This window comes from Thalassotalea castellviae (assembly GCF_031846185.1).
Classification (GTDB): domain Bacteria; phylum Pseudomonadota; class Gammaproteobacteria; order Enterobacterales; family Alteromonadaceae; genus Thalassotalea_H; species Thalassotalea_H castellviae.
Genome location: NZ_JAVRIF010000005.1, coordinates 230,687 through 288,357 on the forward strand (window position 1 = coordinate 230,687; position 57,671 = coordinate 288,357).

At 38.0% G+C, this 57,671-nt stretch carries 57 protein-coding genes and 1 pseudogene (2 of these 58 running past the window's edge); 26 read left to right on the forward strand and 32 right to left on the reverse strand.

What is annotated here, in order from left to right; translation table 11 throughout:
* From pulA to RM573_RS11190, 3 genes are all read left to right on the forward strand, one after another.
* On the forward strand, nt 1–2,494 hold the 3' portion of the coding sequence (pulA, locus tag RM573_RS11180) for a pullulanase-type alpha-1,6-glucosidase (protein WP_311581683.1). It extends 329 nt beyond the left edge of the window; the window shows 2,494 of its 2,823 coding nt (coding positions 330–2,823); its start codon lies off the left edge, out of view; its stop codon occupies nt 2,492–2,494.
* Nucleotides 2,495–2,763: 269 nt separating this feature from the next.
* Complete coding sequence (locus tag RM573_RS11185) at nt 2,764–4,797, forward strand: glycoside hydrolase family 97 protein (protein WP_432280237.1); 2,034 nt, start codon at nt 2,764–2,766, stop codon at nt 4,795–4,797.
* Nucleotides 4,798–4,881: 84 nt separating this feature from the next.
* Nucleotides 4,882–6,372 (forward strand): MFS transporter, encoded by a 1,491-nt coding sequence (locus RM573_RS11190; protein WP_311581685.1) that lies wholly within the window; start codon nt 4,882–4,884, stop codon nt 6,370–6,372.
* Nucleotides 6,373–6,480: 108 nt separating this feature from the next.
* Here RM573_RS11190 and RM573_RS11195 read toward each other — a convergent pair whose 3' ends face one another.
* Both RM573_RS11195 and RM573_RS11200 read right to left on the reverse strand, forming a co-directional pair.
* Complete coding sequence (locus RM573_RS11195; protein WP_311581687.1) at nt 6,481–7,503, reverse strand: LacI family DNA-binding transcriptional regulator; 1,023 nt, start codon at nt 7,501–7,503, stop codon at nt 6,481–6,483.
* Between the two features lie 86 nt (nt 7,504–7,589).
* Complete coding sequence (locus RM573_RS11200) at nt 7,590–8,639, reverse strand: glycosyltransferase family 9 protein (protein ID WP_311581689.1); 1,050 nt, start codon at nt 8,637–8,639, stop codon at nt 7,590–7,592.
* Between the two features lie 66 nt (nt 8,640–8,705).
* Here RM573_RS11200 and RM573_RS11205 point away from each other — a divergent pair, with 66 nt between their 5' ends.
* Complete coding sequence (locus RM573_RS11205) at nt 8,706–9,449, forward strand: 3-deoxy-D-manno-octulosonic acid kinase (RefSeq protein ID WP_311581691.1); 744 nt, start codon at nt 8,706–8,708, stop codon at nt 9,447–9,449.
* A gap of 56 nt (nt 9,450–9,505) precedes the next feature.
* On the opposite strand, the gene RM573_RS11210 is transcribed toward RM573_RS11205, so the two are convergent.
* The gene (locus RM573_RS11210; RefSeq protein ID WP_311581693.1) at nt 9,506–10,168 is read right to left on the reverse strand and encodes a TetR/AcrR family transcriptional regulator; all 663 of its coding nucleotides are present in this window, start codon (nt 10,166–10,168) and stop codon (nt 9,506–9,508) included.
* Between the two features lie 185 nt (nt 10,169–10,353).
* Between RM573_RS11210 and coaD the strand changes: the two genes are divergently transcribed.
* Both coaD and RM573_RS11220 read left to right on the forward strand, forming a co-directional pair.
* Entirely contained in the window at nt 10,354–10,830 is a 477-nt protein-coding gene (coaD, locus tag RM573_RS11215; protein ID WP_311581695.1) for a pantetheine-phosphate adenylyltransferase, read from the forward strand.
* Nucleotides 10,831–10,910: 80 nt separating this feature from the next.
* On the forward strand, nt 10,911–11,402 hold the full coding sequence (locus RM573_RS11220; RefSeq protein ID WP_311581697.1) for a DUF6491 family protein: 492 nt from the start codon (nt 10,911–10,913) through the stop codon (nt 11,400–11,402).
* 8 nt (nt 11,403–11,410) lie between these two features.
* On the opposite strand, the gene mutM is transcribed toward RM573_RS11220, so the two are convergent.
* From mutM to RM573_RS11235, 3 genes are read right to left on the reverse strand one after another with little or no spacing between them, the layout of a single operon-like run.
* Nucleotides 11,411–12,226 carry a bifunctional DNA-formamidopyrimidine glycosylase/DNA-(apurinic or apyrimidinic site) lyase gene (gene mutM / locus RM573_RS11225; protein WP_311581700.1) on the reverse strand — a complete coding sequence of 272 codons (816 nt, stop codon included), beginning with the start codon at nt 12,224–12,226 and terminating at the stop codon, nt 11,411–11,413.
* 19 nt (nt 12,227–12,245) lie between these two features.
* The gene (locus RM573_RS11230; protein WP_489753981.1) at nt 12,246–13,148 is read right to left on the reverse strand and encodes an ATP-grasp domain-containing protein; all 903 of its coding nucleotides are present in this window, start codon (nt 13,146–13,148) and stop codon (nt 12,246–12,248) included.
* 11 nt (nt 13,149–13,159) lie between these two features.
* Nucleotides 13,160–13,657, reverse strand: a complete 498-nt coding sequence (locus RM573_RS11235; protein ID WP_311581704.1) for a hypothetical protein — start codon at nt 13,655–13,657, stop codon at nt 13,160–13,162.
* Between the two features lie 142 nt (nt 13,658–13,799).
* Here RM573_RS11235 and RM573_RS11240 point away from each other — a divergent pair, with 142 nt between their 5' ends.
* The 3 genes from RM573_RS11240 (at nt 13,800) to RM573_RS11250 (ending at nt 17,745) form a co-directional block, all read left to right on the forward strand.
* The gene (locus RM573_RS11240) at nt 13,800–15,545 is read left to right on the forward strand and encodes a DUF885 domain-containing protein (RefSeq protein WP_311581706.1); all 1,746 of its coding nucleotides are present in this window, start codon (nt 13,800–13,802) and stop codon (nt 15,543–15,545) included.
* Between the two features lie 223 nt (nt 15,546–15,768).
* Entirely contained in the window at nt 15,769–16,941 is a 1,173-nt protein-coding gene (locus tag RM573_RS11245) for a DUF547 domain-containing protein (protein WP_311581708.1), read from the forward strand.
* A 105-nt stretch (nt 16,942–17,046) separates the two neighbouring features.
* The gene (locus RM573_RS11250; RefSeq protein WP_311581710.1) at nt 17,047–17,745 is read left to right on the forward strand and encodes an SOS response-associated peptidase family protein; all 699 of its coding nucleotides are present in this window, start codon (nt 17,047–17,049) and stop codon (nt 17,743–17,745) included.
* Nucleotides 17,746–17,841: 96 nt separating this feature from the next.
* On the opposite strand, the gene RM573_RS11255 is transcribed toward RM573_RS11250, so the two are convergent.
* The 4 genes from RM573_RS11255 to ubiE form a co-directional block, all read right to left on the reverse strand.
* Entirely contained in the window at nt 17,842–19,749 is a 1,908-nt protein-coding gene (locus RM573_RS11255) for a metallophosphoesterase family protein (protein ID WP_311581712.1), read from the reverse strand.
* A 117-nt stretch (nt 19,750–19,866) separates the two neighbouring features.
* Complete coding sequence (gene ubiB / locus RM573_RS11260) at nt 19,867–21,432, reverse strand: ubiquinone biosynthesis regulatory protein kinase UbiB (protein WP_311581714.1); 1,566 nt, start codon at nt 21,430–21,432, stop codon at nt 19,867–19,869.
* Nucleotides 21,433–21,456: 24 nt separating this feature from the next.
* Nucleotides 21,457–22,098, reverse strand: a complete 642-nt coding sequence (locus RM573_RS11265; RefSeq protein ID WP_311581716.1) for a ubiquinone biosynthesis accessory factor UbiJ — start codon at nt 22,096–22,098, stop codon at nt 21,457–21,459.
* Between the two features lie 32 nt (nt 22,099–22,130).
* A complete protein-coding gene (gene ubiE, locus RM573_RS11270) occupies nt 22,131–22,922 on the reverse strand; it encodes a bifunctional demethylmenaquinone methyltransferase/2-methoxy-6-polyprenyl-1,4-benzoquinol methylase UbiE (RefSeq protein ID WP_311581718.1) in 792 nt (263 codons plus the stop codon).
* 162 nt (nt 22,923–23,084) lie between these two features.
* On the opposite strand from ubiE, the gene RM573_RS11275 reads away from it, so the two are divergent.
* Entirely contained in the window at nt 23,085–23,309 is a 225-nt protein-coding gene (locus RM573_RS11275; RefSeq protein WP_311581720.1) for a hypothetical protein, read from the forward strand.
* Between the two features lie 57 nt (nt 23,310–23,366).
* Here RM573_RS11275 and RM573_RS11280 read toward each other — a convergent pair whose 3' ends face one another.
* The 5 genes and pseudogenes from RM573_RS11280 to RM573_RS11295 all read right to left on the reverse strand — a co-directional run bounded on the left by RM573_RS11280 (nt 23,367) and on the right by RM573_RS11295 (nt 27,107).
* Complete coding sequence (locus RM573_RS11280; protein ID WP_311581722.1) at nt 23,367–23,573, reverse strand: zinc ribbon domain-containing protein; 207 nt, start codon at nt 23,571–23,573, stop codon at nt 23,367–23,369.
* A gap of 80 nt (nt 23,574–23,653) precedes the next feature.
* Nucleotides 23,654–24,103 (reverse strand): helix-turn-helix domain-containing protein, encoded by a 450-nt coding sequence (locus RM573_RS11285; protein WP_349254884.1) that lies wholly within the window; start codon nt 24,101–24,103, stop codon nt 23,654–23,656.
* 158 nt (nt 24,104–24,261) lie between these two features.
* On the reverse strand, nt 24,262–25,695 hold the full coding sequence (locus tag RM573_RS11290) for a methyl-accepting chemotaxis protein (protein ID WP_311581724.1): 1,434 nt from the start codon (nt 25,693–25,695) through the stop codon (nt 24,262–24,264).
* 5 nt (nt 25,696–25,700) lie between these two features.
* Nucleotides 25,701–25,793 (reverse strand): annotated as a pseudogene (locus RM573_RS17475) (hypothetical protein); the annotation flags it as partial.
* A gap of 255 nt (nt 25,794–26,048) precedes the next feature.
* Nucleotides 26,049–27,107 (reverse strand): DcaP family trimeric outer membrane transporter, encoded by a 1,059-nt coding sequence (locus tag RM573_RS11295; RefSeq protein WP_311581726.1) that lies wholly within the window; start codon nt 27,105–27,107, stop codon nt 26,049–26,051.
* Nucleotides 27,108–27,407: 300 nt separating this feature from the next.
* Here RM573_RS11295 and RM573_RS11300 point away from each other — a divergent pair, with 300 nt between their 5' ends.
* Both RM573_RS11300 and RM573_RS11305 read left to right on the forward strand, forming a co-directional pair.
* A complete protein-coding gene (locus RM573_RS11300; RefSeq protein ID WP_311581728.1) occupies nt 27,408–29,690 on the forward strand; it encodes a S9 family peptidase in 2,283 nt (760 codons plus the stop codon).
* A gap of 389 nt (nt 29,691–30,079) precedes the next feature.
* The gene (locus RM573_RS11305) at nt 30,080–32,284 is read left to right on the forward strand and encodes a M4 family metallopeptidase (RefSeq protein ID WP_311581730.1); all 2,205 of its coding nucleotides are present in this window, start codon (nt 30,080–30,082) and stop codon (nt 32,282–32,284) included.
* An 80-nt stretch (nt 32,285–32,364) separates the two neighbouring features.
* Here RM573_RS11305 and RM573_RS11310 read toward each other — a convergent pair whose 3' ends face one another.
* The 9 genes from RM573_RS11310 to RM573_RS11350 all read right to left on the reverse strand — a co-directional run bounded on the left by RM573_RS11310 (nt 32,365) and on the right by RM573_RS11350 (nt 37,544).
* A complete protein-coding gene (locus tag RM573_RS11310; RefSeq protein WP_311581732.1) occupies nt 32,365–32,571 on the reverse strand; it encodes a DUF3565 domain-containing protein in 207 nt (68 codons plus the stop codon).
* A 9-nt stretch (nt 32,572–32,580) separates the two neighbouring features.
* The gene (locus tag RM573_RS11315; RefSeq protein ID WP_311581734.1) at nt 32,581–33,051 is read right to left on the reverse strand and encodes an OsmC family protein; all 471 of its coding nucleotides are present in this window, start codon (nt 33,049–33,051) and stop codon (nt 32,581–32,583) included.
* Nucleotides 33,052–33,111: 60 nt separating this feature from the next.
* Nucleotides 33,112–33,330 (reverse strand): DUF6500 family protein, encoded by a 219-nt coding sequence (locus RM573_RS11320; RefSeq protein WP_311581736.1) that lies wholly within the window; start codon nt 33,328–33,330, stop codon nt 33,112–33,114.
* A gap of 28 nt (nt 33,331–33,358) precedes the next feature.
* Nucleotides 33,359–33,901: a DinB family protein gene (locus RM573_RS11325; RefSeq protein WP_311581738.1), complete on the reverse strand. Its 543-nt coding sequence runs from the start codon at nt 33,899–33,901 to the stop codon at nt 33,359–33,361.
* 73 nt (nt 33,902–33,974) lie between these two features.
* Nucleotides 33,975–34,142, reverse strand: a complete 168-nt coding sequence (locus RM573_RS11330) for a YqaE/Pmp3 family membrane protein (protein ID WP_311581876.1) — start codon at nt 34,140–34,142, stop codon at nt 33,975–33,977.
* A 77-nt stretch (nt 34,143–34,219) separates the two neighbouring features.
* Entirely contained in the window at nt 34,220–34,537 is a 318-nt protein-coding gene (locus RM573_RS11335) for a DUF3784 domain-containing protein (RefSeq protein ID WP_311581740.1), read from the reverse strand.
* 55 nt (nt 34,538–34,592) lie between these two features.
* Nucleotides 34,593–34,826, reverse strand: a complete 234-nt coding sequence (locus RM573_RS11340) for a hypothetical protein (protein ID WP_311581742.1) — start codon at nt 34,824–34,826, stop codon at nt 34,593–34,595.
* 120 nt (nt 34,827–34,946) lie between these two features.
* Complete coding sequence (locus tag RM573_RS11345) at nt 34,947–35,645, reverse strand: exonuclease domain-containing protein (RefSeq protein ID WP_311581744.1); 699 nt, start codon at nt 35,643–35,645, stop codon at nt 34,947–34,949.
* A gap of 12 nt (nt 35,646–35,657) precedes the next feature.
* Nucleotides 35,658–37,544, reverse strand: a complete 1,887-nt coding sequence (locus RM573_RS11350) for a putative nucleotidyltransferase substrate binding domain-containing protein (protein ID WP_311581746.1) — start codon at nt 37,542–37,544, stop codon at nt 35,658–35,660.
* Nucleotides 37,545–37,820: 276 nt separating this feature from the next.
* Here RM573_RS11350 and RM573_RS11355 point away from each other — a divergent pair, with 276 nt between their 5' ends.
* From RM573_RS11355 to RM573_RS11365, 3 genes are all read left to right on the forward strand, one after another.
* The gene (locus tag RM573_RS11355; RefSeq protein ID WP_311581748.1) at nt 37,821–38,072 is read left to right on the forward strand and encodes a DUF4212 domain-containing protein; all 252 of its coding nucleotides are present in this window, start codon (nt 37,821–37,823) and stop codon (nt 38,070–38,072) included.
* Nucleotides 38,072–39,808, forward strand: a complete 1,737-nt coding sequence (locus RM573_RS11360) for a sodium:solute symporter family protein (protein ID WP_311581750.1) — start codon at nt 38,072–38,074, stop codon at nt 39,806–39,808. The genes RM573_RS11355 and RM573_RS11360 overlap by 1 nt, the downstream gene beginning before the upstream one ends.
* 173 nt (nt 39,809–39,981) lie before the next feature.
* Nucleotides 39,982–40,422, forward strand: coding sequence for a hypothetical protein (locus tag RM573_RS11365; RefSeq protein ID WP_311581752.1), 441 nt, complete (start codon nt 39,982–39,984; stop codon nt 40,420–40,422).
* A gap of 53 nt (nt 40,423–40,475) precedes the next feature.
* On the opposite strand, the gene RM573_RS11370 is transcribed toward RM573_RS11365, so the two are convergent.
* Both RM573_RS11370 and soxR read right to left on the reverse strand, forming a co-directional pair.
* Nucleotides 40,476–41,375: a pepsin/retropepsin-like aspartic protease family protein gene (locus RM573_RS11370; RefSeq protein WP_311581754.1), complete on the reverse strand. Its 900-nt coding sequence runs from the start codon at nt 41,373–41,375 to the stop codon at nt 40,476–40,478.
* 45 nt (nt 41,376–41,420) lie between these two features.
* Entirely contained in the window at nt 41,421–41,885 is a 465-nt protein-coding gene (soxR, locus tag RM573_RS11375) for a redox-sensitive transcriptional activator SoxR (protein WP_311581756.1), read from the reverse strand.
* A 227-nt stretch (nt 41,886–42,112) separates the two neighbouring features.
* Between soxR and RM573_RS11380 the strand changes: the two genes are divergently transcribed.
* From RM573_RS11380 to RM573_RS11390, 3 genes are all read left to right on the forward strand, one after another.
* A complete protein-coding gene (locus RM573_RS11380) occupies nt 42,113–42,529 on the forward strand; it encodes a VOC family protein (protein WP_311581758.1) in 417 nt (138 codons plus the stop codon).
* A gap of 163 nt (nt 42,530–42,692) precedes the next feature.
* Complete coding sequence (locus RM573_RS11385) at nt 42,693–43,634, forward strand: HDOD domain-containing protein (RefSeq protein WP_311581760.1); 942 nt, start codon at nt 42,693–42,695, stop codon at nt 43,632–43,634.
* Between the two features lie 101 nt (nt 43,635–43,735).
* The gene (locus RM573_RS11390) at nt 43,736–47,170 is read left to right on the forward strand and encodes a hybrid sensor histidine kinase/response regulator (RefSeq protein ID WP_311581762.1); all 3,435 of its coding nucleotides are present in this window, start codon (nt 43,736–43,738) and stop codon (nt 47,168–47,170) included.
* Between the two features lie 67 nt (nt 47,171–47,237).
* Here the strand turns inward: RM573_RS11390 and RM573_RS11395 are convergent, their stop codons facing one another.
* The 4 genes from RM573_RS11395 to coaBC form a co-directional block, all read right to left on the reverse strand.
* Entirely contained in the window at nt 47,238–47,894 is a 657-nt protein-coding gene (locus RM573_RS11395; RefSeq protein ID WP_311581764.1) for a response regulator transcription factor, read from the reverse strand.
* Between the two features lie 116 nt (nt 47,895–48,010).
* The gene (locus RM573_RS11400; RefSeq protein ID WP_311581766.1) at nt 48,011–49,480 is read right to left on the reverse strand and encodes an aminoacyl-histidine dipeptidase; all 1,470 of its coding nucleotides are present in this window, start codon (nt 49,478–49,480) and stop codon (nt 48,011–48,013) included.
* Between the two features lie 135 nt (nt 49,481–49,615).
* Nucleotides 49,616–50,200 (reverse strand): nucleoid occlusion factor SlmA, encoded by a 585-nt coding sequence (gene slmA / locus RM573_RS11405; RefSeq protein WP_311581768.1) that lies wholly within the window; start codon nt 50,198–50,200, stop codon nt 49,616–49,618.
* Nucleotides 50,201–50,280: 80 nt separating this feature from the next.
* Nucleotides 50,281–51,489, reverse strand: coding sequence for a bifunctional phosphopantothenoylcysteine decarboxylase/phosphopantothenate--cysteine ligase CoaBC (gene coaBC / locus RM573_RS11410; RefSeq protein WP_311581770.1), 1,209 nt, complete (start codon nt 51,487–51,489; stop codon nt 50,281–50,283).
* Nucleotides 51,490–51,579: 90 nt separating this feature from the next.
* On the opposite strand from coaBC, the gene radC reads away from it, so the two are divergent.
* The 7 genes from radC to RM573_RS11445 all read left to right on the forward strand — a co-directional run bounded on the left by radC (nt 51,580) and on the right by RM573_RS11445 (nt 55,075).
* Nucleotides 51,580–52,251, forward strand: a complete 672-nt coding sequence (gene radC / locus RM573_RS11415) for a RadC family protein (RefSeq protein WP_311581772.1) — start codon at nt 51,580–51,582, stop codon at nt 52,249–52,251.
* An 87-nt stretch (nt 52,252–52,338) separates the two neighbouring features.
* On the forward strand, nt 52,339–52,659 hold the full coding sequence (locus tag RM573_RS11420; protein WP_311581775.1) for a PilZ domain-containing protein: 321 nt from the start codon (nt 52,339–52,341) through the stop codon (nt 52,657–52,659).
* A gap of 90 nt (nt 52,660–52,749) precedes the next feature.
* Nucleotides 52,750–53,418: an AAA family ATPase gene (locus tag RM573_RS11425; RefSeq protein WP_311581778.1), complete on the forward strand. Its 669-nt coding sequence runs from the start codon at nt 52,750–52,752 to the stop codon at nt 53,416–53,418.
* The gene (locus tag RM573_RS11430) at nt 53,405–53,800 is read left to right on the forward strand and encodes a ribbon-helix-helix protein, CopG family (RefSeq protein WP_311581781.1); all 396 of its coding nucleotides are present in this window, start codon (nt 53,405–53,407) and stop codon (nt 53,798–53,800) included. The genes RM573_RS11425 and RM573_RS11430 overlap by 14 nt, the downstream gene beginning before the upstream one ends.
* 249 nt (nt 53,801–54,049) lie before the next feature.
* The gene (gene rpmB / locus RM573_RS11435; RefSeq protein WP_311581784.1) at nt 54,050–54,286 is read left to right on the forward strand and encodes a 50S ribosomal protein L28; all 237 of its coding nucleotides are present in this window, start codon (nt 54,050–54,052) and stop codon (nt 54,284–54,286) included.
* A gap of 9 nt (nt 54,287–54,295) precedes the next feature.
* Nucleotides 54,296–54,451: a 50S ribosomal protein L33 gene (rpmG, locus tag RM573_RS11440; RefSeq protein ID WP_044834320.1), complete on the forward strand. Its 156-nt coding sequence runs from the start codon at nt 54,296–54,298 to the stop codon at nt 54,449–54,451.
* A 153-nt stretch (nt 54,452–54,604) separates the two neighbouring features.
* A complete protein-coding gene (locus RM573_RS11445; protein ID WP_311581796.1) occupies nt 54,605–55,075 on the forward strand; it encodes a GNAT family N-acetyltransferase in 471 nt (156 codons plus the stop codon).
* A gap of 93 nt (nt 55,076–55,168) precedes the next feature.
* On the opposite strand, the gene RM573_RS11450 is transcribed toward RM573_RS11445, so the two are convergent.
* Nucleotides 55,169–55,426, reverse strand: coding sequence for a hypothetical protein (locus RM573_RS11450; protein WP_311581798.1), 258 nt, complete (start codon nt 55,424–55,426; stop codon nt 55,169–55,171).
* Nucleotides 55,427–55,615: 189 nt separating this feature from the next.
* Between RM573_RS11450 and tesB the strand changes: the two genes are divergently transcribed.
* Nucleotides 55,616–56,473 carry an acyl-CoA thioesterase II gene (tesB, locus tag RM573_RS11455; RefSeq protein WP_311581800.1) on the forward strand — a complete coding sequence of 286 codons (858 nt, stop codon included), beginning with the start codon at nt 55,616–55,618 and terminating at the stop codon, nt 56,471–56,473.
* Between the two features lie 8 nt (nt 56,474–56,481).
* Here the strand turns inward: tesB and RM573_RS11460 are convergent, their stop codons facing one another.
* A protein-coding gene (locus tag RM573_RS11460; protein ID WP_311581803.1) for a mechanosensitive ion channel family protein crosses the window boundary here: on the reverse strand, nt 56,482–57,671 show its 3' portion. Its footprint extends 49 nt past the window's final position; the window shows 1,190 of its 1,239 coding nt (coding positions 50–1,239); its start codon lies off the right edge, out of view; its stop codon occupies nt 56,482–56,484.

Genomic DNA, 57,671 nt, shown 5'->3' on the forward strand with positions numbered 1-57,671 from the left:
TCATTTAAAAGATTTTCAAGCCTTTAGTGTTAATTTACCAACTAAAGAAACAAAGTTATGGTTAAAAAAACCGTTAATGGTTGTTGAAGCAAATCAACAAAATAAAGCGATCAAAGGTGCTTATGTTCAAACGGCTAATGTTATTGATGAGCTATACACCGCCGGTGAAAATGATGCCAACGAAATTGCCGACTTGGGCGCGACAATCCTTGAAAATGCTGTGCAATTTAAATTATGGGCACCTACCGCATTATCGGTGAAAGTAAAACTATTTAACCAAGATAAGTCTCCAGCAACACCAGCGAGTGTTACCTTAAAAGAAGATACTAAAACAGGTACTTGGTACACACAAGTTGATAAGCATTTTAACGACAAATACTATCGTTATGAAGTTGAAGTTTATCACCCTGCCAGCCAAAAAACTGAATTACTTACCGTGACCGACCCTTATTCTTTGAGTCTTTCCACAAATAGTGAGTATTCACATATTATCGACCTCAACCAAAAAAACACCCTGCCTGAAGGTTGGTTTGAACAACAAGACAATCCTGTAGCAAACCCTGAAGATAATATATTTTACGAAACCCATATCCGAGATTTCAGTGCCCACGACAATTCGATTTCACAACCACTAAATCGCGGTAAATACTTAGCATTCACCGAGCCAAACAGCGATGGCATCAAACATTTAAAAGCGCTAAAAGCCGCAGGTATTAATAGTATTCATCTGTTACCTACTTTTGATATTGGTACTGTCAATGAAAATAGTAAGCAAGTAATTGATCTCACTGACCCTATCAGTAAAGCATGCCAAGCTACAAAGTCTGAATTATTGTGCGATGAAACCATTGATGCTGATATGTCTATTGGTGAATATCTAACGAAATTGCCTAAAATTGACGGTAGTCGACAAGCGGTTGTCACCGCAATTAAAGCTGTTGATAATTATAACTGGGGTTATGATCCATTTCATTACACTGTGCCTGAAGGCAGTTATGCTATAAATCCCGAAGGCAGTGCCAGAATACTAGAGTTTAGATCTATGGTTTTGCAGCTTCATAACCTCGGTTTTCGTGTCATTATGGATGTTGTTTACAACCATACTCATCAAGCCGGCTTAGAGCCAACTGCGATTTTAGACAAAATAGTGCCAAACTATTATCACCGCCTTGACCCAATCAATGGTGCAATAGCGCAATCAACTTGTTGTGATAATACCGCGACAGAACGCGCCATGATGGAAAAACTCATGATCGATTCATTAGTCGTTTGGGCAAGAGATTACAAAATTGACGGTTTCCGTTTTGACTTAATGGCACATCAACCTAAATCGGCGATGTTAAAAGCCAGAGCAGCAGTGCAAGCCATAGACCCTGATAATTATTTTTACGGGGAAGGTTGGAATTTTGGTGAAGTGGCCAACAATCAACGCTTTATTCAAGCGAGTCAACTAGAGCTTAGCGGTACAGAAATTGGCACTTTCACCGACAGACTAAGAGACGATGTTCGCGGCGGGGCATTTACAGCTCAAGGTACAGACCTTAGAAAAGATCAAGGCATTGGCAATGGTTTAGCGACCATCCCAAATGAATTAAACAGCTCGAACATCACCGAAAGCATCAATAATTACAAGATTATGGCAGATCAATTACGCATTGGTTTGGCCGGCAACTTAATCAACTATCCATTACAGACCTTCAACGGCGCAATCACCTTAGGGAAAGAGATTCGTTATGGCGATCAATCTTCAGGTTATGCCCTTGATCCGGCTGACACGATTAATTATGTCTCAAAACATGATAACCAAACCTTATGGGATAATAATCAATATCGTATTGCTTATGATGTTTCAACTCATGACAGAGTAAGAATGCAGCTGCAAAGTTTAGCATTTGCCGTATTCGCCCAAGGCATTCCTTTTATTCATATGGGCTCTGAATTACTTCGCTCGAAAGGCTTTCTACGAGATTCATATGATTATGGTGATTGGTATAATCGCGTTGATTTTAGTAAGCAATCCAACAATTATGATATTGGATTACCGCCTGCGGAAAAAGATCAAGCGAATTGGCAAATCATTACCGAAGTGTTAAAAAGAAATGAAGGGCGAGATATGGTCAGTCCTGCAGATATCGCATTTAGTTCAGACGCTTTTCTTGAATTCATTAACATTCGAATGTCTTCACCTTTATACCGATTGACGACTGCCGAAGACATTATAGAAAAAGTGCGCTTTCATAATACTGGAAAAGATCAACAAATCGGCTTAATTATTATGTCGATTAAAGGGCATCAACAAGTGCCATCACAACTGGTTATTTTTAATACTTCCGCTGAAGCGATGTCATTTACCTTGCCTGAGTTCAACAAATATCAATTACATCCAGTTCTAGCAAAAGGTGTTGATAGTCGAGTAAAACAAAGCATGAATAAGCAAGGGACGTTTACCATTCCAGCACTTACCACTAGCATTTTTACAGAATATCACCCATAACTTAACCAGCAAAAGCATGATTTACTTATGAATAAAAAGTAAATCATGCTCCAGCTTATGCCACATACGAACAGACAAATGCTCACTGTGACTTAAACGTCATATAAACTAAAGTGAGATTGACGGGACATTTTAATCTCTCAATGGCATTAAACAGTAAAAATTCACTTAAAATGAGTAAAGTCTGTGCTGAATACGTATGCAAGTAGCTGTAATTAACGGCCGCTACTTTTATGCTGTGAAACAGATAAAAACCTTAGAGAATTAAAATGAATAAAATACTGTTGATTTTAACCACCTGCTTAATGTCCCCTGTGTTATTGGCGCAGACATTAAAAGTAAGTTCACCTAACGGAAAATTAGTACTCACCGTAAATGACGATGCTATACCGAATTACCGAGTCGATTTAAACAATGAAACAGCAATAGACACGTCACGATTAGGTTTACGCTTTAAAAAAGCAGCCGAACTGGGTGATGGTTTCACTATTAAGTCTTCATCAACGGCAAGCAGTGATACTACTTGGCAACAACCTTGGGGAGAACGAAAAAATATTCGAGATAACCATAATGAACTACTCGTTACTTTTACTACGCAACGAAACAGTGCCAATACCTTTAACGTTCGCTTTAAAGTATTTAACGATGGCGTAGGTTTTCGATATGAAGTGCCTAAACAAGCAGGTTTAGCTGGTGATATTGAAATCACCAACGAAATGACAGAATTTGCCATTAAAGAAGCTGAAAAATCTACGGCATGGTGGATACCATCACGCGGTTGGAATCGTTATGAATATTTATATCAAACCACCAAGTTTACGGAAATTGATCGTGTTCATACCCCGTTTACCTTTAAATTAGATAACGGCACTCATATTAGTATTCATGAAGCAGCATTGGTTGATTACGCAGGTATGACGTTACAACAAATGCGAGGCGGAGTATTAAAAGCAGATTTAACCCCTTGGTCTGATGGTATTTTAGTGAAGAAAAAAGCAAACTTCACCACGCCTTGGCGAACCATTCAAATCAGTGAAAATGCAGTAGGATTATTAAACTCAAATCTTATCTTAAATTTAAATGAGCCAAGTAAATTAGCAGATACATCATGGATTGAACCAGGAAAATATGTCGGCATATGGTGGGGCATGCACATTGGTGAAAACACTTGGGGCAGCGGTGACAAACACGGCGCAACCACAAGTGAAACTAAACGTTACATGGATTTTGCTGCAAAATATGGCTTTGATGGTGTATTAGTTGAAGGTTGGAATATTGGTTGGGATGGTGACTGGTATAATAACGGCGATGTTTTCAACTTTTCAAAGGCTTATGATGATTTTGATATCAAATCAATCACAGAGCACGGTTTAACTAAAGGCGTTCGTTTAATTGGTCATCATGAAACTTCAGGTAATGTTACTAATTACCGTCAACAAATGGATGATGCCTTCGCTTTGTATAAAAAACACGGTGTTCGCCAAGTAAAAACAGGGTACGTCGCTGACGGTGGCAAAATTAAACGCATCGATGAGCAGGGTATTGTTCGATATGAATGGCATGACGGCCAATTTATGGTGAATGAGTATTTACATAATATTACCCTAGCAGCCAAGTATAACATCAGCATTAACACGCATGAGCCAATCAAAGATACCGGCTTACGTCGTACCTATCCAAACTGGATTTCACGTGAAGGCGCACGTGGTCAAGAATATAATGCTTGGGGATCACCGCCAAATACACCGGAACATACTACAATCCTACCTTTTACTCGCATGCTTTCAGGTCCGATGGATTTTACCCCTGGTACTTTTGATATGGGCTTTAAAGGGTTAGGAGCCGACACCGATCGACCACAAACCACGCTTGCTAAACAGCTTGCCCTGTATGTGGTCATCTATAGTCCGATTCAAATGGCGTCAGATTTACCGCGAAACTATGAAGCGAACTTACCTGCTTTTCAATTTATTCTTGACGTACCAACGGACTGGCAAGAGAGTAAAGCCATTGCCGGTGAAGTGGGCAAATATGTAGCATTTGCTCGTCAAGAACGTGATGGAAACGATTGGTTTTTAGGCGCATTAACCAACGAAGAGGCTCGCGATATTGAATTACCTTTAACCTTTTTAGATAAATCTAAACGTTATCAAGCACAAATTTATCGAGATGGTGAAAAGGCAAACTGGATCGATAATCCATACGACATGATTATTGAGCAAAAAAATGTGACCGCATCTGATACGCTAACGATTCCTTTAGCGACTAGCGGTGGCGTTGCTATCAGATTTAAAGCACTTTAATGTAAATAACTTAGTAGCGGTATTGAATTAACGAAATCGTATGCAATACCGCTTTATAGACGAAGATAGGTAGAAGGTATAATAATGACGACAACAGCCATACCAACACAACACAAACCCAAACTCAGTTTTTGGCAAATATGGAATATTAGCTTTGGCTTTTTAGGCGTACAGTTTGGTTTTGCTTTGCAAAATGCCAATGCCAGTAGGATCCTTTCAGATTTAGGTGCTGACTTACATTCCCTTTCATTATTTTGGTTAGTCGCCCCCATTATGGGGTTAATAATTCAGCCGATTGTTGGCTCAGCGTCAGACAGAACCTGGAATGGTATTGGTCGTCGTAGCCCTTATATATTAATTGGAGGCGTTGCAGCGGCTATTGGTATGTTACTAATGCCAAATTCTGCCACTATTGCCAGCTTTATCACTCCGTTATTTTTTGGTGCAATGATGTTAGCGGTGATGGATGCTTCTTTTAATGTAGCATTCCAACCATTTCGTGCTTTGGTATCAGACATGGTTCCAGATGAACAACGCACGCTCGGGTATTCTATTCAATCATTCTTGATTAATATTGGTGCTGTTTGTGGTTCAATTTTACCTTTCGTATTGACCAATGTTATTGGCTTAGATAATACCGCCCCAACAGGTGAAGTTGCCCCTTCGGTAATTTGGGCGTTTTACCTTGGTGCTAGTGTGATGTTTGGCTCGGTTTTATGGACAGTGATTCGAACCAAAGAGTATGCTCCAGGAGAATTCGGTTTAGCACCATTAGAAGTCGCAAAACAACAACGTTCTCTGTTGAGCAAATTAAGTGATTTTTTCGGTTTGATGAAATCGATGCCAAAAACGATGAAGCAACTTGCTATCGTACAGTTCTTTTCATGGTTTGCCTTATTTATCATGTGGGTTTATACCATGCCAGCTATCACACAGCATATCTGGGGCGTAGAAGCTAAATGGTTTAATCCTGATTATTTAGCTAGTGTTACAGAAGTGCCGGCTCATATCGCTGCCGCCAAAGGAACCGCTGGTGACTGGGTAGGTATTATTTTTGCTGCCTACTCTCTTTTTGCCGCTATCTTTTCCATCTTTTTAGCAAAAATCGCGAATAAAATTGGTCGTAAACTGACTTATTCACTCTCGTTAATTGCCGGTGGGTTAGGGTATTTAAGTATTTTCTTCTTACATGACGCTTCACTGACCACGGTTAATTTATACATCACCCAAATAGAAGTCCCACAAGGTGCCGTCTCATTATTTATTCCAATGATCGGGGTAGGCATTGCTTGGGCCGCTATATTAGCCATGCCATATGCGATTTTAGCCGGCAGCATTCCGATAAAACAAACCGGCGTTTACATGGGAATTTTCAACTTTACCATTGCCGCTCCACAAATTGTCTCAGGTGTTTTTGCAGGTTGGATCTTAACCGCACTCTTTGATAATCAAGCAATATACATATTAATGATGGCAGGTGCTTCAATGATATTAGCCGCGATAGCAGTGTATTTTGTGAAAGATGGTGTAAGTACCATAACTCCTACTTCACAAGATAATGCGGTTGTAGCTTAAACAAGCCATTGATCTTAGTTATTAAAAAAGCCCTATAACGTTTGTTATAGGGCTTTTCACATTGATTCTATACACGCTTCTAACGATACAAATACCAACCTTTAACCATTAACTACCGCAAGAGTTACGCACCATAAGTTTAGTCGGCATTAATGTTGTTGTAGGGTTTTCGCCATGGATTAAGGCGATTAAATTATCGACTAACACCTCACCCGCCAGTGTTGTATCTTGTTTTGCCGTGGTTAATGCTGGAATGGTATAACTTGCCACGGCAATATCATCAAAACCAACCACAGCAACTTGCTCTGGCACTTTAATACCATGCTCTTGCAAGGCTCGCATTGCACCAATAGCGATTAAGTCACTGGCACCAAATATGGCGTCAAATGACAAGTTTTTCTCAATTAACTGACAAGCGGCTTGATAACCAGACTCTTCAATTGAGATCGCATCGACTTGCAACTCACTTAAGACTGAAAGTTTATGATCCGTTAAGGCATTGCAATAACCATTGTAACGCTCTAAAAACTCAGGGGCATGCGTTGAGGCATCACCCAAAAAGGCAACATTTTTTCGCCCCTTTTTAATAAGGTGTTCTGTCATTTGATAGCCGCCATGCAAATTGTCACAACCAACAGAAACAATTTTTTCATCGGCAACATCAGCCCCCCATCGAACAAAATGCGTGTGTTGTTCACTTAATTTAGTCAAGGTATCTTGATAATCTACAAAGTCGCCATATCCCAGTAAAATTAAACCGTCGGCTTTTTTACTGTCTTCAAAATCCGCATGCCAATCATCACTTAGTTGTTGAAAGGACACTAACAGGTCATATCCTTTTTGTGCACAAGCGCGAGTAATACTACCTAACATAGACAAAAAGAAAGGATTGATTAATGAATCATCATTGGTTGGGTCTTCAAAAAGTAATAAGGCAATAGTATCGCTTTGTTGCGTACGAAGACTACTGGCATTTTTATCCACTTTATAATTAAGCTCATGAGCTATCGCTTGAACTTTTAAGCGGGTTTCTTCATTCACTAACGGACTATTGCGAAGTGCTCGTGAAACAGTTGATTGTGACACGCCAGCCCGAAAGGCAATATCAAATGATGTGGCTTTAGACATCAAATAAGCTCTTTAATTAATACTAAAAATATATTACCTGACAGATTAATTTAAGTACATAGTCTATTTTCAAGCCATGCATAACTAAGCTATTGTAATTCAGGGTAATGATTAGCGATTAGTTGTTTTAGCTTATCTTTCACCTGACCCACTGTAATAGCATTCATTAACCCCTGACCTTTTGCTCTTATTCCCCAAGGTAGTTGAGCTAAAGGTGTTTTGTATTGTTGTTGCACCGAACTTTGGTAACAACTTACAACATAATCTTGATATAAATAAGGACCTGTACGATGCGGATTAGAGTGTCCGTATAAACCGATAACAGGTGTCCCTACTGATACGGCCATATGTGCAGGACCAGTATCTGGCGCAATGACTAGATGAGCAAGCTTTAAAACAGCAAGCAATTGCTTAAGCGTGGTTTTACCCACTAAATTCTTTAATGAATGTTCACTTAAAGCGCAAATTTCTTCAGCTAATAATGTTTCGGCCAGCGTAGGACCGCCACAGATCACCACATCAAAACCACGCTCAATAAGATGGTCAGCAATTTTTGCATAGCCTTCACTGTGCCAATTGCGTTCTGCTTTGCTGGCAGCTGGCGAAATAACCGCAATGGGTTTAGTCGATGATATCGCTTCACTTGCCCATAGCTGATCTTCATCGGAAATGGGTATCTGCCATGAAGGCGATTGAGGTGTAACGCCTAAAGCTTGCGCGAATCCTAAAAAACCATCTAATACGTGTGGATTTTTTTGCGGCAATATCTTGTGATTAGTAAACAACCATTGCCCTTCTTTGGCCCGTACCCGATCAAAACCAATTTTTACTTTTGCCGAAATGCATAAGCTCGCGATGCTTGCTCTCAATGCCACTTGCATATGTAACAATACATCAAATTTTCGTCCTTTTAAGGTACGATATAAATCTAAATACCCTTGCAAACCCGCTCTTTTATCAAATATGACAAACTCGACACCAGGTAAATCCTTTAATAATAACGCCTCAATTTTACCGATCACCCAAGTAATTTTGCTCGCTGGGTATTGAGCTTGAATTTGTTGTACCATAGCCACGGCATGACAAACGTCACCAATGGCGGAAAGTCGCAATAAACATATTTTTTTTGGCGCTGTCATTTGACCCAGCATAAAAGAATCACCACAATAGTTGGTTGTTAAATTCACAATAATAGGCACATTATCTTGAACCCATCGGCAATTGTAAAACCCTGTCAGGAGAAAATTTTTCAACAAGGCAATAATTTTTATTGTTTTGATGAAAATTCAATCGAAAGTTTCAATGAAGAAATGCTTTCACCCGATTATTGGCAACAGCAGGGAGCAATAACCGGAACCGCACAAGGGCGAGGCACAACTTATTTTGTTAGGCATTTACACGACGAATGGGTACTACGTCATTATTATCGCGGTGGTTTAATCGGTAAATTCATTCATGACAGTTATCTCTTCACTGGCTTTAACAAAACCCGCGCAGCAATTGAATTTAACTTATTAAAAACTTTGTCATCATTAAATCTACCGGCACCTAAGCCAATCGCTTATCGGGTCAAAAAATCAGGCTTATGTTATCAAGCTGATATTTTAACCGCTCGCATTGCCAACGCCCAAGATTTAGTCGCAGCCTTATCCGTTGATAGTATAGATGCTCAAATATGGCATGACATTGGACGCTGTATAAAAGCTTTTCATCAACAGGGCATTTACCATCATGACTTGAATGCTCATAATATTTTACTCGATAAAAACAGTAAGGTTTGGTTGATTGATTTTGATCGTGGAGAACAACGACAACCAGAGAAAACATGGCAACAAGCCAATATCGATCGTCTGTTACGTTCTTTTAAAAAAGAACAAGCTAAATTAGCTGAGTTTCACTGGCAGGACAAAGATTGGCAAGTATTACTGGAAGGCTATTTATCGACATAATTAGCGGGTAAATAGCCAAAAAATATCATTCACTGTTAGCTCAAAAACAGGGGTATTTAAGCAGCTACTAACGCGTCTTTGTGACGTTGTTGGTACATAGTACGAGCTTCTAAAAAATCAGCTTTGGCTGACTCGGTAATATAAGGGCGAAGCAAAACTAATATTTTTAAAACCCCTTCTAAAAAGACTGAATCGTTAATTTCGGTATTTTCATTTTGGGTTTGATAAAAACTTAACCAAAAGGTATTGATCAAGCGTAAGATACTCACGATATCTGGAAGTTCATCATCGTTAAAATCCATCATATCTGCTTCACGTAGAGACACTAACATTTCACTTAAACGCTGACTAATAGTGTGTTGCACTTCAACATATTTGCCATGTAATAATGGATTTTTTGCCAGTAATACCGGTAAGTTAGCGTAAAAGAAACGGAATTTCATTAGGGCTTGGAAAACCGCATCCATGTACAAGATAATGGTATCGAGCGGCTTCATATCAGGTGTAACTTGAGGGAAGGTATCCAGTAGTAAGTTACGTGCATATTCTTCATAAATCGACAAAATTATGTCTTCTTTATTTCTAAAATGATAATACAAATTTCCGGGACTAATACTTAAATGGGCCGCAATATGATTGGTCGTTACGTTTCGCTCACCTTGCTCGTTAAATAACTCGATACTGGCTTGAATTATTTTATCACGGGTTTTCATGCTCATTTACTTCTGCTTAATTAGTCGATTTCCCTATCATACTATCAAAATTCCTTAGATTGAAAGCCTTTTTCGAGTAAATACTTTAACGTTTGTACTTCTATTTAGATAATATTGTACTAACTTAGTTGTCATCGACTTAACCTAGCCCTTACAATGGGGAAAATTATGCCAAGAACTTTGAATAAATCATGACAGTAAAAGCTATTTATCCCGGTACTTTCGATCCTGTAACCAATGGTCATGCCGACTTAATTGAACGCGCTAGTCGCTTATTTGACGAAGTGGTGGTGAGTGTTGCCGCCAGCCCAAGCAAACAACCACGTTTTGATTTAGCTCAACGTGTTGCTATGCTTGAAGAAGTGACCCGAGATTTAAGCAATGTTACTGTGGTTGGCTTTAGCGGTTTATTAGTAAATTTTGCAAAAACTCATCAAGCTAATGTTTTGATTCGAGGCCTAAGAGCCGTTTCTGATTTTGAATATGAATTTCAACTAGCGAACATGAATCGTCGCTTATCTCCCGATTTAGAAAGTGTGTTTTTAACACCTTCGGAAGAAAATTCATTTATTTCATCAACTTTAGTGAAAGAAGTTGCACTTCATAAAGGTGATGTGAGCCAATTTGTTCATCCCGTCGTGGAAAAAGCCTTAACAGAAAATAGTTAGGCTAAATGGCAAACAACACCGAAAGTATGAATAAAAAACAGTAATATTGCTGTTTTCACGTGAACTAAAATAGGCAAATTATGAAATTAATCACCGTTATACTTACCTCAGTGTTGTGCATGACTGCCTGTACATCGAATAATAACGCCATCCAAAAAGCCAAAAATGTCGCGTTTCATGAATATGTGATAACCCAGAAAATTGAGCCAGTAACACGGGTGTCACGCTTTAGGTTTCAAGCTTGGTCAAGTTTAACCGATGAATTTATAATTTTATCTTCTAGTCATAAACGTAAATTCTTAATTGAATTGGCCGGCTATTGTCCAGATTTGCGTTGGACCCAAGCCATTATTTTAAATCGATTAAACACGGCTACATTAAATGCTCGCTCAGATTCTATTTCGACAGTTGAAGCCCCACAAATTCAGTGTCGAATTAAAACTATTTACCCGTTAACTGTAGAGCAACTTGCCGATATTCGTGCAATTGATAATCCGAAAAAAGATCAAACGGATGAAGAAGAAAGTGTGAATACACAAGAACAAACAAGCACTGAAACTAATTCAAAATAACTAAAGCTCTACTCTTGTTGGCAGCTCGGACAAAATACTGAGCTGCGATTTGACTGGCGAATTTCCTCTAAAGTTTCCTGACAGGTAAAACATTTTTCGCCTGCACGACCATACACTTGTAATTTTTGCGCAAAATACCCCGGACGGCCATCTGCTTGCGTAAAATCTTTTAACGTTGTACCGCCTTGTTCAATAGCATCTGCCAATACTTTTTTAATGATATCCGTTAAGGTATTTAGGCGTTTTTCAGATAAATTTCCCGCTAAGGCAGTGGGTAAAATACCCGCTTTAAATAGTGCCTCGTTGGCGTAAATATTGCCAACACCGACAACAACCGGATTCGACATTAAAAAAGTTTTTATCGGCACTTTTCGATTTTTAGCCTTGTTAAACAAGTAACCATGAGTAAAGTCATCACTTAACGGTTCGGGCCCTAGTTTACTTAAAAATCCTTGTTCATCAACATGTTCCGCAAGCCATAACACCGCACCAAATCGTCGTGGGTCATTGAGTCGTAAGGCTTTTTTATTGGCAAACGCTAAATCAAAATGATCATGTTTAGCGACAGGCGTACTAGCATCGATAACACGAATAGTGCCTGACATACCTAAATGAATTAATAACGTGCCATGACTAAATTCAATCATTAAGTATTTAGAACGACGTTTAATTGCTAAGACTTTTTTACCAACTAGACTTTGCACTTCATCAGGAATTGGCCAACGTAACTGTTTATGACGCACCACAACGTCGGTCACTTGTTGATCAATAATATGGGGCGTAATGCCTAAACGACATACTTCAACTTCGGGTAATTCTGGCATTTATTTCATTCTTTTTTAGTTATAAGGCAAGGTGATTCATTCGTTTCACAAATGCTTGTGCGAAGCGAAGAGGTGATTGCTCATCCATATTGAAATATAAGGACGGTTCAATCAGTTCTGCTTCCATCAGCGCAAAGCCAGTTTGGTCACGAACAAAATCAACTCGAGCATAAAGTGGCATAGTAAATAATTGACTGATCGCTTTCAGACATTGCTCCGCATGTTCAACCAAGGCGGGTTCAGGTTCAATCGTGGTTAAACGGCCACCATGCTCTTCTTGTACACGAAAATCATCGGGTTTTGGTGTTTTTAAAATGGCATGACTATATTCACCATTAAAATAAAACAATGAATATTCTCCTTCAGCTAGGATAGCCTCCATAAAAGGTTGGATCATAAAATCACGACCACGAAAAGCACGATTAATTGCAGCAAGTGACTGTTTAGCATTGGCTTTAGTTAGCCAAAAAGTATTGTCGGCATTGGCGCTAATTCGTGGTTTCAACACAATTTGTGGTTGGCTAAAATCGGCAAAATACTGATGTAAATCGTCTTCAGTAATTTCCTCATTGGCTTGTAATGAATCTCGCCACAGCGTTGGCACTAAATTTACGCCACGTTCGGCTAGTTCTTTTAAGTAAATTTTATCAATATTCCAACGAACAATAGCTAAACTATTTTCAAGATGCGCGGTAGATTGTTCAATAGTTTCTAGTACTTGCAGAAAAGCTTCAGCATCTTCTTGATAGTCCCAAGGCGTTCGAATAATCACAGTATCATACTTATCCCAATCAACATTTTTTGCTCGCCATGAAACCACCTCAACGTGCCAACCAAGTGCAGATAAATGAGGCTCAAATAAATGATCATAAGCCTCAAAATCCTCTAATGTATCCATTGATAACACCGCGCATAATTTCATGATAAACAACCTTAATTGCCAAAAATTTGTGTAGGTAATAATTGAGCATAAATCTGTAGTGGTAAAACTGACCATAGTTGTGTTTGATGATTAAAAATCAGTAATTCATGTTCAGTTGTATGCAAGCTTAATAATAAGGCTTGCGGGTGTCCCGCCAATTCTACGCTTACAAGTAAAGCTAATTGTTCATCGATTCCGATGGGTTCATCAACGGGTGTAGCGATACTCTGTTGCCACGCCATCATCATTTGTTCAAGTGCTTGCCCAGAGATATTGTCTGGAATTGCACGCCACGTTTTTCCGATGCGTTCTATCTTGATTTGCTGATTAATCGTTAACGTTAATACCACAGCATTATCACCTAGTATGGGTGTTTCTTGCCGTACTTGTTGCTCAGTATTTTCCGCAGATGTAAAAACGTTATCATGAGTTGCGTTGATCAATAAAATAAAGCCCAATACCGCAAAAATAATAACGTTATTCCATCCGGCACGAGAAAACTTAATCATAATAAATACCTAACAAACCCTAAATTACGCAACAAATTACCAACACATGATACGAAACTAACTGACAAAACGCAGCGATTATTTTCATTAATTACCGTATAATAACCACAACAATAACAATCCCCTAAATAGGTTAATGACAATGAGCAACACCTTTAAAAGCACTTGGTATAGTGTGTTATTAGCGCTTGCAATAAGCTGTTCAGCACAAGCTGGTGATAACAATACTAGCCAACAATTTAAACAATTAATTGATGAACATTGGCAAACCGCCAATAAAGAGCAAATTTTTTTCCGTAAAGACCCTGATGCATTTCGTATGAACGGGAAATTGCCTGATATGTCAAAAGCTGGCCGTGATCGACGAGAAAAATATAATAATGAGTTATTACAACGATTAGCAAAAATAAACGTTAATGATTTATCGAGTGAAGACCAAATTACTTATCGACTATTTAAATATGAACGTCAAACTGAAGCCAATAGCTACCAACAACTTGATCACTTATACCCGCTAAACTACTACTCAGGATTTGATAGTTACTTCGCCGGTGCTCCTGCCAATATGTCATTTTTAACTAAGCAAGATTATCAAAATTACTTGATTAGTTTGGCAGACTTTCCACGTTACAACCAAGAGCATATTGATTCACTAAAAGAAGCTATTTCTGTAGGCCACGTGCATTATTGTGAAACATTCAGTAAATATCATAAAGGCATTAGTCAACACATTGTTGATGACGTGCAGCAAAGTGTTTTTTACGCACCATTTGCCAATATTCCCGCTAATTTTTCAGCTCAAGATAAACAACATTTTCGTGCCGCTGGATCGAAATTGATTAAAGAGTCGATTATTCCAGAATACAAAAAATTCTATGAATTTTTCACTCAAGAATACATGGCCAACTGTCGCAGCAAAGTAGGCATTAGCGAATTGGCTGGCGGTAAAGATTATTATAAATATTTAATCGAATTTTATACCACCACAGACATGACGGCGGATGAAATACATCAGTTAGGTTTAAATGAAGTCAAACGTATCCGCGAAGAAATGCAGACCATTATTGAGCAAGTCGGTTTTCAAGGTGACTTTAAAGCTTTCATTGAATTTTTAAGAACTGACGAACAATTTTATACGACAACCGAACGCGATTTACTCGAAAAGGCCAGCTATATTACACGTAAAATGGCGGCACAATTGCCAAAATGGTTTTCCAAATTACCTCAGCAAACTTTTGATATTAAATCAGCACCCAATGGCGGAGCTTATTACGTGGCATCTGATGGAAGTGGCACCACATCTGGCACTTACTTTCTAGATACCAAAGACTTAAAAAGCCAGCCACTATATACCTTAGAAGCATTAACATTTCATGAAGCAGAGCCTGGCCATCACTTTCAAAGTGCCATTGCGCAAGAAGTGGATATGGCAGAATTTAGAAAAACCCTATACCACGCAGCGTATGGTGAAGGCTGGGGGTTATATTCTGAAAGATTAGGTAAAGAAATTGGCTTTTATCAAGACCCTTATAGTGATTTTGGTCGTTTAACGTATGAAGCGTGGCGCGCTTGTCGCTTAGTAGTCGACACCGGTATGCATGCCAAAGGTTGGTCTCGACAACAAGCTATCGATTATTTAGCCGAAAATACCGCGTTAAGTATTGCTGATGTTATTGGCCAAATTGACCGCTACATTAGCTGGCCAGCTCAAGCGTTATCATACAAAATTGGCGAAATTAAAATCAGACAATTACGTGCTCTAGCTGAACAAGAGTTAGGTGATAAATTTAATATCCGTAAATTCCATGACCAAATGCTCAAAAATGGCAGCTTACCATTAGCCTTGTTAGAAGAGTTAACCAAAGATTGGATCGAACAACAGAAATAACCTGTCATGCCCTGCCTGATGTGGATAATAAAAGATTTATTGTCACATCAGGTATTTCACGTCATCCCGTTGTATATTATCGATTCGCCATTAGTTTTTTCGATAATATTTGTACGCTATATAATACAAAGCCCCAAGTGTGATTAATTATTATACTATTGTGAGCGACTCAAAGATAAGTTACCGTTACTTATCTATTTAAAAATCAATACAGGAAGTTACTATGAATTTTACCAAAACATTGTTGCTAACCATCATGTTTTTAGTGAGTGTAAATGCCCTTGCGCTCGATAAAAAAACCTTAGAAAAGTTTAGCCAATACGATAATAATTCTGAGTTTGTCATCATCTATGACGATGTAGAAGCGATCTTAAAAGCCTCTGTTCTATATATGGGTAATTCAACTCGACAAAAAGCGAAAAAATCTAAGGCCAGCATAGGCACCCGTTTTAGAAACAAAGTGAAAGCGTTAACCGATTTAGAAGGCAATCGTTTTCATTATGAAGCTTTTGATACCCCAGAGAAAATTCAGTTAATGACCAATGTCAGAAAAAGCTTAGAGTCGTTACCTAGCAATTCACCGTTACATTTTTTCTCTAAAGATGAACAACTTGCCTATTGGCTCAATTTATACAATGTTTCTTTGCTTGAGCAATTATTACTGATATACCCACGAAGAAATCTCGAATCACTCACTGAGAAAGGGCAATTATTTGATCAAAAAAACTTACTGGTTGACAACGAGAAGCTTAGTTTAAATGATATTAAGTCAATTGTGATTCATAATTTTGGCTATGATCCGTTATTAATATACGGCTTCCACCAAGGTTATATCGCAAGCCCAGATATCAGAAGAGAGCCCTATACCGGCAAAAGAGTATGGAAAATTTTAGAACGCAATGCGAATTTATTTATTAACTCTAATCGCGGTACTTTTAGTGATGGTTCAAAAACCTTTAGAGTGTCAAAATTGTATGAACAAAACAAAGCTTTTTTTAAAGATTTTGATGAAGACTTAAGAGACCATTTAAAGAAATATTTAAATCGTTCTTATAAAAGCAAACTTCTTGCCACCGACGAAATTAAAACGAATACCACAAACTGGAAAATTGCCGACTTATACGGCACAGAAAGAAAATATGGTGGAAGTGTTTCAACAAGCTCAGCAGCACTGATTGATGCGTTTGTCGCTAAAGGACCAGATGGCATAAAAGAAAATGTTTCTTTTACAAATAGCGGTTATATGAACAGTAATATCACAAATTTCTCGCCACTCAAAGGAAGGTTCTCTGAGGCTCAAATTCAAAAAATGAAAACCATGATGAAACTGCAAGAGATAAGAAAAGGCACAGTAACCATCACTGACGAAGAAGAGAGTGAGAGCCAAGAAAAATAACACGTCCGAATAAGTTTAGGCCATAACATTACAGCGATACCTACCCATCGTCTTTGTTATGGCCATTTTCTTAACCTACTTTATGAAAACCACAAGATTTTTATTATGTGCGGCAGATTTAATGCAACCTTTGATAGCGGCGTAAAAAAGCTTTATACCCGTTTAAATATTAATAAAGTTATCGATAAGCCAATTGATAAACGTTTCGTTAAGGCGGCAGATGTTGTTTCTATTGTCAGAAGCAGAAACGAAAGTAGAGTGGTAGAAAATGCTATTTGGTGGTTATTGCTTGAACAAAGTGATAACGGCTTTAAACCGTCGAAATATACCTCGTTTAATACCCGATATGATAAATTAAATACGCCTAGAAGTGCGGGATATCATGCTTTTCGCCATTCTCGTTGTATTTTTGCTGTCAAAGGTTTTGGTGAAACAGAGTTTAAAAATAAAAAACCGGTTCATTATTATGATATGCACGCAGAAAGCGGTGGGTTGTTACTAGGAGGCTTGTGCCGAGATTGGCTACATCCGCACACGGGTGAAGTGAAAACGTCTTGCTCCATTATTACCTTGCCTGCACATGACAAACTCAAGCACATTCACAGCAAAGCCATGCCTTTAATTCTTCCGCAAGAAGATAACCTCGTCAATGATTGGTTAAATACTGAAATTACCAATGTGGAATCATTTCATGACTTATTAATCCCTCGGATACCGCAAAATTTACTCGCTCAGCCAATCGATAAACCTTTGACTCATCTGGCGCTAGGTGAAGTTGAATTCATTGTAAAAGATGCGATTTGAGCATTGTTCAAAGTATTAATTGACGATCTCATCGGCTAAAGACGATAACATGATGGCTAAATTCGCTTTTACCGCAAAGAATGCCACCGACGAGTCTTATTCGTCTTTTGTGTGAAACTCCACCGTATGATCATCAACACCTAGCACACTAGCTTGCACAATATGCTCATCATCAGTCAAGGTGATCAATCCAATACCACTGCCGTTATAAAGTGTATTGTCGACAGCATCATTTGGTTTTCTTACCCGTATTTTCATTCGTCTGCGCTTAGTAAACCAATTAAGCGGTGAATACGGTGCATACAAATAACGATTTAATGTATCCAACCAATTCAGCAACTTAGCAGGAAATTGATTTTTAATACCGCTACAGGTAATTTGCACTATTTTTGACTTGCTGCGTTGAAAGCGATGCGTCACATCGTAAACAAAAGAGTAATGCACATCACCCGAGAGAATAATAAACTCAGGCGGTGTTTTTACATGACGAAAAATATTCAGCATGACATTAGCCGTACCGGCGTGTGCCATCCAGTTTTCGGCATCCACCATTAATGGTTGACCGAAGAAGGTGAATATTCGTTGGATCGTTTCTATCATTTTCACCCCATAAATGGGTGCAGGTGACACTAAAATAACTTTTGGTTCGTTAATCAGCTCTTGCTGTAACTCTGACAACGCTTCCCAGTCCATTAAACCAGATGGCTTAGATGAACGACTTTCTGAACGCCAACGTTGTGTTCGAGTGTCAAGCACCACCACTTTTGGTGATGTTGCTAAACTGTAGTGCCACTGTTGCCAATCAAACAGTTTTTCAATTAAATCTACGTGCTGTTGAATGCCTTCGTCGGTAAAAAAATTATCGCATTGCTCATTTAACTCAGTGAACTTCTTTGGCGCATTGCCCCAGCCTTGACACAACCAATAACTGATTAAACTATTGCCAATGATACGTTTTGAAAATGGATGTCCATATGCTGCTTCTTCCCAACCGCGAGTTAAGTTCCAGTCGTCGGTGATGTCATGATCATCAAAAATCATATAACTTGGAATATGTGCTAATGCTCGTCTTACTTTCGATAAGCCTTCCACAAAACCTTCAATAATCATTTGTTCTTGTTGATATTGCTGTTGATATTCAACCGGTATTTTCGCCAGTGAAAAATCAATCAATTGCCACAATTGAGGAGACCAAACCAACAGATACATGGCGATATTTTCAGAAAAAGTGACTAAATGATTTTTCGAGTTAACTGAAGTAAAAATAGGCTTTTTACTGGCTGCAAAAAATTTTTCATAAACCGCTTTATTGGCTTTAGTGTAGGGTAATAATTGGTCGCGTTGATAATAACAAAGTTCGCTGTTAAATAATCCTTCACTCTCATTGACAACCGCTCCTTCCCAGCTTTCGTGATACAAGCCCAGTAGCTCAATTACTTGGTGAATTGCCACTAATGTTGGGCCAGCCACATCATCCGCATAAATTTGATCACCCGACATCATTAACATGGCAGGACGTTCATCATCACCATTTAAACTGCTAGCAATGACATCATCAACTCGTTGTAAACCATCAGCACTATCAAAATGTGGTTTTCGACAAGAACCATGCAGCATAGTGTTGATATCGTGCGTAATAAAAAAGCTTGGGTACTTTTCATCTTGATATAAAAACTCAGTCAGTTGCTCACTAATCGATTGAGTCACGCCGTCATCAATAAATTCAAAGTTATAATGAAGCTTGCTTTTATAAGGAAGTGCTTGGTCAAAATCAATAGAAATTAGGTGTATAAATGCGTGCTTACCAATGGTGATCACTTGTTGCTCTTGTGGCGTTAGTGCACGGTCAAACAGTGAATCATTATCATGAAATAATTTAAAACTTAACGGAAAAGGCTTACTGGTAGCGAGCCAAAAAGTAAGTTGCTTCGCTTCAACATGCCTAACAATAGGCCCTGACAGTAATGCTGGTAAGGTAGACAAATTATTGATAATAAATTTCACTTATGATTAACACGTTGTCGCTAGTGTATATCAAGGGAATTTACATTATCAATAGGTTTTATAATTGGGAAACGTCAAGCTGTTTATGTGAAATAGGGGAGTAAAATGCTCCCCCAATCAGCTAAACATTATTGCTAAACTAATAACCAAAGCACTTGCTATAATAGTATAAATCACTTTTTGGTTATCTTGCTGCTGCTGTTGCTGCATTTGTTTTAGCAAAGCCACTTGCTCTAATTGACTTTCTTTACCATTTTTTAAATAGTCATAAACGAGATCAGGCAACTCAGGTAATTTTTCATTCCAGAAAGGGATATTTTCTCTGATTTTATTGAAAACCGCTTTCACGCCCATTTGTTCTTTGACCCAATTTTCGAGAAATGGCTTTGCGGTTTGCCATAAATCTAATTGCGGGTAAAGTTGCCGTCCAAGACCTTCGATATACAACAAGGTTTTTTGCAATAGCACTAACTGCGGCTGCACTTCCATATTAAAACGTCTTGCGGTATTGAATAAATTAACCAATACCTGACCAAATGAAATTTCAGCCAAAGGCTTATTAAAAATAGGTTCGCAAACCGTACGAATAGCAAATTCAAATTCATCGACACTTGTCCCAGCTGGCACCCAACCTGAGTCCACGTGCAATTGAGCAACCTTGCGATAATCTCGATTAAAAAAGGCGACAAAATTTTCAGCTAAATAGCGTTTATCATCACGATTTAACGTACCAACAATACCGCAATCGATGGCAATCCAAGTAGGATCGGCAGGTTTGGTAGCATCAACAAATACATTACCAGGATGCATATCTGCATGAAAAAAACTATCACGAAATACTTGGGTGAAAAACACTTCGACACCGCGCTCTGCTAATAATTTCATATCAACATTTAGCTGGTGGAGCTGTTCAATATCGGCGACACCAATACCATAGATACGTTCCATAACAAGGACATTTTTGCTACTGAACTCACTATAAATATCAGGCACATAAAGCACATGATCATTTTCTCGACCTTGACTGAAGTTACGCTTTAATTGAATGGCATTAGCGGCTTCTCGATTTAGATCGAGTTCATCTAAAATCGTCTTTTTATATTCAGCAACCACTTCTTTAGGTCGTAATCGTTTGCCGTCGGGTAACCATCTTGAAAAAATACCGGCAAACATCGCCATTACTTTAATATCAGCATGAATCACTTTGTCAATCTTAGGACGCAATACTTTAATCACGACTTTCTTTGCTTGATCAGTTTGTTTTAATGTCGCGGTATGAACTTGTGCAATGGATGCAGATGCTAAAGGGGTTAAGTCAAAGTCTTCAAAAGATTGTAAAAACTCCTCTTTTCCTATGGCATCAATAATTAATTGTTGCGCAATTTCGCCATCAAATGCTGTCACTTGATCTTGAAGTAATGCTAATTCATTTGAAAAATCGTCAGGTAATAAATCGCGTCGTGTTGATAACATTTGACCAAATTTAATAAACACTGGGCCAAGTGATTCAATTGCTAATCTAAAGCGTAGAGCTAAGGCTTTATCTTTGTGTTTATTTCTGATCCAAAAGACACTAAATCGGGCACATTTGATGTACCAAGGAATAGACTTTTTCGGTAATAATTCATCTAAACCAAAGTTTAAAAACGTTTTAACGATGCGATATAAACGAAAACTACTCACAACAATTCCTAATTAGACAATACATTAATCATTTTCCTGTTTGGAAATGCTGAATACCTTTGCAGCTAACTTTGCTAACCTTTGCTCTATATTAGCAACTTCACTAGTAATTTCATTTACTTGTTGGTTAAATGCAGTCAATTGACTTTCGGTAACAACTAAACGCTTTTCATGTACAAGCCATTCACTTGCATCAGCTTGTATTTGCTGGCTAGCAAACTTTAATTTATCCGTTAACCATAATGAAAATTGTGACAGCTTATAAGTAGGGATATCACCAATATGGTGAGCAAGTTCAGATTGCCAATCTATGGTTAAGTGTTCAAAAACACTCGCAAACTGTTGTGCTACTTTAATATCACCTAAGATATCGAGTTTACCTTGTTTAATTAATTCAGTGAGTTGCTGTTCTTTTTGTAATTCAACCAAACTTGCAATACTCGTTTTTAGCTGACAATCACTTCGCTCTGTTAACCTTGTTACTAATATCGTTTGCTGGTGAATCGAGAAACTGATCGGAAAAGCAAGTTCAGTTAATTCAAGTGTTAAGGTTTTTTGCTCTAACGGAGTTAATACTTGTAAGCCATGGATATTTAGAGACAAAGCTTTATTGAGTATTTTTTCTATTACTGAACAAAGGGCTTGTTGATGCATAATTTGGCTCATATTTTTGACTCAGTTTTATTAACTGGTAAAAGCTAAAACTTATAGCCTTTATGTAAAGCAACCACACCGTCGGTTAAATTTTTATAAGAGGTTTGCTCAAAACCTGCATCATTCATCATGCCTTTTAAGGTTTCTTGATCAGGATGCATACGAATAGACTCAGCTAAATATTGATAGCTGTCGCCATCTTTAGCGACTAAATCACCCATTTTTGGCAAAATATTAAAGGAATAAAAATCATAAATTTTATTAATAATTTCATGCTCTGGCTTAGAAAACTCTAACACAAGTAAACGACCGCCTGGCTTTAATACTCGGTACATTGAACGCAGTGCCATTTCTTTATCGGTAACATTTCGTAAACCAAAAGCAATGGTAATAATATCAAAAGTATTATCTTCAAACGGTAAATATTGTGCGTTCGCTTGTACATATTCTATATTTTGTACTAAGCCTTTATCACGCAATTTATCGCGGCCAACATTTAGCATTGAACTATTAATATCAGCTAAAATAACTTTACCTTCACGGCCAACCAATTTTGAAAATTTAGCCGTTAAATCACCCGTTCCACCGGCCAAATCTAAGACCTTATTACCAGGTCTTACGCCACTAGCGTCAATGGTAAATCGTTTCCATAAGCGGTGAATACCAAACGACATTAAATCGTTCATCACATCATATTGTTGCGCGACAGAATGAAAAACACTGGCCACTTTTGACTCTTTTTCGTTTTTCTCAACGGTTTGGTAGCCAAAATGTGTTGTGTTTTCAGAATCAATGGGATCTTGTTGGCTGACTGTGGGTTGTTCTGAAGATGACATAAGGTTTTCACTAAGCTAAAAAATTAGCAATAGTCTACCGTATTTTCCTGTAATATTTAACACTTCAGATCAAGTAAACTTGCGTGGCAAGTAAATTGGTAATGAACTTTTCAATATTGCTCACTTCTAATGTCTATCAATATCACCTTATCAGGAAATTTTATGTCCATTAAAACGCTACTTCTTGCCGCTATTGGGGGACATCTATTGAGCGGTTGTTCAGCAAAAGAATTATATAACGCTGGTAAAAAACAACAAGAAACACATTGTAATCAATATGTTGGCCATGAAAGAGCACAGTGTTTGCAAGACATTAATCATAAAAGTTATGAAGTTTATCAGCAAGAACGCCAGCAAGTCATCAAAGGTGAAGTTGACGAGCAATAAGATTGAAACTTTGTCTGGCATTCTTCACAAACAAGAAGATCTATTCACCAAAAATCTTTAATGAGTAAATAAGTCGAACACATTCCCTAAAGTACTTGTTTTCCCTCGATAAAACTCGGTATAAGTACAGTTTGCACATATTACGGCAGTGAACTTTCGATTTTGCATATCAAAAATTTTTGACCAGCCGCTGCCCGTGGTTGCAATAGTATCGGTCTCATATTCTTGGCAATCACATTTTGGGCATTTCCAACGATTAGACATAGTATCTCCTTAATAAGCGTGTACGATACTTAAGCATCGCCGTGAAATGCTTTGCTCAAATCATACTCGCGGTTAATCACTTAATTATCATACCAAATACCGTATTTATCTCCTTGACGTTTTAAAAAGTGATAAAGGTAGGCAATAAATAGCAGCATTAATCCTCCGGTAAGCGCTGCTTCATTAATTAAGCCAAGGCAGCAAAATAAGAAGCCAAAACAATGACCTATTACTTCAATTCTTTTGGCGGTCGCTCTACTTGGCCGTCTTTCTAAAAAATTAAAAATAAACCAACATTTTAATAATATAGGTAAGGTTTTCCAATTATCTGATTGTTTATTCACCGTAAATTTCTCCTGATTTAATGTCGATATATCAACATCTAAGGCAGCGGCAAGACACTTTAACGATTCTAAACTGGCATTTTTTCCACTCTCAATTCGTTGAATGGTGCGAACATTTAATCCCGACATCTGTGCTAATTGCTCTTGGGAAAGATGACGACTAATGCGTAGCTCTTTTAGAATCATAAAATTATCTCTTCGCTTAAAATGATCAAGATACGTTTTACTGTCTGTGTCTGTTACGACAGTTACCCGACACTATAGCGACATTCTAGTCACAGTGAAAAATTTTACTGATTTCATTTATGATGAAACAAAAACCCTATACGTTTTAACCGGCAATGTTATCGAAATGTCGAACTCAACTTTTCTATCTCTTGCGCTTTATCAGTGACATTTTGACCATTTTCATTCACTTGCTCGGCATTGTTGACATTTTCTTTTGAAATACTATCAATATGATGGACACTTTGATTAATTTCGTTAGCAACAGCGCTTTGTTCTTCAGAAGCAGTCGCTATTTGAGCGGTAACATCGGTAATACCGTCTAACATGGCTTTAATATTTACCATGCTTTCTTTCGATAATTTAGAATCATCAACACATTGTTCTGCATCATCACGACTTGCCAGCATAACTTGACTCCATTGCTGCAAGGTGTTTTGCAATTCAACCACAGAGCCCCTGATTTGCTCAGTTGCCGATTGCGTTCTACTCGCTAATGTTCTCACTTCATCGGCAACTACCGCAAACCCTCTTCCTTGTTCTCCAGCTCTCGCCGCCTCAATTGCCGCATTAAGGGCAAGTAAATTTGTTTGATCGGCAATCCCTTCAATCTCCGACATAATGGTTGAAATTTTATCCGCATCTTCAACTAGGCTATTTGCCGACGTTGCTGCTTTTTCGACTTCACCTGCTAAATGGATGATTTTACGTTGACTGGTTTCAATGGTTGTAATGGTTTTCGAACTTTCATCTTGAATAATAACGACTTTATCATGGGCGCCAGCAGTATTTTTACTGACTTCATCAATGGTTGTTGTCATTTCATTAATAGCAGTTGCCAATTGATTTAGCTGTGAATTCTCTTCAAATAACCCTTCTAGGGTTTTGCTTGAGGTATCTTTCAACTGTTCAGCTAAATCAAGTAAACTTTTCCCTGTGTCGTTGCCTCGACCTAAAATGGTGCGAACTTTCGCTTGCTGTAAAAGGTTGGGATAATTCAATAGACTAAAAATTCCTTTACCAGAGAAAATTAGCCGGGATGGACTATCATAGCTTGCTTTTGTCTCAGAAATTTTCGCCGGCAATAAAATGAATTCATCATTAAAAATCACGACAACTGCCAGTAAAGTCATGAATAAGATAAAGGCGGCCACCAAAGAAAAAGCATAAGCCAAATAACCACATGACATAACACAAATTAAGGTGGCTAAAGCTCTTTTAACGTTAATATTGGTTGAAAATTCAACGGTATTTTTATCTTGATTCAACGCATCGTATAATGTTTGCGCGACATCTTTATCTTTTTTACTGGGTAAAGTGCGAACCGATTGGTAACCAACAATTTTGTCATTTTCGTACAAAGGGGTTACATAAGCATCAACCCAATAATAATCACCATTTTTACAGCGGTTTTTCACCATGCCTCGCCATGAATCACCCCGTTTTAATTTCTGCCATAAATCAGCAAATGCCGCTTTAGGCATATTTGGGTGGCGAACAATATTATGATGTTGCCCGATAAGCTTTTTGCACTGTAACCTGCTACTCGACAAAAGTCCTCATTAGCATATTGTATTACCCCTTGAAGATCTGTGATGGAAACAAGCTGCTCGGTTGATGGAAACGTCACTTCATTATTAGTCATGTTCATCTTTAAGTATTAATCCTTACCAGTCTAGCTAAACTAGATTGTCCTTTTTAACAACGACAAAAATTTTTCGGTCTTTTAATATTGGATCAACTCAATAAATATAGCCAATAAAATTTGTATATATTTTTCTCTGAGATATTGATAATTAATAAGTTATCTTCTGTTTGCTATAAAAAAGGGGAAGCAAAAATGCTTCCCCAAAGTAACCTCAAGATTTAGAGGTTAACTAACGCAAGGTTGATCATGAACATTGAGTTATAAAACATATTTCACGGATAACTGTGCATAATTTGAGTCAGCTTCAAGATCCTCTGCGTCAAAGTTACCCACTTCAACCCCATAAGAAAGTTTTGGAGTGATGGCTTTAAAAACATTAACGCCCCAATGTGTACGATCTCTGTCTGACTCTTCGGTTTGTGTATTACCATAGAAGAAATTCGAACGAAGATCTTCCGTCCAAAAATGACGATAAGACACTAAAATTGATGTTGTTTCTTCAACTTCTTCACCCACTAAGTCCGTGGCAGCTGCTGCACCAACATAACGTCCAGTATTGCCACCATGAAGTTGAAAACGAAAATCATCTTTGCCAAAAGTATTTATTCTGCCCGCGATACCATAACCTAACGCTGACTCAGACTCTCCCAATGCAGTTTCAAGTTGTTTAGCAACTGCGGCTACGGAAACATTACCCCAGTCTCCTTTAAAGGTATATTTACCAATCACATCTGGCATGGAATCTTTTGAACCATATCCCCCAGAGCCCACATAGCCACCATATGATTCAGGATTTTCAATAGACACTTGGAAGCCACCATTGGTATAACGCACTAAGTCTTGGCGAATAAAAGCCGATGCCACTAATGGGCCGCCAAAATCTGCCGCTTCAGCAATGGCACTTGTATTGACAAATGTTGACCAGGTTTGACCTACCGTCCAATTTTTATACTTGATAAACGCATGTCTTAAACGAGGGTGGCGTGAGTTAGTCAGCTTTTCATTACCGCCACCACCAAATAAATCAAATTCAATAAAACCGGTAATATCTCCACTGACGTACTTAGTATTAAAGCGGGTAGAATCAGCATGAAATCGCGTGTTAGAAATTTCATCTTTAACCACATGACCGATCCAAAAGTCATCATTGGTTAATGTTGATGCGGCATTACCATCGATATAGCGAATATCCCCTTGAATATAACCGCCAAAAGTAATGGTATCTGTATCATTGACTTGAATGGAATAACCGGCATTAGCAGAACATGCTAAAAACAATAAACTAGTCGCCAATAGGCTTTTTTTTCCGTTTAACATTTCACTTTCCCCATAGTTTTTTGTCAGCCTTAGAAAGAAAACAAAACAATCCTCTGGCCATATTTATTGAGTGCTTATAATTTTTATTGTTAATACGGTAGAGAGTTAGATGAAGTTTAGGAATTAGACCTAAGTCTACATTTACGGTTATTTTAGGTAGACTTTAGTCTTATACAAATTAGCATTTCATCTTAAAATCATGGTGGACTATCGTATGATGAGCCAACAAACTCTCAGGATTATGCTAGGCTCTACCAGCCAATTTATGTGCGATTAAACTATAATAAAAAGGTTGTTTTCATGAAAAAACTACTCTCTATCACTGCCTTAACATTGTTCACTACAGGGTTAGTCCAAGCAAAACAGTTAACGAAAGAGGATTACCAGCAAGCTGAAAAACAACTTTCTGCGACCACAAAAAAATTAGTAACAGGGACGGTTGAATACCCACATTGGTCGAGTGAGAATGCGCTTTATTACCGCAGCCATACCTCTGAGGGCAATAGATTTTATCGCATTGATGCAAAGAGCAAAAAAAAATCATTCGCTTTTGACCACCAAAAATTAGCTGAAGCGCTTGCCCGTATTACAGAAAGTGACATCAATCAACATAATTTACCTTTTACTACCATTCATTCTTCTGAACAAAACGTCATAACGTTATCAATAAAAAAGCAGAGTTATCGTTGTGATATAACACAATATTTATGTCAAATAGATAAATTGGCCAAAACATCAAATGAACTGTTAGCGCCAAATGGTAAACACGCAGTTTATATTCAAGATCATAATTTATGGTTGCGCGATATAGCCACCAATAAAACAACTCAACTGACCACTGATGGCATTGAAAATTTTGGCTATTCAACAAATAACGCGGGCTGGGTAAGGCGCTCAACGCCTGTAGTGAAATGGTCTCCCGACTCTAAAAAACTTACTACCTTTAAACATGACAGTAGAAATGTCGGTGAAATGGCCATAGTATCAAGCGCAGTTGGCCATCCAAAAATAGATGTTTGGAAATACCCTTTACCTGGTGATGAGCACATTTTTAAGATTCATCGCGTGGTGATTGATGTTGAAAATGCCAAATTAACGCCGCTTGATATGGCACCTGATGATCATCGCTCTACCATTACTGATCATGTTGCTGGGCGAGACGGCAGTTTATTAGATATCGATTGGGCTGAAGACAGTAATAGTTTTGCTTTTGTTTCTTCTTCTCGTGATCATAAACAGGCGACATTACGTATCGCCAACGCGAATACAGGCAAAGTAAAAACAATCTTTACCGAAACAGAAGACAGTTTCTTTGAGTCTGGCGTACAAGGGATTAGCTGGAAATATCTCGAAAAAAGTAATGAAGTTATCTGGTTTTCACAACGCTCTGATTGGGGACATTTATATTTAATTGATCTTGAGTCAGGCAACATAAAAAAACAAATCACTCGCGGAGACTGGACGGTAATTTCTCTGTTACATGTTAACCAAGATACTGGTAAGTTAATTTTCACCGGCGCAGGTAAAGAAGGTGGCGACCCATATTTTCATTACCTTTATAGTGTAAACAAAGATGGTTCTAACTTGCAGTTATTAACGCCTAAAAAGCAACATCACAGAATTACATTAGCCGACAATGGACAATATTTTCTCGATCGTGTTTCAACGTACAACCAAGCAGAGCAGAGTTATATACGCAGCACTGAAAATGGTCAAAGTTTTGCGATTGAAACTATGGATATTGCCAAACTATTACAAACCGGCTGGCAAGCGCCCACCCCCTTTATAGTTAAAGACCGAAATGGTCTGCATGATCTACACGGTTTAATGTATAAACCATCAAACTTCGACGCAAATAAATCTTATCCTGTCGTCAATTATTTATATCCTGGGCCTCAGGTAGGCAGTATCCGCGGCCGTCATTTCAGAGAAGCGAGAGGAGACAACCAAGCCATTGCCGAATTAGGTTTTATTGTGATAGAAATTGATGCCTTAGGAACACCGGGACGATCGAAAAGTTTCCATGAATTTTATTACGGTAATATGGGCGACAGTGGCATTCCTGATCAAGTTGCCGCGATAAAACAATTAGCACAACAGTACACCTGGATAGACGATTCAAATGTCGGTATTTGGGGGCATTCTGGCGGAGGTTTTGCCTCTACCCGAGCCTTATTACTTTACCCTGATTTTTATCGTGTAGCGGTGTCACAAGCAGGTAATCACGACAATCGAAATTATGCCGATGAATGGGGTGAAAAATTTCATGGTTTAGTCACTGAAAACGAAAGGGGTGAAAGTAATTATGACAGCCAAGCGAATCAATTAATCGCGAAGAATTTGAAAGGTAAATTGCTTATTGCCCATGGCACAACCGACACCAATGTCCACCCCAATAATACTTTAGAAGTTGTCAATGCGTTAATTGAAGCAAATAAAGATTTCGACATGATTATGCTACCTAATCGCGGCCATGGTTTTGCTCGTGAACCCTTTATGATGCGTAAACGTTGGGATTATTTTGTTGAGCACTTAATGGGAGCTCAGCCACCAAAAGAATTTACTTTTGAAACCTTAAAGTAAAACCGCATATTTTATTATTAAAGGGCTACCAAGCCCTTTAATTTTCTCTTTCTCTTTCTCTTTCTCTTTCTCTTTCTCTTTCTCTTTCTCTTTCTCTTTCCACATTAGTGTATTAACCACCTTACTTGCAGTTAGGTTAATTTTATTCGTTAACAAATTTCTTAAAATTAAGCGATTTGATCTAATTGCGAATTTGGACATAAGTAAAAATATATTAACCTTTTAATACAACAACTTAAAAATAAGTGTAAAGATATGTTGCAAACCGCCCTGTTTATTTTTTGTTAAATTTTTGTTTAAAATTTGTTAAATAAATGATTTTAATTATGGTTATAAGACTCGTAATAGATGAGTACACAATAATAATTAACTAAAAATAAGAGATATTTATGAAAATTAAACACTTCAATTATCTGTTAGTTGCGATGTCGGTTTCACTTTCTCCGACAATGATGGCGGCTAATTCAGACGGTATTCAAGCAAAAACCAATAACGGACAAGCGATGTTTTCCTCAGGAAAGCTAGGGACAATTGACGCAACATTTAACATGAAAGAAATGCATAATGTCTTGTCAAATTATGCTAAAACGCCATTAGCGAGTAATAATTCATTTATTATCAAAAGAAAATGGCAAGATGAATTAGGTCAAAACCATACTCAATTAACACAAAAAATTAATGGTATTGAAGTCTTTGGTACCAATGTCACCATTCATGCTAAGTCAAATAGAATACTTAAAGGCTTACAGCAAAATACCGGTAAAAGCGAAATTTATGCAATTTCTGGCGTTATCGCGCATGCTGAACCATTAAAGACTAAAAAGAATGCTGTGCTTAGTGCGACAAGCGCCACCGAACGTGTCATTGAACTTGCTCAAGAAATGGGAGAAGTAACAACTACGCCAGTGCAAGCTTATGTATATTTACCCTTAAGCGAAGAAACCAAACTTGCTTGGCAAGTAGAAGTCACGTGGGATAATGGCGGTGAAGATTTTGGCCGTGATATTTTATATTTTGATGCAAATTCATTCACGTTATTAACACGCCATGCCCAAGTGCATTCGGCAAAAAATTGGCGCTCGTATACCTTACAAAATCAAAGTCAATCTGCTGCACCAGGTCAACTTTTATGTACCAACAACCAAAACTGTGGTGACGCGTCGGCACAACGTGCCCATGACGGTGCCTCTAAAGTGTATGATTATTATAAAAGCCGTTTCAATCGAAATGGTATCAATAACAATGACATGACTATGATTTCTAGTGTGCATTTAGGTAATAACGTTGCCAATGCTTATTGGACTGGCAGTCAAATGATGTACGGCGATGGTGATGGACAAGTACTCGATGACTTAACGTTAAGTTTCGACGTCATTGGTCATGAGTTAACGCATGGCGTAACACAATATACTGCGAATCTTATTTATAACAATGCCTCAGGCGCATTAAATGAAGCGTGGTCAGATATTTTAGGTGTGGCTGCAAAAGCATATCGTGACAACACCACACAAGCTGATTGGTTATTAGCTGAAGAAAGCTATACTCCTGGCGTCAGTGGCGATGCTATGCGTTATATGAAAAACCCTACTCAAGATAACTACTCTAAAGATTGGTGGCCAGAACGTATTCCTTATGTCAGTAATCCAAGTAACAGCAACGATCAAGGGGGGGTTCACGGTAACTCGGGAATTGCTAATTTAGCTTTCGCTTTGTTAACAGATGGCGGGCAACACCCACGTAATAAATCAAACGCAACTGTCAATGGAATTGGCTTATTAAAAGCTGAACAAATATTTTATCGCGCTTTAACCACGTATATGAATCAAAGTACTAACTTTGCGGGCGCAAGAAGTGCAACGGCGCAAGCTGCGGCTGACCTATATGGTACAGGAGAAAAAACAGCGGTCGAAACGGCTTGGTGCGCCGTCGGTGTAGGTGCATGTCCTTCAACTGGTAATACAACCGAAGTATTACAAAATGGTGTAGCAAAAACGGGGATTTCTGGTGCTGCAAAAGCTGAAATGTTTTACACCCTTGATGTACCTGCTGGCGCAACTAACTTAACATTTACCACATCAGGTGGCTCAGGAGACGCAGATCTTTATGTCAAATTTGGCAGTGCTCCTACATTGTCTTCGTCTGATTGCAGTAGTACCACAGCGACCAGTAATGAAAGTTGTAATATCTCCAATGTTCAAGCTGGTACTTATTACGTGATGGTTCAAGCATGGAATCAAATCAGTGGTGTTAGCTTAACCGGAAGTTACCAAGCGAGTACGGGTGGACTTGATCCAATTTATGAAAGCGTGAGTGGCGTGTCTGTCGGGCAATCTGCGTGGAAACGATATACATACACGTTGCCTGCGGGCTATGCAGATATGGATATTTCGATATCTGGAGGCACAGGTGATGCAGACTTATATATCAACTTTGGCTCACAGTCGACTACAAATAACTGGGATTGTCGCCCATGGAAAAACGGAAATAATGAAACTTGTTCGTTTAATAATCCATCGGCAGGCACTTGGTACATAGATATTTATGGATATAGCAGTGCTTCTGGCATCACTTTGTCGTTATCGGCAAATCCATAACACCTTCGAATAACTTCCTATGGTTCACTAGTTAACTAGTGAACCATTTTCTTGTCGTTCAGTAAAATTAAAAAATTCGATTAAACTTTGTCTTTTGGCGCCCCTTCATCACATTTTTTACACACTAATTGCTGACCTAACATGGCATTTCGGCCCTGCTCTGTAACGACCCAAGGGCGATTTATAAAAGGCGGTTGATGTCTGACATGTTGAAAGTGATCACAGGCTAATTCCGCCACCCAATCAGCTTGTTCATCTAAATGATATCCGACAATAGTTTGCTTCATAATATGCAATTACTTCATGATAATTTCAGTGACCACCTGTGTTTTCACTGAGTTAGCAATAAAGCATTGCTCATGCGATTGATGATGCATTTTGGTTAGTTGTGCTTTCGTTGGCTGTTTATCACCCGAGAATTGCACTAACGGTTTTAGCGTGACTTTGGTCATCGAAATTTTCCCTGCTGAATCTTTCTCCATCTGCCCAACAGCATTATCTAGATATGATTCGACAACAAACTTATTTTTTGCAGCGATAGATAGAAAAAAGAGCATATGGCAGCTTGATAACGAAGCAATAAAAGCTTCTTCCGGGTCAACATGTTCTGCGACCGAATAAGGTATTGGCACAATGTGGGGCGAAGAAGAAGCTTTTACCTTAGCACCGCCATCAAATGCCCATTCGTGACCTCGACTATATTGATTGTCTATATATTGTTCGTCTGGCTGCTTTGTCCACGAAATGTTGGCAAAATATTCTGACATTACTTATCCTCGTTTAATAAACACTTATTTTTTATTGCAGGAAAATGCTTGTAAGTTTTGTTACATTCCCTTTTCAATCATAGTTTTAATTGTTTTAGCTTTCACAAAATGATCTAATTGATGAGTTTGGATCCACCAAGTAGCGACTTCCATTAATAGATCCGGTCGGTCATTTTTATTGGCAAAGAAAGCATAAAATGACAACCCAACATTCGGGCCTTTTTTCGCTATTTTTTCTTCGCAAACGTCGATAATTTTAGTTCTTAGTTCATTTCTCATTTTAATTACTTTGCATTTTAGTCAATCGCTAACAATGACTTCCTTCAGGCACAATAACGGGTAAATCCATACAAGCATAATCTACCCCATTTTGACTTAACAGACAGGTTAGCTGACCACGATGATGCGTTTGATGGTTAAACAAATGCTGTACAATATCCGCAACCTTCTTGGTTAACAGAACGCCTTCGGTAGTTGTATATGAAATCACTTGTTCACACGCGTGTTCTGTCAAATTTTGACAAAAACAAATGATCAATTGATCAAGGGCTTGGCGACAAGTATTGAGCTGAGTTAATTCTTGATAATAAATATCTTGAGGAGATATGGGGACAGGAAAGCGGGTAAAATCTGCCAAGCTAAGTTGACCAATATTATGTTGCGCTAAACGTGTTAATAACACTAAATCACCAAACAGCAGATGATGCCAATAACTCATAATATTGGTAAAAAAAGAATGGCTGTCTTGTTCAAGGATCTCAACAGATAATGGCAAACAGCAATGCATTAATTGCCGATTTATTCGCTGATTATAAAGCGACATCATCTTAAAATTATTCGCTAAGCTCAAGAATTTATCTCTTTAGGCAAATGATAAAACAACGAAATTTTTCGACCATTTTCATTGAAAAAGTGCTGTTACCTTACTCTTTTGTAATCAGCCAAAGTGCGTGTAAAATCCCTGGAATATAAAAGAAAATACACAAAATAATATTGATTAATAGGTCTTTTCCAACACCGCTTTTTAAAAACACAGCCACTGGCGGTAACAATAAAGCAATAATGATATGGAGTAATTTATTCATAATGATTTCCTTAAAAGTAAGTTCATTCGTGTTATTTATTCTAACTTACAACAAATAGCCATGGATGAACAATGTAAACGTCTTCAAATTTTCAACTTTATATGCACGTAAAGTGAAGCTATCAACGGGAGCAAAGTAGTTGGTAGAAGATAATAAATAAGCTCATCTTCAGTAAAGAAATGTAAAAACCACAACAAGGTAATAATGGCTAATATCACTGACATTATCATTAAGCTGATGCCAATAATTCTACCCGCTTTTTCTGGATCTGAAATTTTATCCTCCTGCCAACCAGCAATTAAACCTCGGCGTCCCTGAAAGGCAATAAGGTATCCCAATACCAAACAAGGTAAAACAGCAGAAAATAAAACAAGTAATCCGCTCAAAGTAAATTCATCCATAAACGCTCCTAGTTAACCAAATATTAGGTTTTTTTAAAGTTGTTATCCCTTAACGTTAAGTCAATTTTTTAAGATAGCCTTTTATTAAATAACACGAAAAACAAACAGGCAAAGCAACCATGGTGAATATTTCAAAGATAACTTCAGAAAGGTTTTCATTAGGCGCCATCAAGGTCATCAATATCACACCTATAGTAAACAAGAGCGATAACACAATAGTACCGCCCCAAATGACCTTACGCATAAAAACTTGTTCTCGTTTTGCTAAACTTTTTATACCAATACCCATCATTCTTCCATATTTACTACTGCAAAATTATAAGAAATAATAACGTAAACCCCGTCAGCTTGCACAAGTATATTTAAGCCAACTTATTGTATTTTAGACCTTTACTGTGTAATTACATACTTACAATAAAAACTCCTTTAACCGTGTTTTATTTGAATAATTGCAGGTTTGTGCGAGCAATAACTCCGCAGTGGCTATCGCGTCATTTAAGGCATTATGCGCAAAATATTGTGGGAGGTGATGTCGCTTTCTTAAGGCGCCTAATCTCAGCTCAGATGGATCATAGGCAACATCTTTTTTATCTAACCTACGTTTGGCGATAGCCAAGGTATCGATGATCGGAAAAGATGGCGCCAGACCATACAATTCAAGACACGCCTGCTGAAGAAACTCGCGTTCTATTCGTGCATAGTGAACTAGCATCACTTTCCCTGCTAACGCCTTTAACAAGGCTTCCACAACCACTTCTAAAGGTTGTCCTTGTTGCTGTTGCTGATCCGTAATTTGATGGATCACAACATTATCCGCTTTGAGTTTTTGCTTAGTATTTATGATTTGATGATAACAAGTATTGAGTTTGATTTGTTGTTGCGACATATCAACAAAACCAACACTCAGTAACTTATCTTGTACAGCATCTAAGCCAGTTGTTTCAAAGTCTACTGCTAAAATATTTACCGCTTGAAAAGCACTGTTTACATCAGGAAAAGGTACCGAAAGAAAATCTTTCAACGGCCCCTCTGGAGCAAGTAAAAGGTTTCGTTTACGTTCAATTTCATAACCGATGAGCCATTTGAATAGCAAGTGATGTCTTAACATAGTAACTCTGTATTAATAAGCCGACTGACGACTGTCTTGCAAGGTTTTAATCACTTTAAAAGCGTCTTTTAAATGCTCACGTTCAAGCTTTGAAATGTGTTTTGGTACGAGATAATTGTCTGGTTGCTCATTCAGTTGCAGTTTTTTTGCTTGATGCTCCATACGTAACAAACCTAAAAATTCATAAGCATCAATTAAATTCGCTGCTGACGCTTTGGTTAACGATGGCGAACCTGCTACTTGCTTTAATCGTTCTATAGTATTGGTTGCGGAGATCCCTTCACTTAAGGCATAAATTCTGGCCAGATCCACAATAGGTGCAATCCCATTATGTTTTAAATCGAGTACGTTTTTATTTTCGCCATTGTTGATCAACACAAAATCGCGAAAAAATCCCAGAGGGGGTCGATTCATTAAAGCATTTTTAGCAAGGTGTGCTAAAAATAACGTATTTCCTTTGGTCTTCTTTAGTAAGCGTTCACGCACTTGTTCAAGCAAAGAAATTTCACCATGAACTGTGGTTAAATCAAAAAAAACACTACTGTTTAGTAAGGCTTTTGGGCTAGGAGTCTCAACCCATTGATTAAAGTATTTATGCCATTTTTTTTGCGGTTGTCGCCATTTTGGGTTTGTCGCCATAATGTCACCTGGACAATAAATAAAACCACATTGCGCGAGCCCATCACAAACAAATGTCGCTAACTTTGCAAACCATTGGTCATCTTCTGGTTTCATGTTATCAGCAATTATTAAGGCGTTATCTTGATCTGAGTGGGCAAATTGTTCTTGTCTTGCTTGTGATCCTGCTGCTAACCATGCATACGGTACGGGTGCTTGGCCAAGTTGTTGCTCAGCCAATTCAATTAACCGAATTGTAAAAGCCATGGTAATTGCACTGATACTCTTTCCAACATGATCTGCCGTAGTGCCTAATTTAGCCATACGAATTTGTAACTTTGGCAACAATAAGCTGGTTTCCACAAGTTCATCAATATTTTTAGCTTTACGAATGATATGGGTTAAATTGACCGCATTTTGACTCTCGTTATTCATTAAATCTGTGATAGTCACCATGGCATGAAGTTGATTCTTTTTCATCACAGGCAAATGATGAATGCGCTTTGCCGTCATCAACATTAAAGCGTCATAAGCACTAGCGTCATGATTTATCGTCAACATATTCTTCGTCATAATGCTACTGACCGCTTGAGTAAAATCAAGGCCTTTGGCTATACAACGTTGTCGTAAATCTTTGTCTGTGACAATACCAATAGGCTGCAGCTCTCGCTTGTCACCTTGAAGAATATCTTTGACGATAACTAGGCAAGAAAATTTACGTTCAGTCATTTTAATCGCAGCTTCTTGAATAGAACAATGTTGATCTATGGTCTCAACTGGACTGTGATAAAACTGACTTATACTCGTATTTAATAAAGACGAAGCGATAATTGCGTCTTCATTGATTTGACTCATTTTCTTATTTAATCGCTGCTCTGCACTGTGAACAAAAAAGTTAAGTACCGCTGGATAATCAGCAACTAAAAGCTCAAGCTCTTGATAATCAATACTATATAAAAGTGTGTCTTCCTCTGTATGCACTGTTATTTCTGACGAAACGGGGGGTTGGCAAAACACAGTGCATAAGTCTCCCTCACCGTATTTCCCTAATAATTCATCCAAATGATCACGATAATTTAGCGCACCTTTTCGTATGATAAACAATGGATGAACGGCACAATGCGAAGGAGGTAAAGGTTCGCCTTGATGCAAATAACAAATACTTATCGTATTGACGACTTTACTCAACAATGCGGGAGGCAGTTGTTCAAACGGAGGAATCGTTTGCACAAAAGCAGAAATTTCAGCTAACTCAGTGTCCATAATTATCTTTTCAGTCATGGCTATTCTATGTTTGTAGTGCATTTATTCGCGAAAGGCTAACTTTATTTGTGCGATCTAGACTAAAGTGTAATACCTCGGCTTGAAAAACCTTGTTAGTGTTTAAATTAGCTAAGATTCATTATGGATTTTTGCCTTTGCTACATCACTGACATGGTATGGTAAATCTGCAATCAATAATTAATTTTGCTAAATAAAATAACAGGTTAATAAGTGCGTAAAAAAATTATAAAACGCGTATTAGTGAGCTAACAAGCTCAATGCTAGGAGAATAAAATGGAAGACAAACAGTCATATTGGTCAGAGAATCTGCGCCTAATATTTATCTGTCTTGCTATCTGGTTCGTGGTTTCATTTGGTTTCGGTTTGCTGTTAGTAGAGCCATTAAATGAAATTCGATTAGGTGGGTACAAACTAGGTTTCTGGTTTGCACAACAAGGCTCTATTTACACCTTCGTTGGTTTAATTTTCTGGTACGGTAAGAAAATGAACGACTTAGATAAAAAGTATAACGTGGAGGATGCGTAATGGATGAGTTAAGACTCTATACGTGGATCGCGGTTGGCGGTACCTTCTCACTTTATTTCTTTATAGCTTGGTGGGCCCGTGCAGGTTCAACCAGTGAATTTTACGCGGCCGGTGGTGGTATTACCCCATTACAAAATGGTATGGCAATTGGTGCCGACTGGATGAGTGCCGCATCATTTATTTCAATGGCCGGTTTAATTGCTTTTTTAGGGTATGGTGGCTCAGTATTTTTAATGGGCTGGACTGGCGGCTATGTGTTACTCGCCCTATGTTTAGCGCCTTATATGCGAAAACATGGCAAGTTTACCGTCCCAGAATTTATCGGTGATCGCTTTTATTCTAAAACCGCGCGTATTGTTGCAGTGGTTTGTTTAATCATTGCTTCACTCACCTATATCATAGGTCAAATGAAAGGTGTCGGTGTCGCATTTTCACGCTTCTTAGAAGTTGAATATGACATGGGACTCTACATTGGTATGGCGGTTGTGTTTGTTTATGCAACTTTAGGTGGTATGAAAGGTATTACTTATACGCAAATTGCACAATATTGCGTGCTTATTACTGCTTATACGATACCCGCCGTATTTATCTCATTACATTTAACAGGAAACCCCATTCCACAATTAGGTTTAGGTTCAACACTTGCCGATGGAAGTGGTGTCTACTTACTGGATAAACTTGATACTGTTGTCTCTGAATTAGGCTTTAAGGAATATACAACGTCAACATTAGGGGATGTTGAAATGTTTGCTTATACCTTATCTTTAATGATCGGTACGGCCGGTTTACCTCATGTAATCATGCGATTTTTCACGGTACCTTCGGTTAAAGCCGCGCGTCAATCTGCTGGCTATGCGTTAGTTTTCATTGCTTTGCTTTATACAGTGGCTCCTGCCGTCGGTGCAATGGCTCGATTCAATTTGATGAATACCATCGAACCTGTTGCTGGCCAAAATATGGAATATGCAGAACGTCCACAATGGTTTAAAGAATGGGAAAAAACGGGTTTATTAGCCTTTGAAGATAAAAACGGTGACGGTAAAGTGCAATATAATGCTGATCCAACTACCAATGAAATGGTCAAAGTTGATCGTGACATTATGGTACTTGCAAACCCTGCTATTGCAAATTTACCAAACTGGGTGATTGCCCTAGTTGCCGCCGGTGGTTTAGCAGCCGCATTATCAACCGCAGCGGGTTTGTTATTAGCAATATCTTCGGCGATTTCACATGATTTAATGAAAGGTGTCTTAATTCCTGACATGAGTGAGAAAAATGAATTGCTCGCCAGTCGTATCGTAATGACATTATCAGTTTGTGTCGCTGGCTATCTAGGTTTAAATCCACCTGGCTTTGCCGCAGGAACGGTAGCATTAGCCTTTGGTTTAGCAGCATCTTCAATTTTCCCAGCGTTAATGATGGGGATCTTCTCTAAGAAAATGAGTAGTAAAGCCGCTATTGCTGGTATGTGTTCTGGGCTTGGGGTAACAATGTTATACGTATTCCAACATAAAGGTATAATGTTTATCCCAAGTACAGCATTTTTAGGTGATATGGAACCGAACTGGTTTATGGGTATTTCTCCAAATGCCTTTGGTTCAGTAGGCGCTTTTGTAAACTTCGCTGTTGCGTTTATCGTACTTAAGTTTACCGGCCCCGCTCCTAGCCATATACAAGACTTAGTGACTAACTTCCGTACTCCTCACGGCCAAATTGCAGCGGCCCATGATCATTAAATAAAATGCCAATGCCGTTAACTAACGAATAAATTTAGGCTCCTGTTCTTATGAATTGGAGCCTTTATTGTCAGAATAATTAAAAGATATTGTTTTGACTACTTTGTTTTTCATTGAGCAAAATAGGCAAAACAATATTACATTTATCCATAATAAGCACGATAGGGAATTACATGAATCGTCACACTAAAATCGCTATATTTGTCGCTCCAATATTAATTTTACTCGGCTATGTTTTATCTGACATGTACATGGAGCATGAAGCGAGTAAAACGAAAATTGTTGAATTAGTGCCTTTTGGGCATTGTGATGTAAAAAATCAAAAGTGCATTTTAAAATCCGGAGAATTTGAAATTAATGTGATGGACGATCAGGGGATAACTACAGTTAATTCAACGTACCCACTTGATACCGCTACCTTATTTACGGTCGATAAAAATAATCAAGCCACGCCCTACCAATTAGGTATGAAAGATAGCCCTTATTATTGGAAAAGGGAAACCCTATTAGGGACTTTGATCACAAAGAAAGGTGACAGTGCAAAACTTAGAATCATTATCGAAATTAAAGGTGGGAAATACTTCGCAGAATTTTATACGCAAACAACTAAATAACGCTGTGAGCATAAGTCGTTATTATCAGTGAATAACGACTTACACACATAACGTTAGGCTTCAGGCAAGCCTATATGCACATCGCCACCTTTGTAATCAATAGTAATTAAAAAATGTTTCAGCACATCGTAGCCAATCACGCCTTCCACTTTTCTACCTTTTATTCTCGTGCCTATTTGTTCAAATTGGCTTTCTAAGTATGAATTTGATCCTTTACCGGGAATTGTCACCGCCACATCTTCCATTTCAAAAGGGCCAAACTTTAAGCTAGGAATGGTAAAATGATCTGTGTTCACAACCTCATTAACGCCACTCGTCACACCTTCTTGTACTTGAGCTTGTTCCAACCAACCCATTTTTATCGCGACATTACGATCAACAACCATACCGCCAGTATTACCGGTATCGAGTAATAACCACAGGTGCCTGTCATTTGGAAAACCTATTTTAACAATAGGCATACCAGTGCCTTTTTGACTTTGTGCAACGATATTTTTAAATTTTTGTACATCAATAGAATCTCTGTCTATCATGCGCATTTTTTTATTCGGGTAATCAAATTGGGTGACAAATTTGCTAAAAAAACCTGCACCAAGTAATAAGCCATTACTATGGTGTCCTAAAGTTAATTCGGTAACTTTATCAAGCTCAGTTTCTAGGCCAAAATATTGAATGGGAATATTTCTGCGAGTTGGACGTTTTTCAATTCCAAAAGCCCCTTTAACGCGAATAAAACTTCCTTCATCAAACGTTAAGTCATGCTTACTAATAAACGCTTTATTTATAGCATTGAGTTGCGAACCGGTATCTAATATCGCAAAAGTGTCGATATTAGCTATTTTTATCGGAATTTTGACATGGCCGTTGTCTAAATTAAAATCAATCCATTGGGTAACACCCGCAGAACAAGTAAAAATTGGCAGCAGTAAAACGAGGGCGAATATAATTCTCATAGTTATTCCTTTAAATAGATAATCCTTTGAAATTTCAGATGAACTTTAAACTTTTTTAACTTTTTTGTCCAATATAACTGGCCCGACACCTTCTGCCGCGAGTTCATCGTCTTTATTATATAAAGGACAATGATTTAAAGATAAGCAGCCACAACCAATACAGCCACCAAGAGAGTCTCTTAAGTTCTCTAAATAGGTGATCCTAGCGGTTAAATCATCTCGCCAGCTGCTCGCCAGTTTTTCCCAATCACGTGTATCAGGGGTTCGATTATTCGGTAAAGTCGCTAATGCTTTTTTGATCTCTTGTAAACTTATTCCCATTTTTTGCGCCGCTTTGATCACCGATACACGCCTTAATACGTCAGTTTTATAGCGCCGTTGATTACCTTGATTTCGCCAACTTTTAATTAACCCTTTCTCCTCATAGAAATGCAACGCAGACACCTTTACTCCGCATCGTTTTGCTACTTTCCCTACGGTTAGTTTTGCGTCTTCTAATTTATTTTTCATCTATCAATGCCCATAAAAATTATTTTCAAAAAAAGCTTTACCTCAACTTAACTTGAGGTTTTAAAGTATCATCACTTTCTCCAAAAAAGGCAATTTAAAATGAATAAAAACAAGGTTACTACTAGCAAAAACACTACATTAAGACATTTTTTAGCGAATTCTTTGCACTATTTTAATCAAACAATGCAAAACAAATAATCCCCACAAAACGATAATAAGGAACACATATGATCTATCTAGAACATTTAAACTTAGTGGTAAAAGATATTCCTGCTGCACTCACTTTTTATCAAGCAGCTTTCCCACATTGGTTTATTCGTAGCCAAGGGCAAAGTGACTGGTATGGTAAACCTCGGGATTGGTTACATTTTGGCGATGATTATCAATATATTACTTTCAATAATAATGGCGAGAATAACAATCGCGATTTAACTGGTCATCAAGTTGGGCTTGCGCATTTTGCTTTTGTCACCAACAATATTGAGCAGGTTATTAACCGATTAGCCAAAGCTGGTTTTGCTATTCATAAACCTGGGGCTGAAGAGCCTTATCGAAAGAACGTTTATTTTGTTGATCCCGATGGTTTTGAAATCGAATTTATTCAGTATCTCAGTGATCTGCCAGCAGAGCGGAATCTTGACTAAAAAACTATGAAGTTATTGGTCGAGTTTCAAACAATATATCCTTGTTAAATAAATATATATTTACAAATATTACTGATTTTTGTTTATCTTCAAACATTTATCTATTTTATTACGCTATACTGTCAAAAGTTTTACACAAATTTTACTCGTAACTTTAGGATTTATGTTCAACAATCAAGACAATACAGTAAATGGACTTGCTACCGAGGCATTAAATACTGACTTCTATGACGTCATGTTTGGCAGTATTAATACCACAGGGACCATGAGCGCGCTCGAACAAAATACCTTAAATCGAATCGTTAATGTATTAAATAATCCACAGCAATTAAAACAGCATATTCCTGCTTTACCTGCCATGCTGATTAAATTGCTCGATGCGTTAAAAGATCCCCATGCTGATTTTGATACCTTTGTTGATATTATTGAAGTGGACCCTTCTTTTGCTGCAGAGGTTTTAAAAGTCGCAAATACTGCAAAGTATAATCGAACCGATAAAGCCATTATCTATTTAAGCAAAGCCACTTCATTATTAGGCATATCTGGCTTAATGAACATAGCCAGTACACTACTACTGGCAGAAGTTATTCCATGTAATCCCTTATATTATCAGCTTTATGGGCGGCTAATTTGGGTACATTCAGTTCAATGTGCAACCTTATGTGAAATGATAGCAAAAGCCGAAAAACATAATACGGCCGATGCATATTTTATTGGTCTTATTCATGATCTTGGGCGCATCATTATTTTCAATTGTATCTCTGAAAATATGGAAAAAACTTTTGCCTCGTTAACGCCGTGCACAAGAGAATATAAAACCTTGATGTCAGAAATGTCGATGGATATGACTTATTTTATCGCCAAACAATGGCAACTCCCTTCCATCTATATCGAAGCGCTAAAACAACAACGTGAAAACAATCGTAATGCGTTGAGCGACATTCTTTTTAAAGCTAACCGCTTAAGTGAACACTATTTATTATTTCATAAAAAAGCAGTGAAAGAAGATGGATATCAAGCGGTACAGCAAGAGCTTGGCATCAGTGATAAGATTTTTGAAGCGTTTAACGAAGTTGCGCCTACTATTTCTGAAAGTATTACCTGATCATTTTATCCCTAGTACCGACTCAACTTTTCGCATCAAGTGTTTTCATCGGCATATTTGCTTGATATCTTACAACAACAATAAATAACTCTGATAATTTCATGTTCCCTAACTGGCAACTCACCTTAATTAGTATCAGCTATATTGGTTTATTATTTCTTATTGCTCATTTAGGGGATAAATATCGCCATCGGCTCGTGAAAAAAAGCCAAAGTATTATTTATGCATTGTCGCTTGGGGTATATTGCACATCGTGGAGTTTTCTTGGCACTACCGGACAAGCTGCGAGTAATTTTCTATCTCATCTTCCAATATATTTAGGGCCGATCCTGCTTTTTATTTTCGCTTGGCCATTTATACAACGCATTATTCGAACAAGTTTAAAGTTAAATTTAACCTCAATTGCAGATTTACTTGCGGCACGCTTTGGTAAGTCACACAACTTGGCTATATTAATCACCGTAGTAGCTTTAGTTGGCACTATGCCTTATATCGCCTTGCAACTAAAAGCCATTGTCTATTCATTTCAACAACTTCAGGTCAGCAATACCGTCAGTACTTGGGGATTAGGCTTAATAGTCAGTATGATATTAGCAGGTTTTACCATCGTCTTTGGTATTAGGAATATTGATGTGACAGAACGCCACCCTGGGGTTGTATTGGCTATCGCGTTTGAAAGTTTAGTAAAACTTATCGCTTTTCTTGCTGTCGGTATCTTTGTCACGTTTTTCCTTTTTGAATCCCCCAGTGATATCTGGTACCAATCAGGTGCAAATATTCAGCTATATCAAAATTTTAACATGCCAAATTTAATGTCAATGATAGCAATGTTAGTGATTGTCATGGCAGCCTTTTTATCTTTACCACGCCAATTTCAAGTGATGGTCGTTGAATTGAAAGACGAAAAAGACACTTGGCTTAGTCGACGTGTTTTCCCGTTGTATTTATTAGTGTTTGCTTTATTTGCAGCGCCACTAGGGCTTGCTGGTCATATTGTCTTAGGCGACACAATTCCAGCAGATGCTTATGTGCTTTTTTTACCTTGGTCTCAACAACAAACTTGGTTAACGCTTATTGCCTTTTTAGGGGCGATTTCGGCGGCTAGTTCTATGGTGATCATTTCTTCAATCGCGTTAAGTACTATGCTTAGTAATGAAATTGTATTTCCACTGTTTTTTCGTTCCAACAAAACGAATCACATTGAGTACAGTAACTTCAGATATCGCTTACTTAAAATTAGAAAACTTTTAGTGCTTTTTGTTATTTTATTAGGTTATGGCGTGTTTTTAATGGCTTCGCCTGATACTTTGAGTTCGCTAGGTGAAGTTGCTTTCGGCGCATTCGCACAACTTACCCCTGCATTAATTGCAGCCTTTTATTGGCGTCGAGCGAGTTTAACTGGGGTATACGGAGGCATATTAGTTGGCTTTACCATGTGGCTAATACTGAATTTTCTGCCACAATTTGGGTTTTATCAGCAGCCTTTTGATGATGGCCTTATTCCCGCCAACAGTTTATCGAGTCTAATAAGTTTAGCCGCAAATATTTTTGTCATGTGGTCGCTTTCGCAAATAAGCCGACAAACGGTGCAAGAACGCGTTCAGGCATCATTATTTTTAGAATGGCAAGCACCAAACTTACTCAGCAGTGGCAAAAATAGGCGCATTGATGATCAAGAGTTAGAGTTATTAGTTTCTCGCTTTGTTGGTATAACCAAAGCCGCCAATAGTTTCGCGAAGTTCCAACGGAATAAAATCAAAAAAGAATTAGGCACGACGGCTTATAATCAAGCATTATTACAACATACAGAAAATACCCTAGCCAGTGTAATGGGCGCGTCTTCGGCACGATTAGTGTTATCTTCTGCCCTTGATGGCAGAGATATCGCATTAGACGATTTAGCACTGCTTGTTGAAGATGCCTCTAATCAACGCCAGCAATACAGCGAAAATCTACTACAAAGTGCAATAGAGAATGCAAGTGAAGGCATTTCCATTGTCGATAAAGATTTAAACTTGGTGGCTTGGAATAAAAAATATCTCGATATATTTCAATATCCACCGGAATATATTTATAAGGGCGCCCCAATTGAAACCTTAATTCGTTACAACGCTACACGAGGATTATGTGGTTTAGGTGATATAGAAAACCAAGTAAGTAGGCGCTTACACTATTTAAGACAAGGTAGTTCCCATAGCTCTGAACGCCAACAAGACAATGGTAAAGTGATCAGAATAGAGGGTAATCCATTACCCGATGGTGGCTTTGTCATGATGTTTTCCGACATCACCGCGTATCGTCAAGCAGAACAAGTATTGAAAGAAACGAATGTCGATTTAGAAGCTATCATACAAGAACGTACCCAAAAATTAGCACAAGCAAATGATGCCCTTGAATTAGCAAAAGAAAAAGCCGAACAAGCACATATTAAAAAGAGTTTATATTTAAAAGCTTGTAGTCATGACTTAATGCAACCATTAGAAGCCGCTCGTTTATTTACTTCAGCCTTAACCAGTCAAGATAATTTAAATGAAGTGCAAAAAAGACAGGTGAAAAATATCGACCATTCGTTAAAAGTGGCGAATGATCTGTTAGCCGACTTAGGTGAAATCGCTCGCATTGAAAGTGGTAATATTAAGCCACACTTTACTGCTTTTGCTTTAAATAATTTATTTAAAGAACTTGCAGAAGAATTTTCTGCATCGGCAATTGAGCATGACATACGGTTTCGTCTGGTAGAAACCTCGGCGTGGGTATATTCCGATCGCAACCTCTTACGCCGCATTTTACAAAACTTAATTGGGAATGCTTTTCGTTATGCAAGTCCAGGTAAAGTATTACTAGGTGCAAGGGTGATCAATCAGCAAGTAATAATACAAGTGCTCGATAATGGACCCGGTATTCCCGTTGAAAAACAGTCGTTAGTCTTTGAGCAATTTACTCAACTGGACACCCCTCAATCTCAATCTGGCAGAGGGTTAGGTTTAGGGTTAAATATCACGCAAAGTTTAACTCAACTATTAGGTCACGCTTTAGGATTAAAATCAAAAGAATCTCAAGGATGTAAGTTTACGATATCCCTTAAAAAGGTATCGCCGGTGTTACAGCCTATGATTGAAAAACCTAGCATCAAGATTGGTTTTAGTGATATTACCGTTATGTGTATTGATAATGATCCAGACGTACTTAGCGGCATGGTTGAACTCTTGTCTACATGGCAATGTAATGTCTTAGCCGCGGATTCATTTGAGCAAGCACAATCCTTGTTTGCACAACATAGTAACGATATACAAATTTTATTGGTTGACTACCAACTTGATAATGAACATAACGGCTTAAATTTAATTTCAACATTGAGAAAACAATGCTCGTATCAGATCCCGGCCATTTTAATTACCGCAACCACAGACAGCGATATTGAAGAAAAAACCAAAGCAGCCAATGTTGGTTTTATGCGTAAATTAGTAAAACCCGCTTCACTGAGAGCGATGATGAGTGCTCTACTGACGAAAAGTCTTCAGGATAAATATTCATAAAATGCCCGCCAAACCTTGGTTGACGGGCAAGTATTAAGATCGGTAATCACTTGCTCGTTGCTAATGATTATTCCGTTATGGTTGAATCGTGAATATCGAGTTGGCTGATAGCAATTACCGCTTGCGTACGATTACGAACATTAAGCTTTCTGAAAATAGCCGTTGCGTGTGCTTTGATCGTCGCTTCAGAAACATTTAAATCATAAGCAATTTGTTTATTAAGCATGCCTTGAGCAAACATCATTAATATTCGATATTGTTGCTGAGTCAAGCTGGCAACTCGCTCGGCAATCTCGGCATGCTCTTCATTACTAGCATTCATTTGAAATGATTCGGGCAACCAAATATCCCCCATCAACACTTGCACTATGGCTTGGTAAATTATCTCCACTGACGTTGACTTAGGGATAAAACCCGCTGCGCCAAACTCAATCGCTTTCGCAATTGTATCCTGATCTTCATGAGCCGAAACAATCACCACAGGTATTTGTGGAAAATGATTTCGAACATGGATTAACGTGTTAAAACCATGAGCTCCGGGGATATTTAGATCTAATAACAACAAATCACTTTCACTATTCTCTGAAAGCTGTTGTTCTAATTCAGCAATTGTTTGTGCTTCAACCCATTGTGTTTGCGTCAGTTTTGCTTTTAGCGTATTCAACAACGCTTGCCTGAATAATGGGTGATCATCAGCTATTATAATTTTTTCTGGCTGGATCATAGTAAGTTTCCTAAAACTGGGGCAATTTCAGTATACATTGATCATCAATAAAAGCTTCTACGACTAAAGTCTAATATTGCTTTTATTGATCTAATCGACATTTGCAAACCAAGCGATTATTTTGCTGGAATGTTTTTTAGTACGGCCACAAGTAACTGCCAATATTGCTCAACCGTTTTCACATTGACCTTTTCATCTGGTGAGTGAGGAAACTTAATGGTTGGCCCAAACGACACCATATCCCATGTTGGGTAAGCGGTTTTAAATAAACCACATTCTAAACCAGCATGAATCACCATAATCTCAGGCAATTTACCAAATAATGATTGGTATGTATCTCGTACTGTTTTCATGATCGCTGAACTCGTATCAGGTTTCCATCCAGGATAAGCCCCTGAAAACTGAATATGGGCGTTAGCTAAGTTGAAGATAGACTCAACCATAGTTTGCGCTTCTAAACGACCATCATCATGTAAACTACGGATCAACGTCATGGCAATAAATTTTGCCCCTTTACTTCTCATTACTCCTAAGTTTAACGACGTTTCAACAATTCCTTCAATATCATCACTCATACGTAAAACACCATTTGGGCACGCGTTTAACGCACGTAAAATTTGTTTTTGAGTGGTGTTATCCCAACATTGATCAAACGTTTCTGGCGATATCAATAACAATTCAATACTGTTTTCAACCGCTTGGAGGTTTTCTTGAATAACCGTTAAATAATCAGCTAGTTCGCTTTTTAGCGCAGCCACTTGGTGAGTAGGTATAACAAAACTCGCATCAGCTTCACGAGGAATAGCATTGCGTAAACTACCACCATTAAGTTCAGTCAGTCGAAGATCAAATTTTTCATTTGCATTCAGTAAAAAGCGTATCAATAATTTACAAGCATTGGCTCTACCCGTATGAATATCAACGCCAGAATGCCCACCTTTTAACCCTGAAATGGATAAATTAAATGATTGATAATCAGCGGGGACATCATGGTAGTCAAGATTAAATGTTGCAGTGCCATCAATGCCACCTGCACACCCCATATACACTTCACCTTCTTGCTCTGAGTCCGTGTTAATTAAAATTTCACCTTCAAGCCAACCAGCTTTTAAGCCAAAAGCGCCTGTCATACCTGCTTCTTCATCTATCGTCACTAATACTTCTAATGGCCCATGTGCAACATCATCACTGGCTAATATCGCTAAAGCTGACGCTAAACCAATCCCGTTATCAGCCCCTAATGTTGTACCATTCGCTTTAACCCAGGATTCTCCTGCATCATCAAACAAGATAGGCTCAATAGGATCGGTTAAAAAGTTATGATCTTTGTCGGCATTTTTTTGTGGCACCATATCCATATGCGCTTGTAATATCACGCCTTTTCTATCTTCCATTCCTAGTGTTGCAGGTTTTGAAATCGCTAAATTACCTACCTCATCTTCTTTGACGGTTAGACCTTGTTCTGTTGCCCATGATTGGATCCAAGCAGAGATTTTATCTTCATGTTTTGAAGGGTGAGGAATAGCGCAAATGCCAGAAAACATTTGCCAAAGTTTTTGCGGTTGAAGCTGCGATAAAGTACTCACAATTTTTCCTTGAAATTGATAGATTATATTCATTGATTTGATGGTTATATAAACGCTGAATATTCAGCGTTTATTGAGACTCTTAACCTGGAACGATTGATTAAAACGTTCAGAGAGGAGGTCGTTTTTATAACGTTATTTACTTGCCATTAAAAACTGCCATTGATCATTAAAGTTATCACTGGGTTTTTTATCAAAGCCAGAACGAACATACTGACTAATTTTGCCTTCTGCGAAAGCCACTAGAATATTTGCTAACGCCAACTCATTAATCTCAAACCCTTTGCCTTCGCGTAACTTACGTTCTCGTAAAATTTGTTTAAATTGCGATTCTAATTTTTCAAAAAATTGGTTTACCCGAGTTCTTAAACGTTCGTTTTCACCCATTAACGCATCACCCGATAAAATACGGCACATGCCAGGATTACGCTCAGCAAAAACCAATAAGACATGTAATATATGATGGCAACGTATTAGCGCCTCTTTATGATCAGATAATATTAAATTAATCCGAGAAAAGGTTGATTCTTCAATAAATTCAATCAAGCCTTCAAACATTCTCGCTTTCGACGGAAAATGACGGTACAGCGCCGCTTCTGAAACCCCCACTTCTGCAGCTAATTTAGCCGTGGTGATCCGTTGACCAGGACTAGACTGTAACATTAACGCTAAACATTCTAATATTTGCTGTTTACGGTTTGGTTTTTTATTAACCGGCATATTTCCTGTTCTCTATATTTTTTATTAAGAATAATCATGACTTAACAAGCATGAAGGACAATAAGATTGTATAGGGTTCTTTAACGCTTTTCACCCAATTGTTCTGCAATAATGTCGACTAATTGTTCCGCTACATCACTTTTACGCATGAGCGAAATATCTTGTTGAGAAGTCGCACTAAAAACCGTTAATGCATTGTTATCGCTGTTAAAGCCTTGTCCAGAAAGAGCGACATTATTCGCGGCTATTAAATCTAAGTTTTTACGTGTTAATTTATCTAATGCATATTGTTCAACATCTTGTGTTTCAGCAGCAAAGCCAACAGTAAATGGCTTCTCTGATAACGCGGCAACGTCGGCGACAATATCTGGATTTTTTACCAAATTGATTTGCATGTGATGATTATCTGCCGTTTTTTTGATTTTTTGCTCGGCAATTTCAACCACCCGATAATCGGCTACTGCTGCACAGGCAATAAAAACATCTGCACCTTTCGCTTTTAACAGTGCTTGTTGATGCATTTGCTCAGCACTCATCACGTTAATTAATTCCACTGAGCTAGGTTCAGGTATATTGACAGGACCAGAAATCAACGTAACTTTAGCGCCAGCATTGACCGCCGCCTGAGCAATGGCGTAACCCATTTTTCCCGAACTGTGATTAGATATATAACGCACGGGATCGATCGCTTCGCGAGTAGGACCGGCGGTGATCACCCAATGTTGATTCATTAAAGCCTTTTCTTGATACAACCCACAAACCAGATCTACTAACTCTGGTACATCTAGCAATCGGCCAAAGCCTATGTCGCCACAGGCTTGTTCGCCTTGCCCAGGCCCCCAAATATTGATGTGACGGTTTTTTAATTTTTGCATATTTTCTTGGGTGATTTCTGCATGCCACATTTGTTGATTCATTGCCGGTGCTACCGCAATGGTTGCATTTGTAGCTAAAACTATGGTGCCTAATAAATCATTGGCTAAACCGTGGGCAATATGTGCAATGGTATTAGCACTTGCGGGAGCAATTAATAACAAATCTGCCCACTTTGCTAATGCAATATGCCCCATTGCGCGTTCAGCTTCCGTATCTAATAAACTATCAGAAACAGGATTTCCAGAAACCGCCTGAAGAGTTAAAGGTGTAATAAATGCTTTCGCGCTTTCAGTCATCACAACACGAACGTCCGCCCCTTGCTCAATCAATCGTCGAACAAGCTCTGGCATTTTATAAGCTGCAATACCGCCGGTAATACCTAAGACAATTTTTTTACCCTGAAGAATTTGCATAACCTGCTAGTCTTAATAATCTAAATCTTTATTTTATATACGATACCATTAATCGTCATCGATGAAAATTGACATTGCAAGGATGCACTTATGTTAAAAGATTGGCCAAGTTCAGAAAAACCAAGAGAAAAATTATTAAATCAAGGCGCAACAAGTTTATCCGACGCTGAACTATTAGCTATTTTTCTGCGTACTGGTGTAAAAGGCTGCAATGTAGTTGATTTAGCAAGGCAGTTAATAGCCAGTTTTGGCAGCATAGCTGCAATCTATCAAGCGTCCGCCGAAGAATTTTGCCAAGTGCGTGGTCTAGGCAAAGCAAAATTTGTCCAATTACAAGCTTGTTTAGAAATGAGTAAACGCTTTCTTGCGGAAGAAATGCGTAACGGACAAGCGTTAACGTCTTCACAAGCAAGTAAAGACTTTTTAATCAGTCAACTTCGTAATGAAACCCATGAAATTTTTGCCGTTTTATTTCTCAACAACCAACATCAAGTGATCACCTTTAAGCGCTTATTTTATGGCACAATCAACGCTTCCGCAGTTTACCCTAGAGTTGTGGTTGAAAAAGCACTACAACATCAATCTAGTGCCGTAATTCTTGCCCATAATCATCCTTCAGGTATTGCAGAAGCCAGCTTTGCAGATAAAAATATTACGGAACAATTAACTCGAGCACTCGCTTTGATTGATATCAGAGTATTAGATCATATGATAGTAGCAGGCCACCAATGCTATTCTTTTGCTGAACATGGTTTATTATAGTCAATGAAATATTTACTTAAAAATCTTGCAAGTCGTTGAATTGACAGTTAGGTTTAAAATATCATGAGAAAGAATAAGGATTGAAATATGTCAGATGATATCCAAACGACTAACAATCAAGAGGGTGAAGAACGTCGTAAATCATTTCGATTAGACATGGAAAAAGAACTAGTAGATATTACTTGGACCAATGATTCTGGACAAGAATTAAACAAGAAAATAGTCTGTGTTGATTTTTCTAAAGGCGGTCTAAAACTCGACTGTGATCAAAGCATTGCGATCAATACTGAAGTAACTATTACGTTTAAAGCAGCAGCAGAAAATTGTCAAATTTTAAAAGGTAAAGTAATACGTTGCCTAGAACAAGATAATGGTTGGTTTGAAGTTGCATTAAAATTGAACCAATAGTGAATAAAATTCAACATTGATTTTTTAAGCTATACTAAAAGATCGGTGCATAAATGAAGCATTAAAGTTGTAGTAGAAGGAATTGGCGAAATGATGATATTAGTTGGTGGTGAAAAAGGTGGCAGTGGTAAAAGTTGCCTTGCGCAAAATTTAGCGGTTTATTTTGCACGTGATAAAAATGCCATCGTTTTAATGGTTGATTGTGATCCACAACGAACCACTTCTGATTGGATACAAGCACGCAATACCGATCCATCTTTACCCGCAATTAACTGTATCCAATTATACGGGAAAATTCGCAATGATTTATTAAGTCTAAATCAGCACTATGACTATGTAATTGTTGATTGTGGCGGTCAAGATAATTTAGCATTACGCGCTGCGATGTCGGTAGCTGAGCATGTTATCATTCCTCTTCGCCCAAAACGTCGTGATTTAAAAACAGTGCCACATATGGAAGATATGTTAAGCACCTGTAAAATGGTTAATCCTAAAATGCTAGCCTCGTTTGTTATTACCCAATGTCCAGCATTGCCAACACAAGCAAACCGTATTTTAGAAGCTAAAGATGTTTGTCGTTCATACGGCATTAATGTGTTAGACGCTGTAACCTATAACCGAAATATTTATGATGACAGTGAAGAACAAGGTTCTTCAGTGATTGAAATAGACCCTGATGGTAAAGCGGCCACTGAAATGAAAGCAATAGCCGAGGAATTACTCGCCATGAAACCGGACAACTCACATGAGTTTATCTGATCTAAAAAAATCCAAGGACGGCAAGCCGCGGAAAAAGGCATTTACCGTAGATGAGTTCATTGCTGACGCAGAGAATTATGCGAAAGGCACACCTGAACTTGTCAGTGAAGATAAAAATCAAACGGTAAATTTGCAACAAGCATTAGCAGCAGCCAAACAATTTGAAGTAAAAAAACAAGCAGAAAGACGGAAAAATAAAGCCGGTAAGCCATTTAGGCATGCAACTTTTACTTTGAGTGAAGAAGCAATCGAACAACTGCAAGAATTGGCAAAAGACAGCCAATTAGCGAAGTCGCATATCATCCGAATTCTAATAGATGAACTTTGCAATAAAGATCAACAAAAGAAACTCAATAAGCTTTTAGATTCGAATGTAAGCTAAAATTGTTTATTATCCCAACCAAAGCTTGTAGAAAACAGCGTGAAATCGCTGTTTTTTTATACCGAAAAGTGAAAATTAATCATTTAACTGATTAATTTATAAGGAATTAGCAAAGATCTTTGCTTGGATCGCGATAAAAACTAGATTTCGTTTTTCACTTTCTCTATAATATGCCACCTTTTTCAGGATCCCGGGGCGACGGTCTTGGGGAAAAATAGCTCGAGCTGAAATTAATTTTGGAGTACTCATATGTCTAAAGTTTGCCAAGTAACAGGCAAAAAGCCAATGGTTGGAAACAACCGTTCGCACGCAAGAAACGCGACTCGTCGTCGTTTTTTACCAAACCTTCAAACTCACCGTTTTTGGGTTGAAAGTGAAAATACATTCGTTAAGTTACGTTTAACTCCGAAAGGAATGCGTATTATCGATAAAAAAGGTATTGATGCAGTATTATCTGATATCCGTGCCCGTGGCGAAAAAGTTTAAGGAATCATCATGCGTGATAAAATTCGTTTAGTTTCAAGTGCTGGTACTGGTCATTTTTATACTACAGATAAAAATAAAAAGACTATGCCTGAGAAAATGGAAATCAAAAAGTTTGATCCAAAAGCTCGCAAGCACGTAATGTACAAAGAAGCGAAAATTAAGTAATTTTTGTTTTCAGAATTAAAAACCCAGCTTATTGCTGGGTTTTTTTATGGCTAAAAATAATTACGTATTCACCACATAGTGTTGTTATCCTAACAAATGACTCGTATTATTTTAACTCAACATAAGTTTTCATTAATTCATGAAAGACATTCGATGACAAAGCCTATAAATATCCGTAAAGCATTAAACTCCGATCACGACTTTATTCTTTCTTTATCGCCTGATTTAGCCAATGTCGCTAAGTTATCTTGGCATAGCGACAACACTGTGCTGCAAATGCAAGATAAATACGCACTTGAAATGCTCAACAATGCACCTGAGCCAAACATAACACTCATTGCTGAGCAGGATGGCACGCCATTAGGCTTTATTCTCGCCAGCAGCCATAAAGACGATATTTCAGAAGAAATGTGCGGCACCGTTAATTTGTTAGCGGTATCTTCAAGCGCTCAAAAAATGGGGGTTGGAAAATTATTAATAAACTCAGTAGAGCAATGGGCAAAAAATCAGAGCTATCGTTTATTACACTTAGAGGTATTCGCAAATAACAGCAATGCACAACGCTTTTACGAAAATTTAGGTTTTGAACCTGAAATGCTCAATATGATTAAACCCCTAAAATAGAAACGAATACGTTTTTATTTTCACTTTCTTTTGTCACTAAAAGCAAAAAGGCTGTTAACTTGCGTTAACAGCCTTTCTTAAATCATTTTTTGATTACGGTCTAATTGTAATATCGGGCGAGGTATTAATTTCACCTTCATCATTAATTGTCGCTGCATTTCCATCACATAATAAAATAGCTAAGCTACCTCTTGCTTGGCTATTACGGATAAAAGCAAGGTCGTAGCCAAATTGAGTTAAGCTACTAGCCGCAAATTTTTGCGCAAGCGATAGCTTGTCCCATAATGAAGAATGTTCAGGCGTATATTGCCTTCTTTCTAATAACACTTCTCTCTCTAATACAGCTTGCACGTGTCTACCTTTACAATCAACGAGGATCTTATGTTTAAAATATAATCGGACATTATCCTAGTTGGTTTTATAATTCAACAATTGCAGCGAATTAAATTGTAATTTTCCAACTGGTACAAGCAGTCTATTCCAATCACGACTATATTACTTATATAATTACAAATATGTTTATTATGAGAAATATTGATTATGAGCCAAGTTTTAAAAGATCTACTCACCCTTTTATCGTTAGAAAAAATTGAGCAAGGTTTATATCGTGGCCAAAGCCAAGATTTAGGATTTAAAGCACTTTTTGGTGGACAAGTTATGGGGCAAGCTTTATCAGCGGCTCAAGAAAGTGTTGAGGTCGACAGGCATGTCCATTCACTACATTCATACTTTTTACGCCCAGGTGACGCAGCAAAGCCGGTTATTTATGAAGTTGAAAATATTCGTGACGGACGCAGTTTTAATACCCGAAGAGTTAAAGCCATTCAAAACGGCCAAGCAATCTTTTATATGACGGCTTCTTTTCAATTAGAAGAAAAGGGCTTTGATCATCAAAATGAAATGCCGGATGTTGTAGGTCCCGATGAGTTACCTTCATTCACTGACTTTATTTTTGATAATCAGCAATATATCCCGGAAAATGTTCGTGGTAAATTTCTTTCCGAAAAACCAATCGAGTTAAAACCCGTAGAGCAATATAATTGGATAAAGCCTGAAAAATCAGAGCCTATCTGTCATATGTGGATAAAAGCGAATGGTCAATTGCCAGATGACCCACGCATACATAAATATATGCTTGCTTATACATCAGATTTTCATTTTTTACCCACCGCATTATTTAGCCATGGTGTCAGCCATTGGCAGCCTAACTTTCAAATAGCGACCATTGACCATGCAATGTGGTTTCATCGACCATTTCGCTTTGATGATTGGTTATTATATGTCATGGAAAGCCCAACAAGTGTTGGTGGTAGAGGCTTAGTTAGAGGACAAATATATAACCAAGCCGGTGATTTAGTTGCAACAACAATGCAAGAAGGCGTGATAAGACAACGTTAAGCGACTTTTTAACGGTGTCGCCAATCATCACCACTTGGGTGTTGAAAAATGCGTAAATCAAACACGGGCGCCATCGCAAAGAGGTGATCAAAAATATCCGCTTGTATTGCCTCGTAATTCACCCAATTTTGGTCATTACTGAAAAAATATAACTCTAACGGTAAGCCAGTTGCTGTCGCAGGAAGCTGTCTTACCATGCATGTCATTTGATGGTGTACTTTTTCATGCTGTTGCAAAAATTCCTCAATATAAGCGCGAAAAGTGCCGACATTCGTTAATTTGCGTTGGTTGACATAATCAGTGTCTTTTAATGCTAATTGTTTGGAGTGCTCAGAAATTTCTTGTAACTTCCTTGCTAAGTAATCCTTTAATAAATGAATTTCTTTAAGTTGTTCAATTTTCTCCGCTTGGTAAAAATGAATACTACCAATATCGATAATTATCGTACGTTTGATACGGCGTCCGCCTGATGCAAACATATCACGCCAATTTTTAAAGGAACCACTGATCAATGCATATGTTGGCACGGTCGTCACTGTTCGATCAAAATTTTGCACTTTAACGGTATTTAAACCAATTTCAAGTACATCGCCATCAGCGCCATATTGAGGAATTTCAATCCAATCACCGGGAGCTAGCATTCGGTTCGCTGATATTTGAATACTCGCGACCAGTCCTTTAATGGTATCTTGAAAAACTAACAGTAATACAGCCGTTAAAGCTCCTAAACCACTCAATAAATATATCGGTGATTTATCTAGCACAAACGAAATAGATAAAATAGTCGCCACTAAATAGACAACTAATTTTATCACCTGAATACTTGCATTTAAGGGTAAATAACGATCTTTCGCTGTTTCTTTTGAAAGACTGTTTATAACGTTGAGCAATGCTCCTATGGTACGTGCAACCTGAAAAGTTATCGCAACTTTAGCTAACACCAAGAGAAAATTCAGTATGAATGGCTCATCAATAACAAATTGTGGAATTAAAAACCAAAAAATAATGATGGGGATCAATAAAGCAATACGGGTAAATACATGATGTTCAAAAATCAAATCGTCCCAAGTGTTTCGAGAATGTGAAACGAGTTTTTGAATGGCAACTAACAACTTATGTTTTACTAAATAATAGGCAATCGCACTGATCACAAAGATGATTGCACAACCAACGAGCATTGAAGCAATAGCTAAATTTT

Excerpts from the sequence above, each read along its gene's own strand:
- rpmG (WP_044834320.1), top strand. The coding sequence starts at position 54,296 with ATGCGTGATAAAATTCGTTTAGTTTCAAGTGCTGGTACTGGTCATTTT.
- RM573_RS11210 (WP_311581693.1), bottom strand. The coding sequence starts at position 10,168 with ATGAGCATGAAAACCCGTGATAAAATAATTCAAGCCAGTATCGAGTTA.
- RM573_RS11395 (WP_311581764.1), bottom strand. The coding sequence starts at position 47,894 with ATGATCCAGCCAGAAAAAATTATAATAGCTGATGATCACCCATTATTC.
- RM573_RS11315 (WP_311581734.1), bottom strand. The coding sequence starts at position 33,051 with ATGTCAGAATATTTTGCCAACATTTCGTGGACAAAGCAGCCAGACGAA.
- soxR (WP_311581756.1), bottom strand. The coding sequence starts at position 41,885 with ATGAAAAATAAATTAGAAGACGCAAAACTAACCGTAGGGAAAGTAGCA.
- RM573_RS11240 (WP_311581706.1), top strand. The coding sequence starts at position 13,800 with ATGAGCAACACCTTTAAAAGCACTTGGTATAGTGTGTTATTAGCGCTT.
- slmA (WP_311581768.1), bottom strand. The coding sequence starts at position 50,200 with ATGCCGGTTAATAAAAAACCAAACCGTAAACAGCAAATATTAGAATGT.
- RM573_RS11190 (WP_311581685.1), top strand. The coding sequence starts at position 4,882 with ATGACGACAACAGCCATACCAACACAACACAAACCCAAACTCAGTTTT.
- RM573_RS11390 (WP_311581762.1), top strand. The coding sequence starts at position 43,736 with ATGTTCCCTAACTGGCAACTCACCTTAATTAGTATCAGCTATATTGGT.
- coaBC (WP_311581770.1), bottom strand. The coding sequence starts at position 51,489 with ATGCAAATTCTTCAGGGTAAAAAAATTGTCTTAGGTATTACCGGCGGT.
- RM573_RS11445 (WP_311581796.1), top strand. The coding sequence starts at position 54,605 with ATGACAAAGCCTATAAATATCCGTAAAGCATTAAACTCCGATCACGAC.
- RM573_RS11220 (WP_311581697.1), top strand. The coding sequence starts at position 10,911 with ATGAAATTAATCACCGTTATACTTACCTCAGTGTTGTGCATGACTGCC.
- RM573_RS11265 (WP_311581716.1), bottom strand. The coding sequence starts at position 22,098 with ATGAGCCAAATTATGCATCAACAAGCCCTTTGTTCAGTAATAGAAAAA.
- RM573_RS11285 (WP_349254884.1), bottom strand. The coding sequence starts at position 24,103 with ATGATTCTAAAAGAGCTACGCATTAGTCGTCATCTTTCCCAAGAGCAA.
- RM573_RS11385 (WP_311581760.1), top strand. The coding sequence starts at position 42,693 with ATGTTCAACAATCAAGACAATACAGTAAATGGACTTGCTACCGAGGCA.
- RM573_RS11360 (WP_311581750.1), top strand. The coding sequence starts at position 38,072 with ATGGATGAGTTAAGACTCTATACGTGGATCGCGGTTGGCGGTACCTTC.
- coaD (WP_311581695.1), top strand. The coding sequence starts at position 10,354 with ATGACAGTAAAAGCTATTTATCCCGGTACTTTCGATCCTGTAACCAAT.
- tesB (WP_311581800.1), top strand. The coding sequence starts at position 55,616 with ATGAGCCAAGTTTTAAAAGATCTACTCACCCTTTTATCGTTAGAAAAA.
- RM573_RS11365 (WP_311581752.1), top strand. The coding sequence starts at position 39,982 with ATGAATCGTCACACTAAAATCGCTATATTTGTCGCTCCAATATTAATT.
- RM573_RS11380 (WP_311581758.1), top strand. The coding sequence starts at position 42,113 with ATGATCTATCTAGAACATTTAAACTTAGTGGTAAAAGATATTCCTGCT.
- RM573_RS11355 (WP_311581748.1), top strand. The coding sequence starts at position 37,821 with ATGGAAGACAAACAGTCATATTGGTCAGAGAATCTGCGCCTAATATTT.
- RM573_RS11340 (WP_311581742.1), bottom strand. The coding sequence starts at position 34,826 with ATGGGTATTGGTATAAAAAGTTTAGCAAAACGAGAACAAGTTTTTATG.
- RM573_RS11430 (WP_311581781.1), top strand. The coding sequence starts at position 53,405 with ATGAGTTTATCTGATCTAAAAAAATCCAAGGACGGCAAGCCGCGGAAA.
- RM573_RS11280 (WP_311581722.1), bottom strand. The coding sequence starts at position 23,573 with ATGTCTAATCGTTGGAAATGCCCAAAATGTGATTGCCAAGAATATGAG.
- RM573_RS11420 (WP_311581775.1), top strand. The coding sequence starts at position 52,339 with ATGTCAGATGATATCCAAACGACTAACAATCAAGAGGGTGAAGAACGT.
- RM573_RS11275 (WP_311581720.1), top strand. The coding sequence starts at position 23,085 with ATGTCCATTAAAACGCTACTTCTTGCCGCTATTGGGGGACATCTATTG.
- RM573_RS11320 (WP_311581736.1), bottom strand. The coding sequence starts at position 33,330 with ATGAGAAATGAACTAAGAACTAAAATTATCGACGTTTGCGAAGAAAAA.
- RM573_RS11295 (WP_311581726.1), bottom strand. The coding sequence starts at position 27,107 with ATGTTAAACGGAAAAAAAAGCCTATTGGCGACTAGTTTATTGTTTTTA.
- RM573_RS11300 (WP_311581728.1), top strand. The coding sequence starts at position 27,408 with ATGAAAAAACTACTCTCTATCACTGCCTTAACATTGTTCACTACAGGG.
- RM573_RS11235 (WP_311581704.1), bottom strand. The coding sequence starts at position 13,657 with ATGATTAAGTTTTCTCGTGCCGGATGGAATAACGTTATTATTTTTGCG.
- mutM (WP_311581700.1), bottom strand. The coding sequence starts at position 12,226 with ATGCCAGAATTACCCGAAGTTGAAGTATGTCGTTTAGGCATTACGCCC.
- RM573_RS11335 (WP_311581740.1), bottom strand. The coding sequence starts at position 34,537 with ATGGATGAATTTACTTTGAGCGGATTACTTGTTTTATTTTCTGCTGTT.
- RM573_RS11200 (WP_311581689.1), bottom strand. The coding sequence starts at position 8,639 with ATGACAGCGCCAAAAAAAATATGTTTATTGCGACTTTCCGCCATTGGT.
- RM573_RS11345 (WP_311581744.1), bottom strand. The coding sequence starts at position 35,645 with ATGTTAAGACATCACTTGCTATTCAAATGGCTCATCGGTTATGAAATT.
- rpmB (WP_311581784.1), top strand. The coding sequence starts at position 54,050 with ATGTCTAAAGTTTGCCAAGTAACAGGCAAAAAGCCAATGGTTGGAAAC.
- RM573_RS11310 (WP_311581732.1), bottom strand. The coding sequence starts at position 32,571 with ATGAAGCAAACTATTGTCGGATATCATTTAGATGAACAAGCTGATTGG.
- RM573_RS11230 (WP_489753981.1), bottom strand. The coding sequence starts at position 13,148 with ATGAAATTATGCGCGGTGTTATCAATGGATACATTAGAGGATTTTGAG.
- RM573_RS11370 (WP_311581754.1), bottom strand. The coding sequence starts at position 41,375 with ATGAGAATTATATTCGCCCTCGTTTTACTGCTGCCAATTTTTACTTGT.
- RM573_RS11305 (WP_311581730.1), top strand. The coding sequence starts at position 30,080 with ATGAAAATTAAACACTTCAATTATCTGTTAGTTGCGATGTCGGTTTCA.
- RM573_RS11245 (WP_311581708.1), top strand. The coding sequence starts at position 15,769 with ATGAATTTTACCAAAACATTGTTGCTAACCATCATGTTTTTAGTGAGT.
- ubiE (WP_311581718.1), bottom strand. The coding sequence starts at position 22,922 with ATGTCATCTTCAGAACAACCCACAGTCAGCCAACAAGATCCCATTGAT.
- RM573_RS11185 (WP_432280237.1), top strand. The coding sequence starts at position 2,764 with ATGAATAAAATACTGTTGATTTTAACCACCTGCTTAATGTCCCCTGTG.
- RM573_RS11425 (WP_311581778.1), top strand. The coding sequence starts at position 52,750 with ATGATGATATTAGTTGGTGGTGAAAAAGGTGGCAGTGGTAAAAGTTGC.
- RM573_RS11250 (WP_311581710.1), top strand. The coding sequence starts at position 17,047 with ATGTGCGGCAGATTTAATGCAACCTTTGATAGCGGCGTAAAAAAGCTT.
- RM573_RS11350 (WP_311581746.1), bottom strand. The coding sequence starts at position 37,544 with ATGACTGAAAAGATAATTATGGACACTGAGTTAGCTGAAATTTCTGCT.
- radC (WP_311581772.1), top strand. The coding sequence starts at position 51,580 with ATGTTAAAAGATTGGCCAAGTTCAGAAAAACCAAGAGAAAAATTATTA.